The organism is Ruegeria atlantica (genome assembly GCF_013032005.1).
In the GTDB taxonomy this organism is placed as follows: Bacteria; Pseudomonadota; Alphaproteobacteria; order Rhodobacterales; family Rhodobacteraceae; genus Ruegeria; species Ruegeria atlantica_A.
This window is the reverse complement of record NZ_WQBE01000009.1, coordinates 1-53,287: the sequence shown is the minus strand read 5'-3', so window position 1 is coordinate 53,287 and position 53,287 is coordinate 1. Positions and strand designations below refer to the sequence as shown.

General features: G+C 56.8%; 67 protein-coding genes (1 of these 67 cut by a window edge). 12 read left to right on the top strand and 55 right to left on the bottom strand.

What is annotated here, in order from left to right:
• Positions 1 to 484, bottom strand: the 5' portion of a protein-coding gene (locus GOX21_RS15945; protein WP_170351647.1) for an alpha/beta hydrolase. Its footprint begins 461 nt before the window's first position; 484 of the gene's 945 nt are visible here — the first part of the coding sequence; its start codon is at positions 482 to 484; its stop codon lies off the left edge, out of view.
• Positions 485 to 596: 112 nt separating this feature from the next.
• Here GOX21_RS15945 and ttcA point away from each other — a divergent pair, with 112 nt between their 5' ends.
• From ttcA to GOX21_RS15910, 7 genes are all read left to right on the top strand, one after another.
• Complete coding sequence (ttcA, locus tag GOX21_RS15940) at positions 597 to 1,490, top strand: tRNA 2-thiocytidine(32) synthetase TtcA (RefSeq protein WP_170378440.1); 894 nt, start codon at positions 597 to 599, stop codon at positions 1,488 to 1,490.
• Between the two features lie 71 nt (positions 1,491 to 1,561).
• Positions 1,562 to 3,106 (top strand): putative bifunctional diguanylate cyclase/phosphodiesterase, encoded by a 1,545-nt coding sequence (locus tag GOX21_RS15935; RefSeq protein WP_170378439.1) that lies wholly within the window; start codon positions 1,562 to 1,564, stop codon positions 3,104 to 3,106.
• A gap of 123 nt (positions 3,107 to 3,229) precedes the next feature.
• Entirely contained in the window at positions 3,230 to 5,053 is a 1,824-nt protein-coding gene (gene yidC, locus GOX21_RS15930; RefSeq protein ID WP_170351650.1) for a membrane protein insertase YidC, read from the top strand.
• Complete coding sequence (locus tag GOX21_RS15925) at positions 5,050 to 5,787, top strand: MOSC domain-containing protein (protein WP_170378438.1); 738 nt, start codon at positions 5,050 to 5,052, stop codon at positions 5,785 to 5,787. The genes yidC and GOX21_RS15925 overlap by 4 nt, the downstream gene beginning before the upstream one ends.
• Positions 5,784 to 6,437, top strand: coding sequence for a ribosome biogenesis GTP-binding protein YihA/YsxC (yihA, locus tag GOX21_RS15920; RefSeq protein ID WP_170378437.1), 654 nt, complete (start codon positions 5,784 to 5,786; stop codon positions 6,435 to 6,437). Before GOX21_RS15925 ends, yihA begins: the two co-directional genes overlap by 4 nt.
• Entirely contained in the window at positions 6,434 to 6,802 is a 369-nt protein-coding gene (locus GOX21_RS15915) for a DUF2946 domain-containing protein (RefSeq protein WP_170378436.1), read from the top strand. Before yihA ends, GOX21_RS15915 begins: the two co-directional genes overlap by 4 nt.
• A gap of 66 nt (positions 6,803 to 6,868) precedes the next feature.
• A complete protein-coding gene (locus GOX21_RS15910) occupies positions 6,869 to 8,272 on the top strand; it encodes a PepSY-associated TM helix domain-containing protein (RefSeq protein WP_170378435.1) in 1,404 nt (467 codons plus the stop codon).
• Between the two features lie 83 nt (positions 8,273 to 8,355).
• On the opposite strand, the gene GOX21_RS15905 is transcribed toward GOX21_RS15910, so the two are convergent.
• Positions 8,356 to 9,081, bottom strand: coding sequence for an SDR family NAD(P)-dependent oxidoreductase (locus GOX21_RS15905; protein WP_170378434.1), 726 nt, complete (start codon positions 9,079 to 9,081; stop codon positions 8,356 to 8,358).
• A gap of 117 nt (positions 9,082 to 9,198) precedes the next feature.
• Here GOX21_RS15905 and argB point away from each other — a divergent pair, with 117 nt between their 5' ends.
• Genes argB through GOX21_RS15890 form a run of 3 tightly spaced genes read left to right on the top strand, consistent with a single transcriptional unit; the run spans position 9,199 to position 11,252 of the window.
• Positions 9,199 to 10,062 carry an acetylglutamate kinase gene (argB, locus tag GOX21_RS15900; RefSeq protein WP_170362244.1) on the top strand — a complete coding sequence of 288 codons (864 nt, stop codon included), beginning with the start codon at positions 9,199 to 9,201 and terminating at the stop codon, positions 10,060 to 10,062.
• A gap of 18 nt (positions 10,063 to 10,080) precedes the next feature.
• Positions 10,081 to 10,758 (top strand): ferredoxin, encoded by a 678-nt coding sequence (locus GOX21_RS15895; protein WP_170378433.1) that lies wholly within the window; start codon positions 10,081 to 10,083, stop codon positions 10,756 to 10,758.
• Positions 10,755 to 11,252, top strand: coding sequence for a SixA phosphatase family protein (locus GOX21_RS15890; protein WP_170378431.1), 498 nt, complete (start codon positions 10,755 to 10,757; stop codon positions 11,250 to 11,252). Before GOX21_RS15895 ends, GOX21_RS15890 begins: the two co-directional genes overlap by 4 nt.
• A 45-nt stretch (positions 11,253 to 11,297) precedes the next feature.
• On the opposite strand, the gene GOX21_RS15885 is transcribed toward GOX21_RS15890, so the two are convergent.
• The 23 genes from GOX21_RS15885 to GOX21_RS15775 form a co-directional block, all read right to left on the bottom strand.
• Complete coding sequence (locus tag GOX21_RS15885; RefSeq protein WP_058283489.1) at positions 11,298 to 12,089, bottom strand: amino acid ABC transporter ATP-binding protein; 792 nt, start codon at positions 12,087 to 12,089, stop codon at positions 11,298 to 11,300.
• 12 nt (positions 12,090 to 12,101) lie between these two features.
• Positions 12,102 to 13,457, bottom strand: coding sequence for an amino acid ABC transporter permease (locus GOX21_RS15880; protein WP_170378428.1), 1,356 nt, complete (start codon positions 13,455 to 13,457; stop codon positions 12,102 to 12,104).
• A gap of 1 nt (position 13,458) precedes the next feature.
• Positions 13,459 to 14,727 carry an amino acid ABC transporter permease gene (locus tag GOX21_RS15875; RefSeq protein WP_170378427.1) on the bottom strand — a complete coding sequence of 423 codons (1,269 nt, stop codon included), beginning with the start codon at positions 14,725 to 14,727 and terminating at the stop codon, positions 13,459 to 13,461.
• 124 nt (positions 14,728 to 14,851) lie between these two features.
• On the bottom strand, positions 14,852 to 15,871 hold the full coding sequence (locus GOX21_RS15870) for an amino acid ABC transporter substrate-binding protein (RefSeq protein WP_170351661.1): 1,020 nt from the start codon (positions 15,869 to 15,871) through the stop codon (positions 14,852 to 14,854).
• A 208-nt stretch (positions 15,872 to 16,079) separates the two neighbouring features.
• The gene (locus GOX21_RS15865) at positions 16,080 to 16,787 is read right to left on the bottom strand and encodes an ATP12 family chaperone protein (protein WP_170378425.1); all 708 of its coding nucleotides are present in this window, start codon (positions 16,785 to 16,787) and stop codon (positions 16,080 to 16,082) included.
• 4 nt (positions 16,788 to 16,791) lie between these two features.
• Positions 16,792 to 17,463 carry an HAD-IA family hydrolase gene (locus GOX21_RS15860; protein ID WP_170378423.1) on the bottom strand — a complete coding sequence of 224 codons (672 nt, stop codon included), beginning with the start codon at positions 17,461 to 17,463 and terminating at the stop codon, positions 16,792 to 16,794.
• The gene (locus tag GOX21_RS15855) at positions 17,460 to 18,503 is read right to left on the bottom strand and encodes an RluA family pseudouridine synthase (RefSeq protein WP_170362251.1); all 1,044 of its coding nucleotides are present in this window, start codon (positions 18,501 to 18,503) and stop codon (positions 17,460 to 17,462) included. The genes GOX21_RS15860 and GOX21_RS15855 overlap by 4 nt, the downstream gene beginning before the upstream one ends.
• Positions 18,504 to 18,612: 109 nt before the next feature.
• Positions 18,613 to 19,923 (bottom strand): replication-associated recombination protein A, encoded by a 1,311-nt coding sequence (locus GOX21_RS15850; RefSeq protein ID WP_170378421.1) that lies wholly within the window; start codon positions 19,921 to 19,923, stop codon positions 18,613 to 18,615.
• A 3-nt stretch (positions 19,924 to 19,926) separates the two neighbouring features.
• Positions 19,927 to 21,312 carry a trypsin-like peptidase domain-containing protein gene (locus tag GOX21_RS15845; RefSeq protein ID WP_170362253.1) on the bottom strand — a complete coding sequence of 462 codons (1,386 nt, stop codon included), beginning with the start codon at positions 21,310 to 21,312 and terminating at the stop codon, positions 19,927 to 19,929.
• A 71-nt stretch (positions 21,313 to 21,383) separates the two neighbouring features.
• Positions 21,384 to 22,376, bottom strand: a complete 993-nt coding sequence (locus GOX21_RS15840) for a TauD/TfdA family dioxygenase (RefSeq protein ID WP_254428573.1) — start codon at positions 22,374 to 22,376, stop codon at positions 21,384 to 21,386.
• A 193-nt stretch (positions 22,377 to 22,569) separates the two neighbouring features.
• Positions 22,570 to 23,460 carry a DUF2950 family protein gene (locus tag GOX21_RS15835; protein ID WP_170378419.1) on the bottom strand — a complete coding sequence of 297 codons (891 nt, stop codon included), beginning with the start codon at positions 23,458 to 23,460 and terminating at the stop codon, positions 22,570 to 22,572.
• 1 nt (position 23,461) lies between these two features.
• Complete coding sequence (locus GOX21_RS15830) at positions 23,462 to 24,805, bottom strand: DUF3300 domain-containing protein (RefSeq protein ID WP_170378417.1); 1,344 nt, start codon at positions 24,803 to 24,805, stop codon at positions 23,462 to 23,464.
• Positions 24,806 to 24,947: 142 nt separating this feature from the next.
• The gene (gene rplQ, locus GOX21_RS15825) at positions 24,948 to 25,370 is read right to left on the bottom strand and encodes a 50S ribosomal protein L17 (RefSeq protein WP_170351669.1); all 423 of its coding nucleotides are present in this window, start codon (positions 25,368 to 25,370) and stop codon (positions 24,948 to 24,950) included.
• A gap of 119 nt (positions 25,371 to 25,489) precedes the next feature.
• A complete protein-coding gene (locus GOX21_RS15820; protein ID WP_058276312.1) occupies positions 25,490 to 26,506 on the bottom strand; it encodes a DNA-directed RNA polymerase subunit alpha in 1,017 nt (338 codons plus the stop codon).
• 115 nt (positions 26,507 to 26,621) lie between these two features.
• On the bottom strand, positions 26,622 to 27,011 hold the full coding sequence (gene rpsK, locus GOX21_RS15815; protein ID WP_008757289.1) for a 30S ribosomal protein S11: 390 nt from the start codon (positions 27,009 to 27,011) through the stop codon (positions 26,622 to 26,624).
• A gap of 15 nt (positions 27,012 to 27,026) precedes the next feature.
• Entirely contained in the window at positions 27,027 to 27,395 is a 369-nt protein-coding gene (gene rpsM, locus GOX21_RS15810; protein ID WP_058272383.1) for a 30S ribosomal protein S13, read from the bottom strand.
• A 200-nt stretch (positions 27,396 to 27,595) separates the two neighbouring features.
• Positions 27,596 to 28,240 carry an adenylate kinase gene (locus GOX21_RS15805; protein ID WP_170378415.1) on the bottom strand — a complete coding sequence of 215 codons (645 nt, stop codon included), beginning with the start codon at positions 28,238 to 28,240 and terminating at the stop codon, positions 27,596 to 27,598.
• On the bottom strand, positions 28,237 to 29,601 hold the full coding sequence (gene secY / locus GOX21_RS15800; protein WP_058283501.1) for a preprotein translocase subunit SecY: 1,365 nt from the start codon (positions 29,599 to 29,601) through the stop codon (positions 28,237 to 28,239). Before secY ends, GOX21_RS15805 begins: the two co-directional genes overlap by 4 nt.
• A 109-nt stretch (positions 29,602 to 29,710) precedes the next feature.
• On the bottom strand, positions 29,711 to 30,184 hold the full coding sequence (gene rplO, locus GOX21_RS15795; RefSeq protein ID WP_170351671.1) for a 50S ribosomal protein L15: 474 nt from the start codon (positions 30,182 to 30,184) through the stop codon (positions 29,711 to 29,713).
• A gap of 144 nt (positions 30,185 to 30,328) precedes the next feature.
• Positions 30,329 to 31,189: a hypothetical protein gene (locus GOX21_RS15790; protein WP_254428572.1), complete on the bottom strand. Its 861-nt coding sequence runs from the start codon at positions 31,187 to 31,189 to the stop codon at positions 30,329 to 30,331.
• 178 nt (positions 31,190 to 31,367) lie between these two features.
• On the bottom strand, positions 31,368 to 31,580 hold the full coding sequence (locus tag GOX21_RS15785) for a DUF1127 domain-containing protein (protein ID WP_170351672.1): 213 nt from the start codon (positions 31,578 to 31,580) through the stop codon (positions 31,368 to 31,370).
• Positions 31,581 to 31,750: 170 nt separating this feature from the next.
• Complete coding sequence (locus GOX21_RS15780) at positions 31,751 to 32,209, bottom strand: hypothetical protein (protein ID WP_170351673.1); 459 nt, start codon at positions 32,207 to 32,209, stop codon at positions 31,751 to 31,753.
• Positions 32,210 to 32,230: 21 nt separating this feature from the next.
• The gene (locus tag GOX21_RS15775) at positions 32,231 to 32,599 is read right to left on the bottom strand and encodes an antibiotic biosynthesis monooxygenase family protein (protein ID WP_170351674.1); all 369 of its coding nucleotides are present in this window, start codon (positions 32,597 to 32,599) and stop codon (positions 32,231 to 32,233) included.
• A gap of 77 nt (positions 32,600 to 32,676) precedes the next feature.
• On the opposite strand from GOX21_RS15775, the gene GOX21_RS15770 reads away from it, so the two are divergent.
• Positions 32,677 to 33,108 carry a MarR family winged helix-turn-helix transcriptional regulator gene (locus GOX21_RS15770; protein WP_170378413.1) on the top strand — a complete coding sequence of 144 codons (432 nt, stop codon included), beginning with the start codon at positions 32,677 to 32,679 and terminating at the stop codon, positions 33,106 to 33,108.
• A gap of 102 nt (positions 33,109 to 33,210) precedes the next feature.
• On the opposite strand, the gene rpmD is transcribed toward GOX21_RS15770, so the two are convergent.
• From rpmD to GOX21_RS15655, 23 genes are all read right to left on the bottom strand, one after another.
• A complete protein-coding gene (gene rpmD / locus GOX21_RS15765; protein ID WP_008757946.1) occupies positions 33,211 to 33,399 on the bottom strand; it encodes a 50S ribosomal protein L30 in 189 nt (62 codons plus the stop codon).
• Between the two features lie 12 nt (positions 33,400 to 33,411).
• Complete coding sequence (gene rpsE, locus GOX21_RS15760) at positions 33,412 to 33,981, bottom strand: 30S ribosomal protein S5 (RefSeq protein ID WP_058283505.1); 570 nt, start codon at positions 33,979 to 33,981, stop codon at positions 33,412 to 33,414.
• Between the two features lie 116 nt (positions 33,982 to 34,097).
• The gene (rplR, locus tag GOX21_RS15755; RefSeq protein ID WP_058283506.1) at positions 34,098 to 34,457 is read right to left on the bottom strand and encodes a 50S ribosomal protein L18; all 360 of its coding nucleotides are present in this window, start codon (positions 34,455 to 34,457) and stop codon (positions 34,098 to 34,100) included.
• 11 nt (positions 34,458 to 34,468) lie between these two features.
• Positions 34,469 to 35,002 carry a 50S ribosomal protein L6 gene (gene rplF, locus GOX21_RS15750; RefSeq protein WP_170351676.1) on the bottom strand — a complete coding sequence of 178 codons (534 nt, stop codon included), beginning with the start codon at positions 35,000 to 35,002 and terminating at the stop codon, positions 34,469 to 34,471.
• A gap of 12 nt (positions 35,003 to 35,014) precedes the next feature.
• Positions 35,015 to 35,407: a 30S ribosomal protein S8 gene (gene rpsH / locus GOX21_RS15745; RefSeq protein WP_010437099.1), complete on the bottom strand. Its 393-nt coding sequence runs from the start codon at positions 35,405 to 35,407 to the stop codon at positions 35,015 to 35,017.
• A 13-nt stretch (positions 35,408 to 35,420) separates the two neighbouring features.
• Positions 35,421 to 35,726, bottom strand: coding sequence for a 30S ribosomal protein S14 (gene rpsN / locus GOX21_RS15740; RefSeq protein WP_010437098.1), 306 nt, complete (start codon positions 35,724 to 35,726; stop codon positions 35,421 to 35,423).
• 19 nt (positions 35,727 to 35,745) lie between these two features.
• Positions 35,746 to 36,306, bottom strand: a complete 561-nt coding sequence (gene rplE / locus GOX21_RS15735; protein WP_170351677.1) for a 50S ribosomal protein L5 — start codon at positions 36,304 to 36,306, stop codon at positions 35,746 to 35,748.
• Positions 36,299 to 36,610 carry a 50S ribosomal protein L24 gene (gene rplX / locus GOX21_RS15730; protein WP_008755589.1) on the bottom strand — a complete coding sequence of 104 codons (312 nt, stop codon included), beginning with the start codon at positions 36,608 to 36,610 and terminating at the stop codon, positions 36,299 to 36,301. Before rplX ends, rplE begins: the two co-directional genes overlap by 8 nt.
• Before the next feature lie 2 nt (positions 36,611 to 36,612).
• Positions 36,613 to 36,981: a 50S ribosomal protein L14 gene (rplN, locus tag GOX21_RS15725; protein ID WP_008757934.1), complete on the bottom strand. Its 369-nt coding sequence runs from the start codon at positions 36,979 to 36,981 to the stop codon at positions 36,613 to 36,615.
• 76 nt (positions 36,982 to 37,057) lie between these two features.
• On the bottom strand, positions 37,058 to 37,288 hold the full coding sequence (gene rpsQ / locus GOX21_RS15720; RefSeq protein WP_170351678.1) for a 30S ribosomal protein S17: 231 nt from the start codon (positions 37,286 to 37,288) through the stop codon (positions 37,058 to 37,060).
• 4 nt (positions 37,289 to 37,292) lie between these two features.
• The gene (gene rpmC, locus GOX21_RS15715) at positions 37,293 to 37,499 is read right to left on the bottom strand and encodes a 50S ribosomal protein L29 (protein WP_010437082.1); all 207 of its coding nucleotides are present in this window, start codon (positions 37,497 to 37,499) and stop codon (positions 37,293 to 37,295) included.
• Between the two features lie 205 nt (positions 37,500 to 37,704).
• Complete coding sequence (locus GOX21_RS15710) at positions 37,705 to 38,382, bottom strand: hypothetical protein (RefSeq protein WP_170378412.1); 678 nt, start codon at positions 38,380 to 38,382, stop codon at positions 37,705 to 37,707.
• A gap of 295 nt (positions 38,383 to 38,677) precedes the next feature.
• The gene (locus GOX21_RS15705; RefSeq protein ID WP_170351679.1) at positions 38,678 to 38,884 is read right to left on the bottom strand and encodes a cold-shock protein; all 207 of its coding nucleotides are present in this window, start codon (positions 38,882 to 38,884) and stop codon (positions 38,678 to 38,680) included.
• Between the two features lie 256 nt (positions 38,885 to 39,140).
• A complete protein-coding gene (locus GOX21_RS15700) occupies positions 39,141 to 39,761 on the bottom strand; it encodes a 2OG-Fe(II) oxygenase family protein (protein WP_170378604.1) in 621 nt (206 codons plus the stop codon).
• Positions 39,762 to 39,810: 49 nt separating this feature from the next.
• Positions 39,811 to 40,359: an amino acid synthesis family protein gene (locus GOX21_RS15695; protein ID WP_170378411.1), complete on the bottom strand. Its 549-nt coding sequence runs from the start codon at positions 40,357 to 40,359 to the stop codon at positions 39,811 to 39,813.
• Between the two features lie 321 nt (positions 40,360 to 40,680).
• Positions 40,681 to 41,151 (bottom strand): YHS domain-containing (seleno)protein, encoded by a 471-nt coding sequence (locus GOX21_RS15690; protein WP_170378410.1) that lies wholly within the window; start codon positions 41,149 to 41,151, stop codon positions 40,681 to 40,683.
• 203 nt (positions 41,152 to 41,354) lie between these two features.
• The gene (rplP, locus tag GOX21_RS15685; protein WP_058283513.1) at positions 41,355 to 41,768 is read right to left on the bottom strand and encodes a 50S ribosomal protein L16; all 414 of its coding nucleotides are present in this window, start codon (positions 41,766 to 41,768) and stop codon (positions 41,355 to 41,357) included.
• A 12-nt stretch (positions 41,769 to 41,780) separates the two neighbouring features.
• The gene (gene rpsC, locus GOX21_RS15680) at positions 41,781 to 42,491 is read right to left on the bottom strand and encodes a 30S ribosomal protein S3 (RefSeq protein WP_008758042.1); all 711 of its coding nucleotides are present in this window, start codon (positions 42,489 to 42,491) and stop codon (positions 41,781 to 41,783) included.
• Positions 42,491 to 42,871, bottom strand: a complete 381-nt coding sequence (rplV, locus tag GOX21_RS15675) for a 50S ribosomal protein L22 (RefSeq protein WP_039538267.1) — start codon at positions 42,869 to 42,871, stop codon at positions 42,491 to 42,493. The genes rpsC and rplV overlap by 1 nt, the downstream gene beginning before the upstream one ends.
• 3 nt (positions 42,872 to 42,874) lie before the next feature.
• Positions 42,875 to 43,153 carry a 30S ribosomal protein S19 gene (gene rpsS / locus GOX21_RS15670; protein WP_005980699.1) on the bottom strand — a complete coding sequence of 93 codons (279 nt, stop codon included), beginning with the start codon at positions 43,151 to 43,153 and terminating at the stop codon, positions 42,875 to 42,877.
• Between the two features lie 3 nt (positions 43,154 to 43,156).
• On the bottom strand, positions 43,157 to 43,999 hold the full coding sequence (gene rplB, locus GOX21_RS15665) for a 50S ribosomal protein L2 (protein WP_008757664.1): 843 nt from the start codon (positions 43,997 to 43,999) through the stop codon (positions 43,157 to 43,159).
• Between the two features lie 1,252 nt (positions 44,000 to 45,251).
• Complete coding sequence (locus GOX21_RS15660; RefSeq protein WP_170351683.1) at positions 45,252 to 46,286, bottom strand: fatty acid desaturase; 1,035 nt, start codon at positions 46,284 to 46,286, stop codon at positions 45,252 to 45,254.
• 259 nt (positions 46,287 to 46,545) lie between these two features.
• Positions 46,546 to 47,127 carry a YceI family protein gene (locus GOX21_RS15655; RefSeq protein ID WP_170351684.1) on the bottom strand — a complete coding sequence of 194 codons (582 nt, stop codon included), beginning with the start codon at positions 47,125 to 47,127 and terminating at the stop codon, positions 46,546 to 46,548.
• Positions 47,128 to 47,229: 102 nt separating this feature from the next.
• Between GOX21_RS15655 and GOX21_RS15650 the strand changes: the two genes are divergently transcribed.
• A complete protein-coding gene (locus GOX21_RS15650; protein ID WP_368040029.1) occupies positions 47,230 to 47,667 on the top strand; it encodes a MarR family winged helix-turn-helix transcriptional regulator in 438 nt (145 codons plus the stop codon).
• A 28-nt stretch (positions 47,668 to 47,695) separates the two neighbouring features.
• On the opposite strand, the gene GOX21_RS15645 is transcribed toward GOX21_RS15650, so the two are convergent.
• The 7 genes from GOX21_RS15645 to GOX21_RS15615 form a co-directional block, all read right to left on the bottom strand.
• Complete coding sequence (locus GOX21_RS15645) at positions 47,696 to 48,397, bottom strand: hypothetical protein (protein WP_170378408.1); 702 nt, start codon at positions 48,395 to 48,397, stop codon at positions 47,696 to 47,698.
• 312 nt (positions 48,398 to 48,709) lie between these two features.
• Positions 48,710 to 49,006 (bottom strand): 50S ribosomal protein L23, encoded by a 297-nt coding sequence (locus tag GOX21_RS15640; protein WP_170378407.1) that lies wholly within the window; start codon positions 49,004 to 49,006, stop codon positions 48,710 to 48,712.
• Positions 49,003 to 49,620 (bottom strand): 50S ribosomal protein L4, encoded by a 618-nt coding sequence (rplD, locus tag GOX21_RS15635; protein WP_170362268.1) that lies wholly within the window; start codon positions 49,618 to 49,620, stop codon positions 49,003 to 49,005. Before rplD ends, GOX21_RS15640 begins: the two co-directional genes overlap by 4 nt.
• Positions 49,617 to 50,342 carry a 50S ribosomal protein L3 gene (gene rplC / locus GOX21_RS15630; RefSeq protein WP_170351686.1) on the bottom strand — a complete coding sequence of 242 codons (726 nt, stop codon included), beginning with the start codon at positions 50,340 to 50,342 and terminating at the stop codon, positions 49,617 to 49,619. The genes rplD and rplC overlap by 4 nt, the downstream gene beginning before the upstream one ends.
• A gap of 18 nt (positions 50,343 to 50,360) precedes the next feature.
• A complete protein-coding gene (gene rpsJ / locus GOX21_RS15625; protein ID WP_008756422.1) occupies positions 50,361 to 50,675 on the bottom strand; it encodes a 30S ribosomal protein S10 in 315 nt (104 codons plus the stop codon).
• 227 nt (positions 50,676 to 50,902) lie between these two features.
• A complete protein-coding gene (locus GOX21_RS15620) occupies positions 50,903 to 51,589 on the bottom strand; it encodes a hypothetical protein (protein ID WP_170378406.1) in 687 nt (228 codons plus the stop codon).
• Between the two features lie 303 nt (positions 51,590 to 51,892).
• On the bottom strand, positions 51,893 to 53,137 hold the full coding sequence (locus GOX21_RS15615) for a cation:proton antiporter domain-containing protein (RefSeq protein ID WP_170378404.1): 1,245 nt from the start codon (positions 53,135 to 53,137) through the stop codon (positions 51,893 to 51,895).
• Between the last annotated feature and the right edge of the window lie 150 nt (positions 53,138 to 53,287).

Below are 53,287 nucleotides of genomic sequence, written 5' to 3'. Positions count from 1 at the left end.
CGCGCACCACATAGCTGCCCATCGAATGTGCCAGTACGTGCAAGTCGATCCGACACTCTGGTCGCTGCATCTCCGAAAACATCGCGACGCCGTCCCTCACCAGCCGGAAAGCCGATTGCTTGGCATCCATCCGGTCCTCCAGGTAATTCAAGGCCGAATCCGCACTGGGCCAGTCAAAGCTGACAACAACGCCTTTGAAGCCGTGTTCTTTTAGCCCTGCTTTGATTTTGCGGTGCCGCACAAGAACTTCCGCCTGAGAGTTATTGAACCCATGCACGTAGAACACGATGTCACCCTCGGTATAAGGGTTCGTCGTACCGCCCTGAGCGGCCAATATGACCTTGTCGCGCCATTCTCGCTTTGTGATCTTGTGCGACAGCATCATATCATCCGCGCTTTCCGGAATTTCCAGAAAATGGCTGGCTGCAGGCTCGTTAGAAAAGCCGTTTCCGCTTTTGCCGCGGGCAACAAAGGCATAGTCCATAATAATCTCCTCGATAAATGACGCCTTTTTATCACAGGTCAACAATGCCCCAAAATCTACAATCCGGCTTATCGCGCTTGCCCGCTTGCCATATCGACTGTAACCACGGCGCATGTTTGACGAAACTGACGATATCCACCCGCTCTTTGCTGGCGCACCCTCGACCACCGAGTTCAAGAAGCTGCGCAAACGCATCGTACGCCAGACCCGTGAAGCCATTGAGCACTACGGAATGGTGGACCCGTCCGCCCATGACAAGGACGGCAAACCGCCCCGTTGGCTGGTCTGCCTGTCGGGCGGCAAGGACAGCTATACCCTGCTTGCGGTTCTCTATGAACTAAAGTGGCGCGGGTTGTTGCCGGTCGATCTGTTGGCCTGTAATCTGGATCAGGGTCAGCCTGGTTTTCCCGCCACGGTCCTGCCCGAGTTTCTGGAACGCATGGGCGTGCCTCACCGCATTGAATACCAAGACACCTATTCCATCGTTGTGGACAAGGTTCCTCAGGGCCGTACGTTTTGCGCCCTGTGCTCACGCCTGCGCCGAGGCAACCTGTACCGGATCGCCCGCGAAGAAGGTTGCTCTGCCGTGGTCCTGGGCCATCACCGGGACGACATTCTGGAAACGTTCTTCATGAACCTCTTCCATGGCGGGCGCCTGGCCACGATGCCTCCGAAGTTGGTGAACGAAGAAGGCGATCTGTTCGTTTTCCGCCCGCTGGCCCACGTGGCCGAGACCGATTGCGAGAAATTCGCCACCTCGATGAACTATCCGATCATCCCCTGCGATTTATGCGGCAGCCAGGACGGCTTGCAGCGTCAGCAGGTGAAACAGATTCTGGATCAGTGGGAAAGAAACAGCCCCGGTCGTCGACAGGTGATGTTCCGGGCACTGACCAATGCGCGACCGTCGCATCTGTTGGACCCAAAACTGTTCGATTTCGCCAACCTTGTGCTAAACCCCGGCAAAAAAGACGAAAATTCGGACGAAATTCCTCAGCTGCGTTAACGTCTGACTCAGATTGGTTTTCTACGGTTGCCCAATACGTGCTTTGCCAAACGTAGAGGCCCAGAAAACCGATGTGGAAACATATCAAATTCGAACGCGTTCTTGATGCTCTCGCTTCTGTTCTGAGCGGTCCTGCCGCGCTGGCCTTTGTGCCCGCCATCAGTTTGGCGGCGTTCTGGATCGGCGGGGAACGGGCGTTGGTGGTTGCCGCCTTCGTTTTACCCTTGATATTCGCAGGCGCGGCCACCTTTGACGCCCGCGCCAACAGGCAGCTTCAGCGGCGCAACCCGCCTGGTGGCATGATGGCAATAGACAGCTTTTACAACGAGCTGGAAGGCATGTTCAAAAAGGCAGTAACCGATGGTGCGGATTCGGCTTGCCTTCTAATCGCCCTGGATGATTATTCCGACTTTCTCGATCTTCACGGCAATTCGGCGGCAAATCACCTGACCGACCAATTCGGCAGCCGTATTCTTTCTGTTATCCGAACACAGGATATCGCGACCCGCCTGGAACCTAACAAAATCGCAATCGGCCTGCATCCATCCCACCAATTGGATCTGGAGGCCTGCATTCAGATGGCGGGGCGCATTCAGGCCGTCGTTGAAGAACCCTTTACACTCAATGGTGCTGGTGTCTACGTTTCCTGTTCAATCGGATTCAGCCTGCTGAGCAGCGTCCCTAAGGATCAGTACGAGGATTGGGTCGACGCCGCAAAAGCCGCCTTGGACGAGGCGCAGCGGAACGGACCGTCGACCATTCGCGCGTTTTCCAGCGAAACACAGCGTCGCTCACGCATTCGCGCCAATCTTCGCAAAGAGTTTGAAGACGCGCTCGACAATGGTGAGATACGCCCTTGGTTCCAGCCACAAATCTCAACCGACACAGGTCGCGTTACGGGTTTCGAGGCTCTGGCCCGCTGGGAACACCCGCAAAAGGGTGTACTTAGTCCACAGGTATTCTTGCCGTTCGCTGAGCAGGCCGAGTTGATGGAGAAATTCGGTCAGGCGATGCGGCACCATGCTTTCGCCGCGATACGCGATTGGGATCGCGCCTCGGTCGTGGTTCCTCGGATCGGCGTGAATTTCTCTTCTGATGAACTGCGCGATCCAGCGTTGATCAACCGCCTGAAATGGGAGTTGGACCAGAATGATTTGACACCGGACAGGTTGGCGGTGGAAGTTCTGGAAACCGTGTTCTCGCGCCGCCCCGACGATGTGATTACCCGCAACGTGACCAGCATGGCCAAGTTGGGGTGCTGCATCGATCTGGACGACTTCGGCACCGGCCACGCATCCATTGCTTCGATCAAGCGCTTTGATGTTTCGCGGATCAAAATTGACCGCTCTTTCGTCGCCAAGGCAGATCGCGACGCCAGCCAGCAACAACTGGTCAGCGCAATACTGACGATGGCCGAGCGGCTGAATGTCGAAACGCTGGCCGAAGGGGTTGAGACCCAAGGCGAACATGCCTTGATGGCGCAATTGGGGTGCGATCATGTTCAAGGGTTCGGAATTGGCAAGCCAATGCCCTTTGAAAAGACGCTGGATTGGATCACGGCACATCAGAACAAGGTCAACGGAATGCCGAAGATCGGGCGCAAGACAGGACCGTAATCGCTGATTTACGCCACAGAAACGCGATCCAAAAGGAAATGACGGGCGAATCCGCTTGACCTTTGGGCTTGCACTCTGTTGAACCCACCGGGTGTGTTTCACTGCTTAAGGTGGCTGTCCCCGATGGACGATCAGAACAAGAATCTCATCCTTGCAACCGTGCTCAGCTTTATCGTGATCCTTGTTTGGTTCGTGCTGTTTCCCCCGCCGGAGCAGACACTCACACCAGACGAGGTTGAGATTGCCACCGCCGAGGGTAATGAGGTTCAGACGCCCAGCGCCGCAGGTACTGTGGGTGAGGCGACGGCGGCCGCAGAAGAAACCCTGCCTGAAGAGCAAGCCCCACGGGTTGAAATCGACACCCCCCGGCTGAAAGGCAGTCTGTCGCTGTCGGGCGGACGGATCGATGAACTGTTCCTGAAGGACTACAAGGTCTCGATCGAAGAAGGGGCGCCAATTGTCGAATTGCTGTCTCCGGTTGGCTCGGACTCGGCCTATTATGCCCTCTATGGCTGGGCGCCGGGAACCGGTGTGGCGGGCGCGGATGTGCCCGGCCCGAACACGTTGTGGACGGTCGAAAGCGGCGAAACGCTGGACGTCGACGCTCCGGTCACACTGAAATGGGAAAACGACAAAGGTCTGACCTTCCGCCGCATGATCTCGGTGGACGAAAACTATATGTTTACGGTCACCCAGTCGGTCGAAAACAATACCCAGGCCGAGGTTGGCATGGCCCCCTATGGCATCCTGGCCCGCCACGGCATTGGCGAGGATGGCGATCTGCCCGGTCTGAAGAACTTTTTCATCCTGCATGAAGGCGTGATCGGCATGGCCGACGGCACGTTGGCCGAGATTGACTATGGCGATGTCCGCGATTTTGATATCGACCCGAACGAACGCGCGCAAGCCGAGGTCTATCAGGTCAAAGAAGACGGTTGGATCGGATTTACCGATCACTATTGGATGACCACACTGATCCCGGAACCGGGAACACCGTTCAAGGCCGCAGCAAAATACGACGAACGCCGCAAGATATACCAAACCGAAACAGTGCTGCCGACCCTGACGGTCGCCCCCGGCGCTACCGAAGAGGTCACCACACAGCTGTTCGCAGGTGCTAAGGAATGGGAAACCATCCGCGAATATCAGTCGGAAGGCGTACAGAAATTCATCGACAGCATCGACTGGGGTTGGTTCTTTTTCCTGACCAAACCGATCTTCTGGCTGCTGCACAATATCAACGCGTTGATCGGCAATATGGGGTGGTCGATCATCGGCCTGACCCTGATCATCAAGGCGATCCTGTTCCCGTTGGCGTATAAGTCCTACGTCTCGATGGCAAAGATGAAAGAGCTTCAGCCGCAGATGGAAGCCCTGAAAGAGGCAGCAGGCGATGATCGTCAGAAGATGCAGCAAGGCATGATGGAGCTGTACAAGAAGGAAAAGGTGAACCCCGCCGCAGGCTGTCTGCCGATCCTGATGCAAATCCCGATCTTCTTCTCGCTGTACAAAGTGATCTTCGTCACCATTGAACTGCGTCAAGCGCCGTGGTTTGGCCCGTTCCGGGATCTCAGCGCGCCGGACCCGACCTCGATCATGAACCTGTTTGGACTGCTGCCGTTTGCCGGTCCGCAGCCCGACACGATCATGGCGCTGATCTTTATTGGTATCCTGCCGCTGTTGCTGGGTATCTCGATGTGGCTGCAGCAAAAGCTGAACCCGGCGCCAACCGATCCGACGCAGGCGATGATCTTTGCCTGGATGCCGTGGGTCTTCATGTTCATGCTGGGCAGTTTTGCGAGTGGTCTGGTTGTCTACTGGATCGCGAACAACACGATCACGTTCACCCAGCAGTACCTGATCATGCGCAGCCAAGGCTTTAAGCCGGACGTGTTCGGCAACATTAAGTCCAGCTTCAAGCGTACGCCGAAAACGGATGATAAATGACAGCTAAAGTGACCCAGCTTTGGCGGCATCCGATCAAAAGCCATGGTCGCGAAGCCGTCGAAACCGTAAATGTGACCCCCGGGCAGACCATGCCCGGGGATCGCGTTTGGGCGGTTGCGCATGAGGCATCCAAAGCGGATAGTTCAAAATGGGTCCCTTGCGCCAACTTCAGTCGCGGCGCAAAAGCACCACAGTTGATGGCGATTTCAACGCAATCAAACGGCGACACACTGACGTTGTCCCACCCGGATCGCCCGGACCTGACCTTTGCCCCAGACAGTGAACAACAGGCGTTTCTGGATTGGGTCCGGCCCCTAATGCCCGCAAACCGCGCGGCCTCGGCACGGATCATTCGGGTTCCAGGGCGCGGGATGACCGACAGTGATTTCCCTTCGATTAGCCTGTGCAACCTGGCATCGCATCGTGCGGTCGGACAAAAGCTGGGCCAAGATTTGTCGGTGCGCCGCTGGCGAGGCAACATCTGGTTCGACGGCCTGCCCTTGTGGGAAGAATTCGACTGGCTGGGTCGTGAGGTTCAGATCGGCGAGGCCGTGCTTCGTGTACGCGAGCGTATCACCCGATGTTTGGCAACCACAGCCAACCCTGACACAGGTGTACGCGATACCGATACATTGGGCGCACTTGAAACCTGGGGTCACCAGGATTTCGGCGTCTATGCCGAAGTTCTTGAAGGCGGCGCAATCTCGGTTGGCGATAAGGTAGAATTGTTATGAGCCCCCTCCCCTTTCCTTTAGCCGAAAACCCCGATGAATTCGCGTTGGAGCGCGGACGCAAATTGTTTGCGGGCGAGTCTGAATTCGTCAAGGGCGTGGTCGCCATGGATGGCCTACCTGCGCCGGATCGGCTTGAGGTTTGCTTTGCCGGCCGTTCCAATGTGGGCAAATCCAGCCTGATCAACGCGCTAACGGGTACCAAGGGACTGGCGCGCGCTTCGAACACTCCGGGCCGCACGCAAGAGATCAACTTCTTCACTCAAGGCCCCAAACTATATCTGGTCGACCTGCCCGGTTATGGCTACGCCAATGCGCCGGTGAAGGTGGTGGAAAAGTGGCAGCGGTTGCTGAAACAGTACCTGAGCGGACGTCAGACCTTGCGCCGGGCCTTTGTCCTGATCGACGCGCGCCATGGGGTAAAGCAGGTGGATGCCGAGATCATGAAGCTGCTGGACACCAGCGCTGTGACTTTTCAATGCGTTCTGACCAAGGCAGACAAAGTCAAAGCCAAAGAACGCGAAAAGGTGCTGGAACAAGTACGCGGCGCATTGTCGAAACATCCTGCGGCCTTTCCTGAAATCGTGCTGACCTCGTCCGAAAAAGGCGATGGCATTCCGACCTTGCGCTCGATCATCGCGCATCTGGAATGACTCTGCCGCTTCGTCTCTTTGCCCTGTTGGCCACACTGGCGCTGTTGCTGACCGGTGTGATTCCGCAGGGCTGGATGCCCACAATGGGCAATGACGGCAAGGTGTTGCTGGTTCTCTGCACCGGCGAAGGCACGGTCGAGCAATGGGTCGATCTGAACCCGGACGATCCCATACACGACGACACTGACGAGCGCGCAATGTGCCCCTTCGCGGGGCTGACCGCAGATGTCACCCTGACCACCGTCGGGGACACCATGCCTTTCGAGGCAACGATCCAGCCGCGCTGGGTCCACCACGACTTTACCCATCGCAGCGCCGGGTACTATGCCCGTTATGACGCGCGGGCGCCTCCCGTCTTCTCCTGATTCACCTCAACATCTGAGAGCCTGCGCATACGCTGCGCGGGGCAATTTTCGAATCCGGAGAACACTATGGCATTTGATAGCCAAACCCTGGGGGACACCCCGGCGCAAAACACTGCTGCGCAAAAGTTCTACTTCGCCGCCTGGCGGTGGCATTTCTATGCGGGGATTTTCGTTATCCCCTTCCTGATCATTCTGGCCGTCACCGGGTTGATGATGATGCTCATCACCCAATATGACGGTCGCGATGGCGAAAAAATTGCGGTCGAAGTTCAGGGAACCGCCCTGCCAATATCGCAACAGGCCGAGGTCGCGCTAACCGAACTCCCCGGCACAGTCGTCGAATGGATTGGCCCGAAAGCCGCCGATTTGGCCACCGTGTTTCGTATCAAAACCGAGGCAGGCCAACGCCTTGTAGCCGTCGACCCCTATGCCGGAGAGGTCCTGCAAATCTGGGATCGTCGCGCGGGCTGGTACGATCTGGCGGACAATATTCACTCGACCCTGCTGATCGGGACAACCGGGGATCGCATCATTGAAATCGCCGCCGGTCTGAGCCTGCTGATGGTCTTCACCGGTCTTTACATGTGGTGGCCACGCGGCAACGCCATGGCTGCATTTGTCCCCAACCTGCGCACGCGAGGCCGTGCTTTGTGGAAATCCCTACATGCCGTGATCAGTTTCTGGATGTCCGGGCTGCTGGTTGTCTTTCTGATCTCGGGCCTCTCCTGGGCCGGTGTCTGGGGTGGAATGATCGTACAACCCTGGAGCAGCTTCCCCGCCGAGAAATGGGACAACGTGCCCCTCTCGGACGATATCCACGCCAGCATGAACCACGGGCACCAAAACGACGTTCCCTGGGCACTAGAGCAAACGCCGATGCCCGCCTCGGGTTCTGAGGCCGGGATTGATGGCGTACCGCAAGGCGCGCCGGTGGATATCGATGCCTTGGTGGCGTTGGGAGTGGCGCTGGACATGTCAGGACGCTTCCGCGTCGCGTATCCCAACGGCGAGGAGGGCGTCTGGACCCTGAACCGCGACAGCATGAGCAGCGACTCGACCGATCCGGCAAACGACCGCACCGTTCATGTGGATCAGTATACCGGCAAGATCTTGGCCGATGTGCGGTATCAGGATTATTCGCTGATGGGGAAGTCCATGGCTGTTGGCATTCCGTTTCACATGGGGCTGATGGGGACGTGGAACTTTATCCTGAACGTCGTGTTCTGCCTGTCGGTCATCTTTGCTTGCGTCTCGGGCGTGGTGATGTGGCTGAAACGGCGGCCACAGAGTGCGGGGCGACTGGCCGCGCCGCCAATGCCTGCGGAAATGCCGCTGTGGAAAGGGGCTGTTGTGATCGGTCTGCTCACCGCGATGGCCTTCCCGCTGGTGGGTCTGACATTGCTGGCGGTGCTAGTCTTTGACTTGCTGCTGATCAGCAATATCCCGGTGATGAAAAAAGCCCTGAGCTGACAAATCCGGGCCGCATCGCATCGGTGCGGCCCGATCGATCCCGATGTTTCCGCTGTCTGGGTTTGGCAGCGTCCGCGAATGTCCTATACGTGCTGTGCCCCATTCACCTCGATTTCCGCCCCCGAGATGTATGAGCTTTCCTGAGAACACAGGAAATAGATAGCTGCTGCGACTTCTTCGGGCTGCCCTAACCGTCCAAGTGGCAACTTTTCCACTATTTTATTGGTGCCGGGGCTGAGGATTCCGGTTTCAACCTCACCAGGTGCGATTGCGTTCACCCGCACGCCCATTGGGCCGAAGTCATGTGCCATTTCCCGCGTCAGCGCTGCCAGCGCCGCCTTGGATGTAGCGTAGGCCGCGCCTGCAAACGGATGTACGCGCGACCCTGCAATGGATGTGACGTTAACGACTGATCCACGGGCTGCGGCCAATTCCTCTTTCAAGCCGCGCGCCAGAACAACGGAAGCAAAGAAATTGACGTGGAACACCTGCCCCCAAGTCATGAGGTCGGTGTCCAGCGTATTCAATCGCTCTCCTTCTGGGCCCTTCGGCGACACCCCCGCGTTGTTGACGAGGGCGTGTAGTTTGCCTCCGACCATTTCTTGCAGGACACCAACTGAATTGATCGTTTCGGCAGGATCGCTCAGATCCAGCTGCAAATGATTTTCTTTTCCTTCCCACGGACAATCATCCGGCACAGGAGAGCGCGAGCACGTGATAACCCGCCAACCTTCGGCATGGAACCGACGAACCGTTGCGAACCCAATGCCCCGGCTAGCACCCGTCAGAATAAGAGTTTTTTGCTCCATTGGATGTGTCTCCTGTTTCAGGGCATGCAGGCACACTAACAGTGGCGACTGCACTCACAACAGCGATCTTGGCTTATGCCGCCAAAACGCCTAACACGTGAGGAAGAGGACCAAGATATGAAGACACGAGACATGAACCGGGACTGGATCGCCACCGCCGCCACTTTGAACAGCGCATTGCCGTATCTGCAACGCTATGACGGTGCAATCGTCGTCATCAAGCTGGGCGGCCACGCCATGGGCAGCGACGAAGCCATGGAAAGCTTTGCCCGCGACGTCGTTCTGATGCGTCAGGTCGGGGTCAACCCGGTGGTCGTGCATGGCGGCGGGCCGATGATCAACGCGATGCTGGATCAGCTGAACATCCAGTCGGAGTTCGTGAACGGCAAACGTGTGACCGACAAAGCCACCGTCGAAGTGGTCGAGATGGTGCTGTCCGGCCTGGTAAACAAACGCATCGTGCAGGCAATCAATGGTCAGGGCGGCAAGGCGGTGGGCCTGTCGGGCAAGGATGCCAACCTGATGATCTGCGATCAGGCCGATCCGTCACTTGGGTTTGTCGGCTCTCCGTCGCAGATGGATCCGGCGATTTTGCATAACCTGTTCGCGCATGATGTGATCCCCGTGATCGCGCCTCTGGGCGCAGGTAAGAACGGCGAGACCTTCAACATCAATGGCGACACTGCTGCCGGGGCCATTGCTTCGGCGCTCAAGGCGGACCGGCTGCTGCTGCTGACGGATGTTTCGGGCGTTAAGAACGCGGGCGGCGAGGTTGTGACCGAGCTGAAAGCCGGTCAGATCCGCGAAATGACCATGGACGGCACCATTGCGGGCGGGATGATCCCCAAGACCGAAACGGCTCTGGATGCCTTGCACAGCGGCGTACGGGCCGTGGTCATTCTGGATGGGCGTGCGCCCAATGCGGTGCTGTTGGAGCTGTTCACCGAACACGGCGCAGGCTCGCTAATCCGGCCCGACTAATTACCCAACGGAGGAGACATGACCGGACGTCCCCCGACCTCCTCGACAACCTTCTATGACCGCGTGGAACATGCGGTGCTGCAAGCGGGTCTGATCGTGATGGGCGCCCTGCACCCACACCGGGTCGACGCCAAACAATTGGATGGCGGCACGCTGATCCTGTTGGGCGCGGGAAAATCATTCTGGCCCACGCTGAAATCCGCACCCGAATGGCCAGGCGACCACCCGGTTGATCGGTGGTCAACGCGCGTGGTTGGGCAGTTGGCCCGCGATCTGGGGGCCGAGGCACATTTTCCCTTCGGCGGCCCGCCCTACGCACCCTTCATCGACTGGGCCCTGAAATCCGGGCGTACCTTCAGCAGCCCGGTGGGCGCGCTGGTGCATGATACGGTCGGTATGATGATCTCATACCGTGGGGCGCTGCATTTTACCGAAGAGTTTATTATCCCCGAGGTTCCCGGCTCCTCTCCTTGCATCAACTGCCCGGCCCCCTGTACCCAAACCTGCCCCGTCGGCGCGCTGAACAGTCAGAATTTCTATGATGTCGGGGCCTGTCACGCTCATCTGTCCACCGCGGCAGGGCAGACCTGCATGACAGGTGGGTGTCTGGCGCGGCTGTCCTGCCCCCTTAGCGAGGGTGCTGGGCGCGATGCTGAGCAATCCGCCCATCACATGAAGGCTTTTCACCCGTCATGAGCCGCACCCTGATCCTGACTCGCCACGCGAAATCCAGTTGGAATGACTTGAATCTTTCGGATCATGATCGCCCTTTGAACAAACGCGGACGCAAATCCGCCCCGGCGATAGCCGGTTGGCTGCGCGCAAACGGCTGGCTGCCAGATGAGGTGCTAAGTTCAACATCGACCCGCACCCGTGAAACCTGGGACCGTATGGGGCTGCAGGCGGACAAGGTCACGTTTCACCGTTCGCTTTATCACGCGGAGTCCGAAGACATTCTGACCGAATTGTCAGGGGCGACAGAACCCACAGTGCTGATGCTGGGGCACAACCCCGGGATCGACATCTTTGCCAGCCGCATTGTCCGGGAGGCACCGGACCACGCCCGGTTCCACGACTACCCGACCTGCGCCACCACCGTGATCCGGTTTGATATCGACGACTGGGCGCATGTCCGATGGCACAGCGGCACCGTGCAGGGGTTTGTCATTCCACGGGAGCTGCTGGAATGAAAAAAGGCGGGGCAAAACCCCGCCTTTTCGTCCGTTTCGCTGAGATCAGTGGCCCAGAATCTGGCTGAGGAACAGCTTGGTCCGTTCGCTTTGTGGGTTGTTGAAGAACTCTTCCGGTTCGTTCTGTTCCACAATCTGACCGGCATCCATAAAGATCACACGGTTGGCGACCTGACGGGCAAAGCCCATCTCGTGCGTCACGCACAGCATGGTCATGCCTTCCTCGGCCAGCTCGATCATGGTGTCGAGCACCTCTTTGATCATCTCAGGGTCCAGCGCCGATGTCGGTTCATCGAACAACATGATCCGCGGCATCATGCAGAGCGAGCGGGCAATCGCCACACGCTGCTGCTGACCGCCCGAAAGCTGACCGGGGTATTTGTCGGCCTGTTCAGGGATCTTCACCTTTTCCAGGAAATGCATCGCACGCTCTTCGGCCTCTTTCTTCGGCGTTTTGCGCACCCAGATCGGGGCCAGCGTGCAGTTTTCCAGAATGGTCAGATGCGGGAACAGGTTAAAGTGCTGGAACACCATACCAACCTCGGACCGGATCTTGTCGATGTTTTTAAGGTCATTCGACAGCTCGGTTCCGTCCACGACGATCCTGCCCTGCTGGTGTTCTTCCAGCGCGTTCAGGCAGCGGATCAGGGTGGACTTGCCCGACCCCGATGGCCCCGCGATCACGATCCGCTCGCCTTGATTGACGGTCAGATTGATGTCGCGCAGCACGTGGAAGGCCCCGTACCACTTGTTCATGTTGGTGATTTCGATGGCGACCTCGTCGCTCACCTGCATCTTCGAGCGGTCGATTTCGCGTTCAATTGCAAGTTCAGACATGTGTTGAACTCCTTAGCGGTGGCCAGTCTGAAGCTTGCGCTCCAGATACATGGAATAACGGGACATGGAGAAGCAGACGACGAAGAACAGCACGCCGATAAAGGCGAACAGCTCCCAGTAGACGCCGTTCCAGGCGGTATCGGCGCGGATGCCGTTGGTCAGGCCAATCACGTCGAAAAGACCGATGATCGAGACCAGCGTGGTATCCTTAAAAATGCCGATAAAGGTGCTCACGATGCCCGGGATCGAGATTTTCAGCGCTTGCGGCATGATGATCAGCCGTTGGGCCTGCCAGTAGTTAAGGCCCAGACTGTCGGCCCCTTCGTACTGACCACGCGGCAAGGCTGCCAGACCACCCCGGATCACCTCGGCCATATAGGCGGCCGAGAATAGGGTCATCATGATCATCACTCGCAGGATGATGTCAAAATTGGTTCCCGGCGGCAGGAACAGGTTCAACAGCAGCGAGGCCACGAACAGCAAGGTGATCAGCGGCACGCCGCGAATGAACTCGATAAAGCCTACGCACAGGTATTTGACGATCATCAGATCGGACTGCCGACCCAGCGCCAGAACGATGCCGATTGGCAGCGAGACACCAATGGCCACAACACCCAACAAGATTGCCAGCATAAAGCCACCAAAGTCGCGGCTTTCGACCGGTTCGATACCAATGGGGATCACTGAATCAATCGCAACAGCAACCGGACCAGAGGCAAACAACCACCAGAGTATCGGCAATACAATCGCCAGAATCAGCGCCGTCAAGGAACCTGCGGCGGGTAGCGCCAGCTTGTATACAAAGTACCCAATGGCGAACCCAGCAGCGACCATCAGCGGCCCCCAAATGCTTCCACCCCACATCAGCCAAGGCAGCAGAAACGGATAGGCCGCCGTAACGAACAGCAGCTTCCGCGGTGCTTTGGTGAACAGGACCGGTGCAATTGACACAAGCAACAGAATGAAGGTCAGATTCGGCCGGAAATAGGCCGGCCAGCCGCCCGATTCAGGTGGGTTAGACCACGTCGCGTCCGGATGCGCCGGATAAGGCGGATAGAACCCGTACAGCAATTGCAGCCACCGGTCCTTGATAACACCCCAGCAGGCATGGCCATGAGTATCACCCCATGTCGCCATCATGATCTCGCGACATTCCGACAGAGAATTGGCATTCCATACGGATTCGAACGTCCATGACAGGATGTTGGACAGCACATAGTAGATGAAGAACAGTGAGATGATGGTCAGGATGGCGTTGAGCCAGCTTGAGAACAGGTTATGCCTGATCCATCCCAGCACACCGACCTCGGATGCGGGTGGTGCCTGCTCCGGCAACATTTCCGTGCGGACAAATGAAACATCACTCATATTACCGCTCCACCAGTTTGACACGGTTGTTGTACCAGTTCATCACCGCCGAAATGCTCAGCGAGATGGACAGATAGACCAGCATCAGCAGCAGAACGCATTCCAGCTCGCGGCCGGTCTGGTTCATGGTGATGCCACCCAAAGTACCCGTGATGTCCATATATCCGACCGCGATCGCCAGCGACGAGTTCTTGGTCAGGTTCAGATAGTTCGAGATCATCGGCGGGATAATCACCCGCAACGCCTGCGGCAGGATCACCAGACGCATGGTCCGGCCAGGGCGCAGACCCAGTGCGGATGCGGCCTCGGTCTGACCCTTCGAAATTGCCAGAATACCGGCGCGAACGATCTCGGCGATGAAAGCCGCAGTGTAAAGCGACAGGGCCAGCCACAACGCGATCAACGAGTTCCGCAAATGGGTGCCACCGGTGAAGTTAAAGCCTTTCAACTCAGGGTAGCCTAAATGAAAGCCCAGCACCGTCAGCAGAATAATCGACGGAACGAACAGCAAGCCCAGCTGGATGTGCCAGATGGTCGGACGGTCACCCGTCTTTTCCTGCGTCGCATTGGCCCAGGCCGACACTTTGCGCATTGCGAAGATGCTGCCGCCAAGAACGATCAGGAAGGCGATGAGGTCCAGCGAAACATCGAACCGCAGGCTCGACGTGCCGAACAGGTGAATATCTCCCAACCCGCGCGAAAACAGGAATTCGGGGATATAGACCCCGCGATTGGTCACAGCGACTGTGCCGAACAGATCCATAGTGGCTTCTGGGTTTTCACCCCGGAAGGCGCGCGGTGCCGGCAGGCTTTCGATCAGAATGGCCATGGCGAACACGATCCAAAGCAGCACTGGCACGTTGCGGAACATTTCGACATAAACCGTCATGATCCGCGCGATCAGCCAGTTATTCGACAGGCGCAAAACACCGACCATAACGCCAATGATCGTTGCCGTGATACAGCCCAGAACTGCAACAACCAGCGTGTTTAGCAGGCCTATGAACGCCGCACGCAGATGGGTATCGCGCGAGTCGTATTCCAGCAGACGCTGGTTGATGTCATAGCTGGCCGGTTCGGCAAAAAAATCGAACCCGACTGTTCTGCCCAGTGTTTCGAGGTTCTGAATGGTGTTGTTGATAATCCAGGCTGCCAGAAGCATGAAACCGATCATCGCTATGACCTGAATGGTCGCAGATCGGTACCGCGTATCGTAAAGGAGCATGGACAGCCGGAAGTGCTCCTTCGGCGGGTCAGTGAGTGTCGTCATGACCTATGTTTTTCCCCGTGCATCCCGGTTTATGGCAGAGTTTGCTTCTGCTCAGATCGTTCCGGGCGTGTTTCTTATGGAAGGAAAAAGGGCGCAGGTTGCCCCGCGCCCTTTTCCGTGGTTTTTAGCGGAAGGGCGGTGCGTAAAGCAGACCGCCATCAGTCCACTGAGCGTTCAGGCCGCGTGCCAGACCGATCGGAGTTTCTTCACCGATGTTCTTGGCAAACACTTCGCCATAGTTGCCGCCGACTTTGATCGCGCGCTGTGCCCAGTTCGCGTCCAGACCCAGCATCTCACCCAGCGTACCTTCGGTACCCAACAGGCGGTTTACCTCTGGGTTGTCGGTGGCACCGCTGGACATCTCGTCGATGTTCGCCGAGGTTACACCCAGCTCTTCCGCCGCGATCAGTGCGTTGAGGGTCCAGCGGACCACATCGCCCCATTCGTGATCGCCATGACGGACCAGCGGGCCCAGCGGCTCTTTCGAGATGATTTCGGGCAGGATCACGTGATCACCAGCGTTTTCAAAGGTGGCACGAGTTGCCGCCAGGCCGGATGCGTCGGTGGTATAGACGTCACAGGCACCAGCCAGATACTGCTGCTGCGCTTCGGCGTTGGTTTCGATCGGAACCGGCTCGTAGCTCATGTTGTTGATGCGGAAGAAATCCGCCAGGTTGAGCTCGGTAGTGGTGCCGGTCTGGATGCAGACCGTCGCGCCGTCCAGTTCCTTGGCCGAGCTGACGCCCAGAGCCTTGGGAACCATGAAACCCTGACCATCATAATAGTTGATGCCGACGAATTCGAACTTCAGGTCGACGTCGCGGCTGAAGGTCCAAGTGGTGTTGCGGGCCAGCATGTCGATCTCGCCCGAAGCCAGCGCGGTAAAGCGTGTCTTACCGGTGGTCGGAATGAATTCTACAGCGGTCGGATCGTCCAGAACGGCGGCTGCAACGGCGCGGCACACGGCCACGTCAAAGCCCTGCCATTCGCCATTGGCGTCCGGGCTGGCAAAGCCGGGAACACCGGTCGCCACGCCACAGTTCAGTTTGCCGCGCGCCTTGACATCATCAGCAGTCCCCGCCGCAGCCGCACCAGCAGCCAGGCCGGCGATGGTTGCCACGCCCAAGATTACGGATTTTTTCATTTTTACCTCTTCCTGATTTCCCGTCCCTATCCAGAGACGGCTCTGTCCGGCACCTTTGGCACCAGAAAGGTTTCCCCAAAGGTGTCTCCCCTTTAGTGGGCACGAGTTTGGGCGTATTCATAAACAAACGTCAAGGCCCGGATCAGGGAAAACGATGAGTCAATTCAAAGATGACTTGTTCCACGTTGGAAAATCAGGCTGTAAGGGATCAAATCGAGAGGTCAAAAAATCTTTTTGCGTGCAAAAAGGCCGCCTTTTTGGTTTCCGCTACGTCAAATGCCTCATCGTCGTGGCCCCATTGCTCAATCTGCCAAATTTCATCCAGCCTGGACATTTGCCAGATTTCTTCAACATTGCGCCAGTTCAGAGCAGTCGCAAAACCAAGGACAAGCGAGCCTGACAAGCTGACAAGATCATGGAATGCGGCCAGTTGAAAATCGTTAAGCTGATGAACACGCAGCTTTAGGATGTTCAAAGCCGTTTCCGATTGCGGCTGATGCAGCACACCAGCCACGGGCAACAGCCGCGCAGATAGCACCTCGGCCGCCCAGTCCAGGGCCGGATCCCATTGCTCGGCCTGACGTTTTTGCAACTCTTGCGGGTGTGCCGCGCGGTAGCACAGCAAATCCGAATCCCCATAGTCGGCCAACATGTCCGCAACCTCGGCGTGTTGGTGGTGGACCTTGTCGATGGCAGCGTTGGCCGACCGTGTGAATGGCATGACTCGCGGGTCGATCTCTTTTTCCTGCGCATCCCATTCCGCAGCCACCTGTTCGGCCATGGCCTGTGTGGGCAGGACCAAGGCCGCCTTGGCTGGAGTTTTCACGCGGCGGCCGTCCAATTCGACGGTGAATCCCCCCTCGGCATCGACCACGGCACTTTCGGTCCAAAATCGCTTGGGTTTCCAATCGCTCATGTTGTCAGGTCCAGATATCGTCCAGCGCTTGCGGCAGCTGGTCAAAGGTTTCAATTACACAGGTCGCACCGTCCAGAGCGGACCGGTCGTGATAGCCCCAACTGACACCGATGCCCGCCACCCCGGCGGCGCGGGCCATGTCCATGTCGAATCTTGTGTCGCCGATCATGACCGTGTTGGCCGCGTCCACCCCGGTTTCACTGCGCGCGGTGTCGATCATCGAAGGGTGCGGTTTCGACGGGTGGTGATCCGCAACCTGCCGGGTCACGAAATACCGCTCCAGCCCATGCGCCTCGATCAGTGCGTCCAGCCCGCGCTGGGACTTACCGGTGGCCACGCCCAACAATACTTCCGGCATTGCGTGCAGCGCCCCAATGGCATCCCGCGCGCCAGGATAGAGAGGAGAGCTTGCAGCGCCCTTTTCAAGACGGTGCGCGTGATAGGCTTGTTTATACCCCTCGACCAGGCACTGCTGATCGCTGTCCGAATGTTCTGGCGCCAGTTGTGCCATCGCGTTGGGCAGGGACAGACCAACAATGGACAGAATTGCGTTGCGGTCAGGCACCGGCAGGGACAGCGCCCGAAAACTGGCGGTCATCGCCGCGACGATGCTGCCCTGGCTATCGACAAGGGTGCCATCCACATCGAACAGCACCAAACGCAGCGGTGCGCTCATTGCAGTTCCTCGAAGGGATCATCGGCGGCCAGATCCTCGGTCCAGCCAAAGGTGTCCCAGCTGTGTTTCATGTGATCCGGCAATGGCGCCGTAATGGTGATGGTCTTGCGCGTGGTGGGATGCTGGAACGAGGCCTGCCGTGCGTGCAGATGCAATTTCTTGCTGATGATACCGCCCAGTTGCGCGCCCCACCCGTCACCAAGGTTTTCCTGACCCGAGCCGCCGTATTTGCCATCGCCGATGATGGGATGCCCAATTGCGGCCATATGCGCGCGCAGCTGATGCGTGCGGCCCGTGATCGGCTCCATCGCCACCCATGCTGCGCGTCCCGCCACCCGGTAAAGCGTGGCATAGAGCGTGTGCGCCCGTTTCGCGCCCGGCGTGTCGTTGATTTCGTTCAGATGCACGGGGATCATCTTTTCACCCTCACCGTGCTTGCCGTGGCCCGCGGCTTTGACCAGCCCGGTCTTGATCTCACCCAGATAGGGCGTCGGCACCCCGGCGACCAGCGCCCAATAAATCTTGCGCGTGTCGCGGTGACGAAAGGCGGCGGTCAGCCCTTTAGCCGCCTCGCGCGTGCGCGCCATCAGCAACACGCCCGAGGTGTCCTTATCCAACCGATGCACAAGGCGGGGGTTTTCATCATATCCAAACCGCAGCGCCTCGGACAGGCTATCCACGTGGCGCGTCTGACCACTGCCGCCCTGAACCGGCAAGCCTTGGGGTTTGTTCAGCGCCAGAACATGATCATCGCGATAAATGACGCAGGACTGGATCATCTTGGCGTCGGCATCCGAAATACGATGTTTGACCTCGGCAGGTTTGTGATCGGCATCGGGCAAAGGCGGTACACGGACGACCTGACCGGCCTCAAGCCGGGTCGAGGCTTTCACCCGCCCGCCTTCAACCCGCAGCTCGCCCTTGCGGCACATCTTTTCGATGCGCCCCTGGCTGACATGGGGAAACAGGCGGCGCAGCCACCGGTCCAACCGCTGGTCGCCATCACCTTCTGCCACGGTGATCATCTGTACGCCGCTCATGCTGATATCCCCTGCGTCGCGCGACGTGTTCGCGCGCTAAGCCTGTCTGTACGTGTCCTAGAAAACATGCGCGTCTGTGGCCTGCTGCACCGCAAGAGTCAAGCCGACCTTACCCGTTGCGCTGGGCCCGCAGCTTGGCAAAATAATCCAGCCGCTTTTTCAACTCGCGTTCGAACCCACGTTCGACCGGCTGATACAGTTCAGGCCGGTCCATACCGTCAGGGAAATAGTTCTGACCTGAAAACCCATCCTCGGCATCGTGGTCATAGGCATAGCCCGCGCCATAGCCCTGATCCTTCATCAACGAGGTCGGCGCATTCAGGATATGCTTGGGAGGTGGTTCGCTGCCCGATTGCTTGGCCAGCCGCATCGCCGCCTTGTAACCGACGTAAGCGCCGTTCGATTTGGGGGCCAGGGCCAGGTAGACCAGCGCCTGTGCCAAGGCCAGTTCCCCCTCGGGGCTGCCCAGCCGTTCATAGGTCTGCCATGACTGCACGCAGATCGCCTGTGCCTGCGGGTCGGCCAGACCGATATCCTCAACCGCCATCCGGGTGATCCGCCGCGCCAAGTATCGCGGGTCTTCGCCCCCCGTCAGCATCCGCGCGAACCAATAAAGGGCAGCGTCCGGATCTGACCCGCGGACCGATTTGTGCAAGGCTGAGATCAGGTTGTAATGCTCATCCCCCGATTTGTCGTATTTTGCTGCACGCCGCATCAACCGGGTCGACAGCGCATCCGGGTCCAGCGGCGCATCGACCTTCCACACCGCGATCTGCTCGATCAGGTTCAACAGCGCACGCCCGTCACCATCGGCCATTTCCTGCAACGCCTCACGTGCAGGCCCGGTCAGCGGCAATGCGCGGTCCAGCTCTTTCTCGGCCCTTTGGGTCAACCGTTCCAGATCGGTCAGGCTGAGCCGTTCCAGCACCAGCACTTGCGCCCGGCTGAGCACAGCAGCATTTAGCTCAAAGGACGGGTTTTCGGTCGTGGCCCCAACCAGCAGGATCGTCCCATCCTCCATATGGGGCAGGAACCCGTCCTGCTGGGCTTTGTTGAAACGGTGGATCTCATCCACGAACAGCAGCGTGCCCTGCCCGTTCTGGCGGCGGATCTTGGCGGCTTCGAACACTTTCTTGAGGTCCGGCACGCCAGTGAAAATTGCGCTGATCTGAACGAAATGCAGATCGGTTTCCTGCGCCAGCAGCCGCGCGATGGTTGTTTTTCCCACCCCCGGCGGCCCCCAGAACACCAGACTGGATAAGCTGCCCGAGGCTAGCATGACCCCCAGCGGCGCATCTGGGCCCAGAACCTGTTCCTGCCCAATCACCTCAGCAAGTGTTTGCGGGCGCAACCGATCCGCCAGCGGCCGATGCGCAGGCGGTGCGGGCGCGGCGGCCCCGGTGTCGAACAGATCGCTCACGCGTTACAACCGGAACCGCAGGGAAACCGAACGGCCACCGCGCAGGATGTCAAAATTCAACCTGCGCCCCGGATCGGTCAGCGCATCGACTATGTCTTGCGGGTGGTCGATCTGCGCGCCGTTGATGCCATTAACCACATCACCCACACGCAGCCCAGACCGCCCTCCGTATCGGTCTGCGTCCACCACAACAACGCCGGTTTGCGACAGCACCAGCCCCAGCCGCGTGATGACCGCCGGATTAACGCGTGAGACCGTCAACCCAGGCATGACCGTCTGGTCATCCAGTGTGGTCTCGTCGGCTGGCGGGGTCTCGGGTGCCCGGACAAGGGCTACTTCCAGATCCGAGCTTTCCTCGCCGCGCAACCGGGTCAAAACCGATGTGCCGCCGACACCCGCCACCGACATGCGGAACTTCATCTCGGCCGGAGAGTTCACTTCATCCCCGTCTACGTGGGTTACCACGTCACCTACACGCAGACCTGCATCGGCAAGCGGGCTAAGGGGGTGCAGGTCAGAGATTACCACACCCAACGGGATCACCAGACCCAGCGACTCGGCGATATCGGCGCTCATATGCTGACCTGCCATTCCCGCCCAAGGGCTGACGAAATGGTCATTACCCTCCTGCGCTTGCCGCAGGAACTCGGCCACCAAATTGGCCGGGATCGCAAATCCAATGCCGTTCGATCCGCCCGAGCGGGTCAGAATGGCCGTATTTATCCCGATCAGATCCCCGTTCACGTCAATCAGCGCCCCACCCGAGTTTCCCGGATTGATTGCCGCATCCGTCTGGATGAAATAACCGCGCGCGTTGCCGGTCGCAGCCCCGGTCCGGGCCAGCCCTGAGATGATGCCCGACGACACGGTCTGTCCCACCCCGAACGGGTTGCCGATGGCCAGCGCCAGTTCCCCCACCGCGACTTGATCGGAATCGCGCAGTTCCAGGAACGGCAGATCGTCAGCCTCTTGCAGGCGCAAAATGGCGATATCGCTTTCCTTGTCACCCAGTACCACCTGGGCCGAATACTCCCGCCGATCCGTCGTCACCACGCGAATTTCCGTAGCAGTACCAACCACATGGTAGTTCGAAACGACGTAACCATCCTGCGAAAGGATTACGCCGGACCCCAGCGAGTTCTGAACGCGCGGGCGCGGCTCGGCCGAACCGCCGCCAAAGAAATCCCGAAAGAACGGGTCCGAGAAAAACGGGTTGGCCCGCCCCTGCCGCACGATCTTAGCATAGATGTTGACGACCGCCGGTGAGGCCTCTTTGACCACCGGGGCGAAACCCAACGATATCTCGGCTTGTGATTGCGGCACGCGGGTGTCCGCAGTGGCTACCGAGGCGCATGCGAAGGAAAGAGCGATAAGTGTCGCGCGGAACATATAGACCTCAACTTGCAGAGTTGCGTTGGATATGCGCCCGCGCGAAACGTAATGCAAGCTTCCGGTGACAGTCAGTTAAGAGGAGCGTTCAACCGCGTACCCTTGGTAATGATCCCGCCGCGATTGCCAACATCAATGGTTCCGTAGCGCTGCTTGAACACCTCAGGCAATTCGCGGTCTCCCTCGGGGGATAACCAAAGTCGGAACAGATGACGCCGCTCGTCCGGGTTCGGCCAGTCGGTGAACCCTGTCCGGTCATGCAGCTGAGAATGATTATAAACGAACTGCATGTCTCCGGGTTGCAGCCGCATGGTCAGGTACATTTCTGGATCATTTGCTAACGCATCAAACCTGTCCAAAGCCGCGACATGGTCGGGTGTCAGGCGCATGGCATCAGGAAACCTTTGCGCGCTATCGATATACTGGCGCTGGTAGAACACGGTGAGCTTGCCGTCGTGCCAGCAAAATGGAGGGATCGTCATGAATGGTTGCATGCCTTCCGGCACTTCGCCCCGGCGATCGGTCGCGATGGGGTCGAACAAACGCTGCAGCAGGTCGGGGCACTCGGCACGCATTCGATTATAGATGGTTTCGGCACTGACCAACAGTGAATCCCCACCCTCTTTGGCGTCACGCAAACATAGCAGCCCGACGATATCGGCGCTGTCCGTGTGAAAGGTCTGCCGCTCGTGGGTCTGGTAAATCCGCGTGTTCGGGTCATTGGCATCCGCGCCAATGTCACGGACATGCCCTAGAATGTGGCCCTGAGCGTTCTGTGAGCGTGCAGACCCCAGATGTGCCCCCGCCCCGCAGAAAATAGCCGCTGCCATCTCTTGCGTGTACGATTGCACCGGAAGGCCCCGGATTACCTCAAATCCGATCCCATTGATCAATTTGTCGCGCAGATGTTGCAGATGGCCGTCAAACCGTTGTAACGGAAAATCCGCTTTTGAAATTTCCCCGATGTCGCGCCCCAAGCTCAGATAGTGACGGGCAGCTTGTTCAAGATCGGCGATGTCCTCGGGCGAAAGGTCGACAATCCATTCATGCTCGCGAGCGCTCATCTGTTGTCCGGTCCAAGCGGAAGGTCCTGTGAATTCACTGGGGATCTCGGATATTTCCGTCATCATCTGTACTCCACACATATCTTTCAGGATAACGCGGGAAAGATGGTTTTACATTGCCGTAAATCGCCGGAAATGACGTTAGTTAGACGATAGACCTGTATTGTCCGCCTGCAAACAGGTGGCGCACGCATCATTCAACCGGCGACCAATCCTGACCGGGATCGTAGGACGTAAAATCCGCAGTTATTTCCAGTGTTTCGGGGCCAAAATCCGCCTCGAAAACAATTCCGTTTTCGCCCACAAGGAATGAATGGATACCGGTTTCACCATATTCGGCAGGAACTGCCAACAGGGCGTGCCCGGCGACAAACCTATCACCGACATAATAGGAATAAGCGCCACCCGGTGCATTTGGACCCTGCTCTTGCAGGATAGTATAGTAATACCCCAGGAAGGGCTCGGCATCGTAATCAACCTCGCCATCACTCCAACCCGAAGCGGCAGCGCGGGCCAGTGCTGCACCGACAAAGCTGTCTTCTTCGGGCCAGAACAACCCGTTTCTGACGCCTGGATCCGCAATAATCGTCTGAGCAAATTCCATAACGCCATCACCATTGTGATCGACCAGCCTGAACGCAGCCTGAAGATCGACGTAAGCCTCAAGCAGTTCGATCACGTCCAGTTCGTTCAAGCCAATCTCGCGGGCAGAGAGTTCCTCGACGCCGGCTTCGAGATCGAATTGCCAGCCGTCTGCGCCTCGGGAAATGGGGATCGGGAATGGCCAGCTGTCTTCACCCAACAAAAGAACGACGCCGTCCTCGTCGGGTTGAAATCGGTAACCCTCGGCGTACATGGCAAGTACTTCCTGCCGCCTTTCCTGATCCTCGACAGGATCGCCTGTCCCGATCAGGTCTTCCGCCTCGGGCCCAAAAATCTCCAGCAACTTGCCTTGGTCATCCGCCCTCAGGGCATCAACAAAGGCATCAAGGGCAGTTTGCGGCGTGTCGAACTGAGCCCCATCTGAAAGTGCCGCACTCGCAGTTGCGGTAAGAAAAATAATGGAAAACACCGAATTACGCATCTTACCGTCTCCGCTTGCCTTTGGCGGCATGGCCGCGATTGGACGCGCTGTGGGTTCTTTTCCCTGACGCCTTTTTCTTCATCGCCTGCCCCTTGGAGGCCTGTGGCTTGCGCTGAGCCGCTTTCTTGGCCTGAGGCTTCTTGGCAGCTTGGGGTCTTTTTTGGACAGGCTTTTTCGCAGTCTCCGGTCTTTGCTTGGTACGCTCAACGGCTTGCTGCTTGGCTGCGGCCTTATCTTGGTCGACATTGCCTCGGTTCACCTGTGGCAGGTCTTTTTTTCCACCGTCCCGGTTGGCAAGCGCACCGCCAGCGACGGCTCCTGCGCCCGCTCCGGCGGCAACCGCTGCTGCCCGCTCACGCGAAGCGCCATCCCGACTGATATCGGCAGCACCAGATTCGCGGCTTAGTTTCGCGCGCAACTCATCTGTGCGTCCTTCGGGACGGTTCACTGGCAGATCGCCACGGCCACTTTCGGGCCTTTTGTGGTTCGAGATTTTATCCTGTGCCTGTTTTTTGCGGTCAGGATCGGGTTGCCATCCGATATCCGTCCGGTCCCCAAGATCAATGTCCCTGTCGATATTGACGTTGCGGTCGACATCAATGTCGATATCGGGGTTCCTGATGATGGGTTGACCATTCCATCCGCCACAATTCCGACAGCCCCAATAGTCGTACCAATCATCATCGTCGTCAAAAATTTCGTCAATTAGTGCGACCGTTCCAAAGGTCAGTAACGCCGCACCAACCACATCCCCTGTCGATGGACCGGTATAAACTGTTTCGGGGTTGTATTGCGGCACATATACCGTCTCGGTGTTTGTGGGCGTGATGACTACCGTTTCGTCTTCGGCCACTTCAACTGTTTGTTCAGGGCCTGAAACTAGTGCGCCACTGTCGATCGCCTGGTCCCGCATCACCTGAACAGCGTCCATCACATCGTCGGACTGGGCCAGCATCGCGGTGCCCATGGTTTCGGTCCAGTCAATATGAGTGGCCATCTGCCCGACAACTTCGGGAAACGCCGTTGCAAGAACACTGACCGAAGGATCCCAGCCCATGGCATCGATTTCCGGCTCCAACTCAGCGGGGTCACGGTCGGCGTTGTCCAGCAAAAAACGCTCGGCCTTCACAATTTCCAACGGCTGGGTAGCGGCGACAAATATCTGGATAAGCAACGTGTCCGGATAAAGAGCGACCGGTGCAACCAATGTTTGCAGCTCGGCATCTGTCAACAGATCGGATTGATCAGTTGACGTTTCTTCGGCCGCGGGATCATTGGATGTTTCCTGAGCATAAAGCGCGGTTGATGCGCCAATACCGAGCACAAAAATCAGATACCTAAACATATTGCGATCCTTTAATTTCTTAAAGGATCACCCAAGATTGCGATTCTGGCAACAGGAGGACCAGTTGGCCGCCTGGTCCGCGGAACCAAAAAACCCCCGCGTCCGGAGACACGGGGGTTAGAATTCAGAAAGCAGGGCCTTCTTATTCTTCGTCTGCTGCCTCTTCGGCGGCAACGCGGGCTTTGTCGGCCGCGCCTTTGGCGTCGACGTCGCGATCTACGAATTCGATGATCGCCATCGGGGCCATGTCGCCATAGCGGAAGCCAGCTTTCAGAATGCGGACGTAACCGCCCTGACGCTCGGCATAGCGGGGGCCCAGAACTTCGAACAGCTTTGCGACGTATTGGTCTTCTTTCAGCTGCGATGCGGCCTGGCGGCGGGCGTGCAGGTCTCCGCGCTTGCCCAGGGTGATCAGTTTTTCAACGATCGGGCGCAGTTCTTTTGCCTTCGGCAGAGTCGTTTTGATCTGCTCATGCTCGATGAGCGAGCCAGCCATGTTCGCAAACAGCGCCTTACGGTGCTCATGTGTACGGTTTAGGCGGCGGTAACCACGTGCGTGACGCATTTTCTAGTTCCTTCTTTCGCGTTTTGCTTTGTCTGGCCGGCGATGCGTGTCACCGGCTCTCCTTGGGGCGGAAGTGCCCGTTTCGTCCCCGGCAGTCCCGGGCATTTGGGAAGACGCGCTTAGAACGCGTCTTCGAATTTCTTCGCCAGATCTTCGATGTTGTCGGGCGGCCAGTCCTCGACATCCATGCCGAGGTGCAGACCCATGCCGGACAGCACTTCTTTGATCTCGTTCAGCGACTTGCGGCCGAAGTTCGGGGTGCGCAGCATCTCGGCTTCGGTTTTCTGGATCAGGTCGCCGATGTAAACGATGTTGTCGTTCTTCAGGCAGTTTGCCGAACGGACCGACAGTTCCAGCTCGTCTACTTTCTTCAGCAGCAGCGGGTTGAACTCAAGACCATCGTCTTCGTCCTGACGGCCAGCCGATTCCGGCTCGTCGAAGTTGACGAAGATCGACAGCTGGTCCTGCAGGATACGAGCGGCAAAGGCCAGCGCGTCTTCCGGTGTGATCGAGCCATCTGTTTCGATCTTCAGGGTCAGCTTGTCATAGTCCAGAACCTGACCTTCACGGGTCGGCTGAACGTCATAGGCAACCTTTTTGACCGGCGAATAAATCGCATCGATCGGGATCAGGCCGATAGGCGCGTCTTCCGGCTTGTTCTTCTCAGCCGAGACATAGCCCTTGCCGGTGTTGACGGTCAGTTCCATGAACAGGTCGGCACCATCGTCCAGGTGGCAGATGACGTGATCGCGGTTCAGAACCTCAATGCCGGCGCTCTCGCTGATGTCGCCGGCGGTGACAACTGCGGGGCCTTTCGCATTGATCGACAGACGCTTGGGGCCTTCGACTTCCATGCGCAGGGCAACCTGCTTGAGGTTCAGGATGATGTCGGTGACGTCTTCACGAACGCCTGCGACCGAGGAGAACTCGTGCAGGACGTTGTCGATCTGGACGCTGGTGATGGCCGCGCCTTGCAGCGAGCTCATCAGAACGCGGCGTAGCGCGTTGCCCAAAGTCAGACCAAAGCCACGCTCCAGAGGCTCGGCAACCAAGGTCGCCTGACGTGCAGGATCGTTGCCCGGCTTGCCTTCCAGCTGGGTCGGCTTGATCAATTCAGCCCAATTCTTATGGATCATGTAATCCCTCCATTCCTGTCCGCGCCCCATGACCAACAAGGTGCAGACGCCCGAGGTTCAAAATGACGTGCTGGGGCCGTGCAAAAAACACAGCCCCAGCTCAATTCAAAATCGCTTAGACGCGACGACGCTTCGGCGGACGGCAGCCGTTGTGAGCGATCGGAGTCACGTCACGGATCGACGTGATGTTGAAGCCCACAGCAGCCAGCGCGCGCAGAGCCGATTCACGACCCGAACCGGGGCCCTGAACTTCGACTTCCAGCGTCTTGACGCCATGTTCCTGCGCCTTCTTGCCTGCGTCTTCTGCAGCCATCTGAGCGGCGTAGGGTGTCGATTTCCGCGATCCCTTGAAGCCCATGGTACCGGCAGACGACCACGAGATGGCGTTGCCCTGTACGTCCGAGATCAGGATCTTGGTGTTGTTGAAGGTCGAATTCACATGGGCGACGCCCGATGCGATGTTCTTACGCTCTTTGCGCTTAACGCGAGTCTTATCACGTGCCATCAGTCAGACCCTCCCTTATTTCTTCTTACCGGCGATGGCCTTTGCGGGGCCTTTGCGGGTACGAGCATTGGTGTGGGTACGCTGACCGCGAACCGGCAGGTTGCGGCGGTGACGCAGACCGCGATAGCAGCCCAGGTCCATCAAGCGTTTGACGTTCATCTGAACTTCACGACGCAGGTCACCTTCGACGGTGAAGTTGGCGTCGATGTGCTCGCGGATGGCCAGAACTTCGGCGTCGGACAGTTCGTTAACGCGACGGGTTGCGTCGATACCTACGGCTTCGCAGATCGCTTTGGCCGAGGTGTTTCCGATACCGGTGATATATGTGAGGGCGATAGGTACCCGCTTTGCAGTCGGGATGTTTACGCCGGCAATACGTGCCACGTGTCACTTTCCTTTTCGTTGCGGTTCCGTAACTCCAGAACCTTTTTTCACAACGCTTTACCGTGGCAGTGAGGCCAGAGGGTTCAGCATTATTCGAGGTGGTCGGGGCAATTGGGACGAATCCCGCATGCGGTCTTGATTCCCTTTAGGGATGGGGGTCGATATGGGCTTTTGGCAACGCCGTCAAGCCCATATTGATATCAGCCAAGGATCGCCTCAATCGACGCGGTGACTTCCTTGATATCCGCCAGTCCGTTCACGGGGCGCAGATCGCCCTTGGCGTAGTAATAGCCGATAAGCGGCGAGGTCTTCTTGTAATATTCCATCAGGCGCGTACGCAGGCTGTCTTCGTTGTCATCTGCACGACGTTGGAAGTCATTTTCCTTACCGCAATTGGTGCATTTACCATCCGCAGGGATTGGTTTGGTGATGTCGTTATAAACCTCACCACACCCGCCACAGGTCGAACGCGCCGTAATACGGCCCACCAACGCATCATCATCGACGCGCATCTCGATCACTGTGTGCAACGACTGACCCAGCTTGGTCAGCAACGCCGCCAGTGCATCGGCCTGCGCCAGTGTACGGGGGAAGCCGTCAAAGATGAAACCGGCGCCTGTTTCGGTGGTCAGCTTCTCTTCGATCAGGCCGATCACGATCTCATCAGTGACCAGCCTGCCCGCATCCATGATCGCCGCAACCTTCTGCCCCATCTCGGTGCCCGAGGTCTTGGCCTCGCGCAGCATGTCGCCAGTGCTTAACTGAACCATGCCGCGTGTTTCAACCAGGTGGCGCGCCTGCGTCCCTTTACCGGCCCCCGGGGGCCCAAGAAGAATGATGTTCATCGACGAGAGGGTCCCTTCCTGCCGCGTTTCTTACCTTTGCCGCGCAGTTGGGACTTTTCAATCAGCCCTTCGTATTGGTGCGCAAGCAGGTGGCTCTGAACCTGTTGGATCGTGTCCATGGTCACAGAGACGATAATCAGAACCGAGGTGCCTCCGAAATAGAATGGGATGGCAAACTGGCCCCGAAGGATTTCAGGTAGCAGACAGACCGCCGCCAGATAGGCCGAACCCAGAACCAGCACGCGGTTGACCACGTATTCCAGATACTCGGCGGTTTTCTTGCCCGGACGGATACCCGGCACAAAACCGTTCTGCTTTTTCAGGTTGTCCGCCACATCGTCCGGTTTGAATGACACGTTGAACGTATAGAAATAGGCAAAGAACACGATCATCGAGGCGAAAAACAGCAGGTACAACGGCTGTCCGGGGCCAAAGTTGGCCAGCAGCCACGACATCACCGGCCCGTTGGTCGCACCCGACGAGAAGGTCGAGATCGTCACCGGCAACAGAAGCAGCGAGCTTGCAAAGATCGCCGGGATAACGCCCGCCGGGTTGACTTTGACCGGCAGGTGGCTGGAACCACCTTCATAGATCTTCATACCGGCCTGACGGCGCGGATATTGGATGTGGATCTTGCGCAAGGCCCGCTCCATGAACACCACAAAGGTGATCACGGCGATAACCATCACAATCACACCCACGATCACTGCAGGGCTGATCGCACCGCTGCGTCCGCTGGCAAAGAACTGCGCCAATGCGGCCGGAACCTCGGCAATGATGCCGACGAAGATGATCAGAGAGATACCGTTACCGATGCCACGTGCGGTAATCTGCTCACCCAGCCACATCAGGAACATGGTGCCGCCAACCAGCGTAATCATGGTCGACATACGGAAGAACATGCCCGGATCGGTTGCCAGATCACCCGATTCCAGCGATACGGCCAGACCATAGGCCTGAACGGTGGCCAGAGCCACGGTGCCGAAACGGGTATACTGGTTGATTTTCTTGCGTCCCTGCTCGCCCTCTTTCTTGAGCTGTTCGAGCGCGGGAACCATAGATGTCAGCAGCTGCACAATGATCGAGGCTGAAATGTAGGGCATGATGCCGAGGGCAAAGATACCCATCCGCCCCAGCGCCCCGCCAGTAAACATCGAAACCATGCCGCCGATGCCCTGCCCCGCCTGCTCCATGAACTCGCGCAGGGCCTGCCCGTCGATCCCCGGCACCGGAATAAAGGTGCCCAGGCGATAAACGATCAACAAACCCAGCGTAAACAGGATGCGGTTGCGCAGATCGGTGGCTTTGCCCAGGGCAGACCAACTTGTGTTGGCTGCCATTTGTTCTGCTGCTGATACCATAAATCGGTCTCTCTTATGAAAACACCGCCCGGAACCGTTTTCCGGCTCGGGCGGCGTCTGGGAAAACTCTGAAGACTATGTAAGCGGGTCTTTGCCCGCTCACAAGCGCTTACTCTGCCGCAGCAGCTTTTGTGACCGTCAGTGAACCGCCCGCTTTTTCGACTGCCTCAACGGCAGCTTTCGAAGCACCGGTGACTTCCAGGTTCAGCTTGGCGCTGATTTCGCCTTTGGCCAGAACGCGGATCCCGTCCAGCTTGCGACGCACCAGACCCGACGCAACCAGAGCGTCTTCGGTAATCGCAGCTTTGGCGTCCAGCTTGCCGGCGTCGACGAATTTCTGGATCAAACCCAGGTTGATAACGGCGAATTCCTTGCGGTTCGGCTTGTTGAAGCCACGCTTGGGCAGGCGCTGGTACAACGGCATCTGGCCGCCTTCATAGCCATTGATGGCCACACCCGAACGGGATTTCTGGCCTTTGATACCACGGCCACCCATTTTACCTTTGCCGGAACCGGGACCACGGCCAACGCGGGTGCGTTTCGGCGTGGCGCCAGGATTGTCGCGCAATTCGTGCAGTTTCATATCGCTTCTCCTTAGCCGGATGTGACCCCCGAAGCGTGATGGGCCAACCACGGCATTTCTTGGTTTTGATTCGAATGGCGCAAGGCCACCGCAGGCGTATAGGCCCGTTGACCTCTCTTGGCAAGCCCGCGGAAGCGTACCGCGCTAGTCCTCGGCTCCACCCGCCTTTTCAGCGGACCCTTTATGCGGCCGGATGGGGGCTGCAAGTGGGTCGATACCGTGCCTCTCGACCAGTTTGCCCACCAGACTGTTCGGATCGGGTCTGCCGCCATATTTGGTCCGCATGATCGCTCGCATCCGTCGACCGTATAGATGGATCGAAACCGTATCCTCTTTCATGTAGTGGTCGATTCTAGCATTCGGCCGGGCAAGGGCACGGCGGCGCGTGAAGTTCAGCGGATAGAAAACGTGCTCGGGCAGCGCATATTTGATCTCACCCGTCTGCTTCAGTGCCCAGGTAAACGCCCGTGGCCCCCACACCCCCCAGAACACCTCAGGGACGTTTACCGGCGCTCCGTTCTGCAGCGATTCTTCCAGCGGCTTTCGGTGCCTCGGAGGCAACCACGGCGGAATGAAATAAGGATCATTGGTTAGCTCAATCAATTTGCCCAGTGTATCACTATCCTGAGGCAGAGCGAGCACGCCTGTGGCCACCTCACCTTCGAGCCGCCCATAGTAATGGCCGTTGGGTGTCGAGAAAGGCTTCAGACAGTAAGCATCGGTATCTGCCCAGATCAAATCAGCTTCTTGCGCCAGCAGTCGATACCGGAACTTGTCCGAGTGAGGTGCCGGGCTTCCGGTTCGGCCATGAGTCACAAACTCGGAATCGGGCAGTACCTCACGCGCATCGCGGTGCTCGACCCCATCGGGGATGTTTGTGACGTTGTCATAAGTATAGAGGCGCACACTTTGTCCTGCGTCCAGGTAAGACTTGATGCAGAGCTGTTCCAGGAAACTCAGGGGGCCTTCGACCCACAGCATTCCAATCTGATATTCACGCGCCATACTAAGTCTTTCCGCCAAATTGAACCGAGCATAAAAGTCGCTTTTCTGGCGTGTGCCTTATATGCGGCGTCCTCGCAATGCGCCCGGTCAAAAAACTTCAGCGCTGTGACGCGATAGACTCTCAAACAAAAAAGAGGCGCCAAACGGCGCCCCTGAATTCGTGGATCAGTTTGCTGTGTTACGAGCAGTAAACGTGATCATGCGCGATGTCTTTGATATCGCAGCGGCGCACACCGATATCGTTCAGTTCGCGGTCGGTCAGGCTTTGTAGTTCCGAATAGGTGCGATTGAATTCTGCGCGCAGAGCGTAAGCCTCTTTTACCTTTGCTGCAAAGTCAGCGATGCGAGCAAAAACGGTGATGCCGTGAGTGGTTGTTGCTGTATAAGCCATATCTGAATTCCTTTCCTGATCGGGGCGTATTCCCCGATGTTTCCTTGTGTGTTCCTTGTTTGGACAGGGTTCAGATAGGAGTGTTCGGTATCGCTAACAACGAAGATTTCGGTCTAGCCGCTATGCGTGCATTGAATAGCTATGCGGGGCGCTGTGCTTAACTGGGACCTTTACTGGCTTCTCTGCTTTCGCGCACTTCTTCTGCGGGCGGTCATCGCCCGGCCATCCCGAATACTAAGCCCCATCAACGTCAGATTGGTGGCGCCAGCGATCAGTTCAACGACTTGCACAATATAGAAGCTGGTGTCGAATGATCCTGCGTTTGCTTTTGCGCTAAGGTAGATGGCGGCGGGAACAAGGATGAGAAGTCCGTTCATCGCTATGATCGGCATCCGTTTCTTCTTGGCGAGCGCCTGGACATCTTTGCGGCGACGCCCAAGAGACATGCCGGATGCACCGACAATCACCATTGCTGGCACCAGAATAAACAGTCCGCTGACGATCATGGATTTTACCGCGGCGACGGTCGCATGGGTTGCAAATAACTCGCTGTACAAGGTGGATGTCCAGAAAACGAGGATTGTAAGAAAACCTAATACTCCGGCGATGGGGTGGATGGTTCTTAACATGTTGCTACTCCGGTTATCGCATCAGGCGACGCAGTGGTTTTCAACTGCGAGCTTTCGTACAAGATGTGGCCGCGCCACAGCACTATCTGGATAGTCCGCGATCCGTCGCTGAAATTCGGGATTGGTAAATGCGTCGCGGAAACTTTGGACGTCCTGCCAGATCGCGTAGTTCACAAAGGTCGAACTGCCAGCGATGCCCTGATGGAGCTGGGTAGAAATATATCCTGGCTGAGATTTCATGAAATCTGCATCATGCGCCCAGGCCTTCAGCAGCGCCTCTTTGTCTTTGGCGTCCACTGTGAACAGGTTGATCAGCACTACCGGACCTTCTTCGGTCTGCATCTGATCTGCCAGCGTGACGATATTGTCCAACTCTTCGATACGAGCCATTTCGATTCCTCTCAATTCTTTTCCATAGCAAGCTATGTATTATTGCATAGCTTGCTATGCAAGTATAAATCTTGAACATGAACTTTGAAAAAGAAAACTCGGCCGGATACCTGGTCAACCACATGGCGCGGTTGTTTGCGAAGGAATTGCAGCAGCACATTGCGCCCTTGGGCATCGTTGTTGGGCAATTTCCGGTTTTATTGCAGCTTTGGCTCAAAGACGGCGTGACGCAAAAAGAATTGCTGGGCAAAATAGATGTCGAACAAGCCACGCTGGCGAACACGCTCAACCGAATGGAACGCGACGGCTTGATCAAAAGAACAAAGAACCCCGCTGACGCCAGAGCCCAACTGATTTGGTTAACTGAGAGGGCCACAGCAATTCGAAACAGCGCCTATGAGTCTGCTCAAAGCGTAAATGCCGAAGCCCTACAGGTGTTGAGTGAAGCAGAACAGGCACGCTTCATGGACTATATGCGCCGTATAATAGAAAAAATGCGTTCAGATTGAACTGACACCATATCGATTAAACTAAGAGACCGTCATAACCCTTAAATGAAAAAACGCCCCCGAAATATCGGAGGCGTTTCTAACTTTTCGAAGATGTCGCGCTTAGCCGCGTTCTTCGATGATCTCAACCAGATGCGGGATCTTGTTGACCATGCCGCGGACCGAAGGAGTATCCTCCAGCTCACGGGTTTTGTGCATCTTGTTCAGGCCCAGACCGATCAAGGTCGCGCGCTGTTCAGCGGGGCGGCGGATCGGGGAACCGATCTGCTTTACGACGATGGTTTTTGCCATGGGTCGCTCTCCTTATGCTTCTGCTTCAGCAGCTGCCGGTGCTTCGTCCCGCTTGGGCAGGATGTCAGCAACTTTTTTGCCACGACGCTGTGCAACCGAACGCGGGCTCTGCTCTTTCTGCAGGCCGTTGATGGTGGCGCGGATCATGTTGTACGGGTTCTGCGAGCCCAGCGACTTGGACACAACGTCCTTGACGCCCAGCATTTCGAACACGGCACGCATCGGACCACCGGCGATGATACCAGTACCTTCAGGTGCGGTGCGCATTACAACTTTACCGGCGCCGTGACGGCCTTCGATGTCGTGGTGCAGGGTCCGACCTTCGCGCAGTTGCACGCGGATCATCTGACGCTTGGCTTGCTCGGTCGCCTTACGGATGGCTTCAGGTACTTCTTTCGCTTTACCTTTGCCAAAGCCGACGCGGCCTTTCTGATCGCCGACAACCACCAGAGCGGCGAAGCCAAAGCGCTTACCACCTTTTACGGTTTTCGACACACGGTTGATCGCAACCAGACGATCGGCGAATTCCGGTGCTTCGTCGCGGTCACGACCACGGCCCCGGCGGTTTTCACGTTCTGCCATTTTGGCATCCCTTCTCTCACATGGCGCAATCGGCGCCGTTTGTTCAATCCAAGTGAGCCCCGACTGTTGCCGAGGCCCCCGGATCATCGGGGCAGCCGCAAAGCTGCCCGCAAGTCTTAGATCTTCAGGCCGCCTTCACGCGCAGCGTCGGCCAGAGCCTTCACTTTGCCGTGGAACAGGAAGCCGCCACGATCGAAATAGGCCTCTTCGACGCCTGCCTTCTTGGCACGCTCGGCGATGGCCGCGCCCACTTTGGTGGCCGCTTCGACGTTGTTCTTGCCAACGACACCCAGATCTTTTTCCAGGGTCGAGGCCGAGGCCAGGGTCACGCCACGCACGTCGTCGATCAGCTGAACAGAGATGTTCTTGTTCGAACGGTGTACGGACAGACGCGGACGACCCGCGTTGACCTTGCGAAGTTTGTTCCGAACGCGCAGGCGGCGCTTCAGAAACAGGGTTCTTTTGCTGTTTGCCATGGTTTGCGTCCTTACTTCTTCTTGCCTTCTTTGCGGAAGATGAACTCGCCCTTATAGCGGATGCCCTTGCCTTTGTACGGCTCGGGACGGCGCCATTCGCGGATTTTGGCCGCGACTTCGCCCACCTGCTGCTGGTCGATACCTTCCACAACGATCTCGGTCTGCTTCGGCGCGGTGATGGTGACACCTTCCGGAGCGGTGAAATCAACGTCGTGGCTGTAGCCCAGGTTCAGCTTCAGGGTGTTGCCCTGCATCTGAGCCCGGTAACCAACACCCTGGATCTCCAGCTCTTTTTTGAAGCCCTGGGTCACACCGGTTACCAGGTTGGCAACCATGGTGCGGCTCATGCCCCACTGCTGGCGGGCGCGCTTGGACATGCCACGGGGGTTGATTTGCACAACATTGTCTTCGACCGACAGCGTTACGTCATCGGTTGCGGTGAAGCTGCGGGTGCCTTTCGGACCTTTCACTTCGATGGTCTGGCCGGACACAGTGGCGGTAACGCCGCTGGGCAGCTCGACCGGTTTTTTACCAATACGAGACATTGACAGACCTCCTTAGAAGACGGTGCAGAGCACTTCGCCGCCAACATTGTTGGAGCGAGCGTTTGCGTCCGACATCACACCTTTCGGAGTGCTGACAATCGACACGCCCAGACCCTGACGGACCTGTGGGATGTCATTAACGCCCATGTATACACGGCGACCGGGCTTCGAGACCCGCTTCAGCTCGCGAATAACAGGGGTGCCTTCGTAGTATTTCAGGCTGATTTCGATGGCCGGATGACCGTTTTCACCGGTCGTCGCTTCGTAGCCACGGATATAACCTTCGTCCGCCAGCACGTCCAGAACCCAACCGCGCAGCTTGGAAGCCGGGGTGGAAACGGTGGACTTGCCGCGCATTTGCGCGTTGCGGATGCGGGTGAGCATATCGCCGATAGGATCATTCATATCTATGTCTCCCTTACCAGCTCGATTTCACCATGCCGGGGATCTGACCAGCAGAACCCAGCTCGCGCAGCGCAATACGGCTGACCTTCAGCTTACGGTAGTAAGCATGAGGACGACCGGTCAGCTGACAGCGGTTGTGCAAACGAGTAGCCGAGCTGTTGCGCGGCAGTTTCGCCAGTTTCAGACGCGCTTTGAAACGCTCTTCCATCGGCTTGCTCTCGTCATTCGCGATTTCTTTCAGCTCGGCACGCTTTGCGGCATATTTGGCCACCAGGCGTTCGCGCTTCTTCTCGCGTTCGATCATTGCTTTTTTAGCCATGTCTTAATCCTCCCGGCGCTTATGCGTTGAAGGGCATGTTGAATGCTTTCAACAGTGCCTTTGCTTCAGCGTCGGTTTTCGCTGTGGTGGCAATTACGATGTCCATGCCCCAGACTTCGTCGACTTTGTCGAAGTCGATTTCGGGGAACACGATGTGCTCTTTCATGCCCATGGCAAAGTTGCCCTGACCATCGAAAGACGGCTTAACACCGCGGAAGTCACGAACGCGCGGCATCGCGATGGTGATCAGACGATCCAGGAATTCGTACATCCGGTCACCGCGCAGGGTCACTTTCGCACCCAGCGGCATGTCTTCACGGACGCGGAAACCCGCGATCGACTTTTTCGCCTTGGTTGCAACGGCCTGCTGACCGGCAATCGCAGTCAGATCCTCGACAGCCGCTTTGGCCTTCTTGGAATCTTTGACAGCTTCTGCACCACAGCCGATGTTCAGAACGATTTTTTCCAGCTTGGGCAGCTGCATGTCGTTCTTGTAACCGAACTCTTCTTTCAGAGCGGGGCGGATGGTTTCAGCGTACTGAGCCTTCAGGCGCGGAGTATAGGTTGCGTTATCAAGCATCGATCACGTCCCCTGTGGTCTTGGCGAAGCGAACCTTCTTGTCACCTTCCATACGGAAGCCAACGCGGGTGGCTTTGCCGTTTGCGTCCAGCAGTGCCAGGTTAGACAGCTCGATCGGGTTTGCCTGGGGCAAACGGCCGCCTTGGCTGTTCTGGGTCTGGCGGGTGTGGCGGATGGCGATGTTGATGCCGTCGACAACAGCTTTACCGGCTTTCGGGTCAACCGAGGTAATCGTTCCCTCTTTGCCCTTGTCCTTGCCGGCCAGCACGACGACCTTGTCGCCTTTGCGGAGTTTAGCAGCCATGATTACAGCACCTCCGGAGCCAGCGAGATGATTTTCATGAAGTTTTTGCCACGCAGTTCGCGAACAACGGGGCCAAAGATACGGGTACCTACGGGCTCGTTGTTGTTGTTCAGGATGACAGCGGCGTTGCGATCGAAACGGATCGCGGTGCCGTCTTCGCGACGGACTTCTTTAGCGGTGCGTACGACGACGGCCTTACGGACGTCACCTTTCTTTACGCGGCCGCGTGGGATGGCTTCCTTCACCGAGACGACAATGATGTCGCCGACGGAGGCGTATTTACGCTTGGAACCACCCAGGACCTTGATGCACTGAACTCGGCGTGCGCCGGAGTTGTCAGCGACATCCAGATTGGTCTGCATCTGGATCATGTGGTTTCTCCCGACCTGTGGGGGCTGGTCTCGTTAGATCCCCCAGGGTTTCGACAAATGGAAAAATCCCGGAAGCTTACGCCTCCAGAACTTCCCAACGTTTCGTCTTCGATTTCGGCGCGCATTCGATGATGCGTACAGAGTCGCCGACCTTGAAGGCGTTCTTTTCATCGTGAGCCCGGTATTTCTTGGACTTACGGATGGTTTTCTTCAGAACCGGATGCGTAAAGCGGCGCTCGACGGAAACGGTTACGGTCTGTTCGTTGGCGTCGCTGGTTACGGTGCCGGACAGGATACGCTTGGGCATAGGATTACTCCTCCGATGCCGCGGCAGCGGCCTTTTCGTTCAGAATGGTTTTGACGCGGGCAGCATTGCGGCGGGCCGCTTTGATGCCGGCAGTGTTTTCCAGCTGACCGGTTGCCTGTTGAAAGCGCAGGTTAAAGCTCTCTTTCTTCAGGTTGGCCAGTTCCTCGCGGAGCTGGTCCGGGGTCTTGTCACGCAGTTCTTGGGCGTTCATCGCCTTTTTCCTTTGCTCAAAACACCAGAAGGCCCCTTATCAGGGTCACCTTTGACCTGGTGGATGAATGATAGACATACGAATCCCCCGACTCAGCCGGGGGAACGCAAGATGCCGCTCTATAGGGGGTTCAGGGGTGGGTGGCAAGGGAAAGTTTGGTAAAACGGAAGCCACTGGCAGTTAGGACCAGTGGCTCCTGCGCAAATCAGACTACGACCTCTAGCTTATCGAGAAAAAGTTCCCCTTCAAACTCTATTGCCAACGAGTCAAAATCATCCGCCGACTCGAGTTCTAGTTCATACCGTAGCGGACCTACGAACACTGCACGCAGGCATACATCCCGAAGCGATGCCTTAAGTTCCACAAGACGTGTTCGGCCTGTAATGCCAAAAGGCCCCTTGTCGAAGAAATCGTACCTGTAGTTAGCGCAAGGTGCCCAAACACCAACATTCGCAACGAGTGTCGGCTTTCCAGGCGGTTGCGCGTTTATCCAAGCAGAAACTGACGTGACATCGACGCCCGAACTGGGCGTTGGTACTGTTGTTGCTTCGACAGAAATGTTAGGTATCGTCGCTGATCCAACCCCCCTGACTTTGCCGTCCACGGTGACAAATGCCACGACTGAGGTCTTGCCAATGGTAATTGGCAGCCAGCGCAATTTGAATTTCAGCACCTGTGGCCCTTGAACGCATGGCCCGTCCGTTGACTTGATATTCAGTGTGATCGGTTCAGCTTCTGGAGACGTAACATAGCCATCCGGCACTCCGAGTTCTCCCCCCAAACTTGCATAACAACCGGTTGGGACAACAACGATAGCTTCGACGTCGTATGTCTTCAGGTCCGCGTTTATTTTAATTGAAACTAGAGGCTTAAAATAGCTCATTGCACTTCTCCTAATCAGGACTAAAAAAGTGCAATTCAAAATATCACAATGAGAGCTGAAAACAAATTCCAAATAGAAAAGGACACTCTAGAACTCGGTTCGAATTCCGCTCAAAACCGTCCGGCTACTCCCACTTAAAATTATAGCTGATCCCGATCCGATTTTCCTCCGCCATGCTCATCAGCACCTCGTGGCGCAGCCAGCGACTACATTAGTCTTTCAAATTGTTCCACAAACGCAAAACGCGGCCTCGTTTGCACGAGACCGCGTCTTCAACTGTCTAAGTCTGAGTGACTTACGCCAGAGCGATGTTCACAGCTGCCTCACGACCGTCACGGCCGGGCTCGATGTCGAATGTTACTTTCTGGTCGTCGGCCAGGCCAGTCAGACCCGAGCGCTCAACAGCCGAGATGTGCACAAACACGTCTTTGCCACCGGTCTCCGGTGCGATGAAGCCAAAACCTTTAGTTGCGTTGAACCATTTTACGGTGCCATTGGCCATATCCGTATTCTCCTATTAAATTGCTGTCCGCGGGATTGCGACAGCGCGGCGTGGTCGGTCTGGATCGAGAGACTGAACGCCAAAATTCAGGAGACAGTGGTCGAAAAAGAAAAACGTAAGCGTGCCCCACATGGTTCATGGCCGCTCACATTGCAAGGTTTTTCGACAACGCGAGGTGAAATGTGATTGGCAGGAACACCGCCTGTTCGCCGCGCAATTGCTCTGCTGGTCCAATTACCGTACGGGGAACCGGGGCTCATTCCCACTTGTAGTTAAAGCTAACACTAATCCGCTCTTCCTCGGCCATGTTCATCGGCACCTCGTGGCGCAGCCAGCTTTCCCACAGCAGGACATCGCCCACCTGCGGTTTCATATAGATGAACGGCTGCAAGTCCCGCCGTCCATCTTTTAAACGCGTAGGTGCCGCCATCATGCGGCCCGAGCGGGGATCTTCCAGCTTCAACGCGCTGGCCCCTTCTGGCATCGCCACATAAGTGGTGCCCGAAATCACACTGTGCGGGTGCAGGTGGCTGGAGTGCATCCCGCCCTCGGGCAGGATGTTAATCCACAGGTCCTCCAGCTTCAGCTCGCCCTCGCCCAGATCAAACTCCAAATCCTTGGCAAAGGCCGCCACGTGTTTATCCAGAGCCTTGACCAATTCGGCAAAGATCGGGAACCGCCACGGCAGATCGGTCAGCGAGGCATAGCTGGTGTAACCAGGATAGCCGTTCTCCTCACACCATTCCTGCCCGGCCTCATCATCCTCGGCAATGACAAGGCAAGAGTTTTCCAGCTCTTCTGGGTCGATCTTGGGACCAAACTCGGACAAAGCTGCGCGATAAAGACGGGTAACGAAGAGTGATTCAATCTGGGCCATAGGCTGGGCATAGCCCAAGCTCTGATCCAAGGCCAGCCCCAGCCAACCCTTAGTTTTTGATTGGCCCCGAGCCGCAGCGCGGGATCGGGCGCCCGCCATCCGCGTAGGCCAGACACATGACAATCTCATCCGGTTTCGGCGCGTCGGGAATGCTCAGCGTCATGGTATCGAAATGGTCAAAGGACCACGGATTGTCCTTGTGTCCGAGGGGCAGATCAATCGCACATCCCGGTGCCCCAAGTTTGGCATTCGACGGGATGACGGCTTCACCTCCACCTGCTGATGCGCGCATTGGAGCGCCGAGTTTCGGATGGATCAATGCGCCACCTTGTTCGAGATCGCCATTCGCACCCACAATCGCTGCTTTACCGTAGGAAATCGGCGCTCGGTCGAGTTGAGAAACAGCCTCGGACGCTAGGTCTGCCCCAAGCATTCCTCCAATTTCAAAAAGCTCGGACAAGTCTTCCGAGAATTTACCGGCCAGCGGGTTTTGTATGACAGCCAAAGCTGCAACTCGGCAGACCGGAGCGCATGGTTGCCCAAACTGGTCGGTGGTTATGACCTCTTTGACAAAAACCTTTTTGCGTAGCTGAAACATACAACCCTCCCATTCACTCTGGGCAGATTATGGGGGCTATGGGCAAAGGTCGACTTTTTTCACTCATCAGTGGGATGGATCGCAAAAGACTAACACAATACCCCCTGCCGGCGTCCTGACAGGGGTCAATCTTGTCACGAACGAGTGGTCCCCAGTCGCTTACCAGTCTTAGGGAACCTAAACACAGGTCTTGATCGGCAGCTTTATAGTGATCCGACTTGAGCTTGCATGCCCAGAGATCAACTGAAACTCTACCCAGACGTACTTTAACCGGCTTTGCAGTGACCGGAGTATCTTGGAAGATGCGAATCCAGACACGCCCTATTTCTTCAGCAAATCGGGCCAGAACTCGTTTGCTTTTTCAATATTGGCATCAATATCGCTGGCCCAGATGCGCCGCACCTGCGGGCTGTAATTCAGATACAGTTTTTCGTCCCAGATGCGCCATGCGAACGGGTCGACATCGGCCACCGCATTCTGGCTGGCCGCATAAGCGCAATATCCGCCATATTGAGGAGCATACTTTGCCGGGTCAGACAGAAAAGCCTGACGGTTTTCTTCACTCTGAAACACCCAGATGGCGCCATTGTGCTGAGCCGTGATTTCAGGATCGCCCTTTTGCGGATCACCGCCTTGCCAATAAGTCATGACGTCATATCCGTTCATCGCAAGCTTGTTGAAATACCCTAGGTTCACCTCGGGCGACGCGGCCCAGGTTTTTGCGGGGGCGACCACGGTACCAACGGCCATCAGAAACAACAGAACGAAATGGCGGAGGGTAAAACTTGGCATCAGTATCCTACTCGATGGCAGAGAGGGTTCGTCCGACTTTAGCCACGCCTGTCTGCCGATTGCCAGTCACGAGTCTGTAAACCGGCATGTGGCCATTGATGGTTTAAGTCCCATAAACTGCGTCTGAAACCGAGAACGCAAAACCCCCGCCGGTATCCCGACGGGGGTCAATCTTTTAGCGAGCGGGGTAGCCCCCCAATCGCTTACCAGTCTTCGCGAACCACAACGCGAGTCTTGATCGGCAGCTTCATCGCGGCCAGGCGCAGGGCCTCGCGGGCGATGTCGTCATTGACGCCGTCGATCTCGAACATCACGCGGCCAGGCTTGACTTTGCATGCCCAGCGGTCGACCGAACCTTTACCTTTACCCATACGAACTTCGATCGGCTTTGCAGTGACCGGAGTGTCGGGGAAGATGCGGATCCAGACACGACCCTGACGCTTCATGTGACGCGTCATGGCACGACGTGCAGCTTCGATCTGGCGTGCAGTTACACGCTCAGGCTCAAGAGCTTTCAGGCCGTAGGTGCCAAAGTTCAGATCAGAGCCGCCCTTGGCGAGACCCTTGATCCGGCCTTTGTGCATCTTGCGGAATTTAGTACGCTTTGGTTGAAGCATATCTTTCCCTCCTTAGCGACGACCGCCACCAGCACCACGAGGTGCAGGGCCGTCCTGGAGTTCCTGTGCTTTACGGTCACGTGCCTGCGGATCGTGCTCCATGATCTCACCTTTGAAGATCCAGACCTTGATCCCGATGATCCCGTAGGGGGTCATCGCTTCGGCATGTGCGTAATCGATGTCGGCACGCAGGGTGTGCAGAGGCACGCGGCCTTCGCGGTACCACTCGGTCCGTGCGATTTCGGCGCCGCCCAGACGGCCAGCGACGTTCACCCGGATACCCAGGGCGCCCATGCGCATGGCGTTCTGAACCGAACGCTTCATCGCGCGGCGGAACGAGACGCGGCGCTCCAGCTGCTGAGCGATGGACTCGGCAACCAGCTGCGCGTCAAGCTCGGGCTTGCGCACTTCGACGATGTTCAGGTGCAGTTCGCTGTCGGTCATACGAGCAAGCTTTTTGCGCAGAACTTCGATGTCTGCACCTTTCTTGCCGATGATGACACCGGGACGTGCAGTGTGGATCGTAACGCGGCACTTCTTGTGCGGACGTTCGATGATCACACGGGCAACACCGGCCTGCTTGCACTCTTTGTTGATGAACTCACGGATCTTGAGGTCTTCCAGCAGAAGATCACCGTAGTCCTTGGTGTCGGCGTACCAGCGGCTGTCCCAGGTGCGGTTGACCTGCAGGCGCATGCCGATCGGATTTACTTTATGACCCATTAGGCTTGCTCCTCAACTTGACGCACCTTGATGGTGATCTCCGAGAACGGCTTCATGATCTTGCCGAAACGGCCACGGGCACGCGGACGACCACGCTTCATGACCAGGTTCTTGCCAACCCATGCTTCGGCGACGATCAGCTCGTCAACGTCCAGGTTGTGGTTGTTTTCGGCATTCGCGATTGCGGACTGCAGGCACTTCTTGACGTCCTGCGCGACACGCTTGTTCGAGAAAGTCAGGTCGGTCAGAGCCTTCTCAACTTTCTTGCCGCGGATCATTTGCGCAACCAGGTTCAGTTTCTGCGGGCTGGTGCGAAGCATGCGCGTTTTCGCCATTGCTTCGTTTTCAGCCACGCGGCGGGGGTTCTTTTCCTTGCCCATGACTTACTTCCGCTTCGCTTTTTTGTCTGCGGCGTGACCGTAATAGGTGCGAGTCGGCGAGTATTCACCGAACTTCTGACCGATCATGTCTTCCGAGACGTTTACCGGGATATGCTTCTGGCCGTTGTACACACCAAAGGTCAGACCCACGAACTGGGGCAGAATGGTGGAACGACGCGACCAGATTTTGATGACTTCGTTGCGGCCCGACTCGCGCGCTGCTTCGGCTTTTTTCAGCACGTAAGCATCGACGAAAGGACCCTTCCAAACAGAGCGAGACATAGATTAACGTCCCTTCTTCTTGGCGTGCCGCGAGCGGATGATCAGCTTCTGGGACGCTTTGTTCTTGTTGCGGGTACGCTTACCCTTGGTGTCCTTACCCCACGGAGTAACCGGCGTACGGCCACCCGAGGTACGACCTTCACCACCACCGTGCGGGTGATCGATCGGGTTCATTGCAACACCACGAACCGACGGACGAACGCCCTTGTGGCGCATACGACCGGCTTTACCGAGGTTTTGGTTGCTGTTGTCGGGGTTGGAAACGGCACCGACGGTGGCCATGCATTCCTGACGGACCATGCGCAGCTCGCCCGAGCTCAGACGGATCTGAGCGTAGCCGCCATCGCGGCCAACGAACTGAGCGTAAGTACCGGCCGCACGTGCGATCTGACCGCCTTTGCCAGGCTTCATCTCGATGTTGTGGACGATGGTACCGATGGGCATGCCCGAGAACGGCATTGCGTTGCCCGGCTTGATGTCGGCCTTGGCGGATGCCACGACTTTATCACCAACAGCCAGACGCTGCGGAGCCAGGATATATGCCTGCTCGCCGTCTTCGTATTTTACCAGTGCGATGAATGCGGTCCGGTTCGGGTCATATTCGATCCGTTCGACGGTTGCCGCGACATCAAATTTATTCCGTTTGAAGTCAACGATCCGGTAGAGACGCTTTGCGCCACCGCCGCGGCGGCGTGAAGTGATCCGTCCGGTGTTGTTCCGGCCGCCCGATTTGGTCAAACCCTCAGTGAGAGACTTGACCGGACGTCCTTTCCAAAGCTCCGAACGGTCGATCAGCACCAGCCCGCGCTGGCCCGGCGTCGTCGGCTTGTACGACTTAAGTGCCATGCTTTCTGTCTTCCGTTTAGCAAGTGCAGGGGGTTTCCCCGCTATGTGATAGGCCCCCGTAGGTGCCAAGGGTATAGGGCCCCGAAGGTCCCCGGTTACAAATATCAGAGGCCCCGGAACGAATCCGAGGCCGCAAGATTGGGTGCATTTAGCAGTGTTGGGGGTGGGTGTCTATAGGGTAAACCAAATCGTTTTATCCAAAATGGCTGACCAATAATTAGCTTTTTGGCGTCAAGAAGGTTAGCACTTCTAGTCATACTATTCTATGAACTTGCCTCGGTTTTCTGAGTAACTGCAGGGTGAGCTTGTGGAAGAGCACGCAATACATGGCGTCCATTCCCAAACTGCCCCAAGGCTCTTAACAACGCTCGTGGGTTATGTAAGCGAAACTCCACCAAAGATATCATCACTCTCCACACCTCCATCGGTATGTTGAAGCTTCCAGTTCCATCAAGATTAGGAACGATGAACGAAGTTCGACTGATTAGACCTTTGTCTAGCAAGCTGATCGCTATTTCTGAGTCAGGTTTAATGTTTACTGCCCTGTCTTCGTTTGCGAGAGCCACACTGAGAGTCACAACCTCGCCCAGCTCTAGGTCCAACAACTTTTTCTTGACCTTTCGCCTTCGAAATGGGGCTGCGACACCTGTTAAGGTGTTTCGGAGAAACTTGAGGGTCCAACCGCACAACAGAAAGAGAGCCTTAACCACAGAGTTGAAAGCCAGACACCCGCAGACAATGAATATCACCCTCGCCAGCGGCAGCGCCGACTTAGGGAGCCCTACAAATCGCTCAGGCCAATTGTAATCAACTAGGAGAATCGTGCCGCTAATAGCCAGTACAGTCCACACGGCTTTCCCCGGTGCCTCAACTGCTGCTTTCACCTGCTCAATGTAGTTCACGTTTGCCCCACTGAATTCTGAGCTACTTATTGATTGCTTCACGTCGGTCTAAACGAAATAAGCTATAGTCGTACAAACACAATTGCACTGTCCATCCCGCCTCAACATCTAGGACGCTTTTGAATTCGCAGCATGAATCCAGCGCGGAATCAAGGCCGAAGGCCGCCGCGCCAGCGACTGCCCGTCCCGGCGGGCTGGCGCTTTGGGGACGCTTACGCCTCGCTAGGAATTCGGATGTATCTGGCACCATAAAGCACATTGATCAGACGTAGCAGCGCCATCCCACGGGCAGTCGCTGGCGCTGCTCATCGCTCCGCACGGGTGGGTCCGATCAGTGATGGGCAGTGCCTTCATCCGTATAGCGCGCGGGCCTCGGCGAAGGACAGCAAACGACGGCTCTTCTCATCCCACAGATGCAGGCGCGCGTTGGCGAGGCTCTCTCGGATGGTCATCTGGTTGCTGTTTGCCAGCTCATCATGATCGCGCAGCACTTCGGTCAGGCGATAGAACGGAATGCGGCTGTAGAGGTGGTGCACATGGTGGATGCCGATATTGGCGCTGAACCACTGCAATACCGACGGCAGGATGTAGTGCGAGCTTCCGTGCAGAGCGGCCTCGTGCAGTTGCCAATCCTTATCGGGATCCCATTGGGTCTCTTCGAATTGGTGCTGGACGTAGAACAGCCAGACGCCGGCCGCCGCGGCAATCAGGGTCGAGGGCAGGAAAATCAGCAACATCGGCATCATGCCGCCAAAATAGTAGATGGCCCCTAACACGATCAGAATGGCCAGATTTGTGACCATCGCGCTGACCCAGAATTTCGGAATACCCGTCAGGCCAAGCGGCAGCCGGTTCTGAAACAGGAACAGATACCCGGGACCAAAGCCAAACAGGGTAATCGGGTGCCGATACACCCGATACCAAAATCGGTTCATCGACGTCATCGCACGGTATTCGGCCACCGTCAGCGTGTGGATGTCACCCATCCCCCGCTTGTCCAGATTGCCCGAAGAGTTGTGGTGCGTGGAATGCGTACGACGCCAGACATCATAGGGCGTCAGAGTCAGCACTCCGATCACCCGCCCGACCCAGTCACTGACCGTTCGGTTCGTGAAGAAAGCCCCGTGCCCGCAATCGTGCTGAATGGCAAACAGGCGCAACAGGAATGCCGCGTTGAGGACTGAGACTGCAAAAGCAAGCCAATAGCTGACGGACAGGAACATCCACGACACTGCCCACAATGCGATGAATGGGATGATGCTGACGCCAAGCTCGAACCAACTGCGCAACTGGTTCGGTTCGCGATATTTGGCAAGCGTCGTCACCCAGTCACGCGCGGCGGTCACATCCGGCTTTGCCGAGGTCGATAGATTGGTTTCCGTCATGTGCCTGCCATATCTTTTTCTTTCAGCACACCGGATAGACGACCACACCGACATAGCAACCTGATTCTGGACCAATCGCGACGTTTGGCGTTCAATTTATGGTGCTGCCGCTCAAAAAAGGCCTCCGAAGTCACGGAGGCCTTGTTCGATTGTCCGATGCCGGGTCAGATCTTGGCAAGTGAAATCGCCGATGGCGTCATCCGTTCCACGTACATATGTGTTTTTTGACGCCAGCCCAACGGCTCGGTCGACCGTAATATTAGCCGTCCGCCTTCATCTCGGTTGCAATTATGATGCTGATCGGCCCGGTCGAGAAGGGCCCCACACCGAACTCCATGTGGTCAATCTCGCCCTCTGCCGTGAATGCCACCCAATCGCCCGCGTAATATTCGATGGCGCTGCCCAGCGGGTGCTCGCCCTGATGGGTCAGAGTCGCCTTCAAGGTCACGGGTTTGGTCACGCCGTGGATGGTCAGGTCACCGGTCACATCCGCCGTGGTGTCTCCGGTCCGCGCGATCCCGGTGCTGACAAAGGTGATCTCGGGGTAGGTTTCGACCTCAAAGAAATCCGCCGACTTCAGGTGGTCGTCCAGCGGGCCAAAGCCCGACGACAGGCTGTTTGTGTCAATTGTCACGTTCAGGGTCGATGCCTCGACATCATCCGCGTTCAGGTCCAGCACGCCTTCGGCCTTGGTGAACTCGGCATGCTGGTTGGACACGCCTGCATGGCTCCAGCCAAAGCGCACCTCAGTATGCCCCTGGTCGGTTTTGTAAGTCTGCGCAAAGGCCGGGGTGACGGCGACAGCTACGGCAACGGCTGCGATCATAGATTTGAAAGTCATCGTGATGTTCCTTTCATCTGCAATGGGGCTGGTTTTTAGATGAATTTTCATCTAGTTGAATTTGTAGCCAACAGCAATAAGATTTGGAGCAAACACAAAGTTGTGAAGAACGATCTGCCAACCCCATTGGAAACAGACATCTGGGTGGCCATGAACCGGACAACCCGGCTTATCCAATCAGAAATCAGTGCAGCCTTGAAAGATGCGGGCCTGCCGCCCCTGAAATGGTATGACCTGCTTTGGTCGCTTGAGCGGCACGGAGGAAGGCTGCGCCCTTTTGAACTTGCTCAAGACACCATTTTTGAGCAGTCGAACCTGTCTCATCTCAGCAGACGGATGGTTTCTGAGGGGCTAATCGAATTCGTATCTTATGCCGGAGACAGGCGCGGTAAAATGCTGCAGATTACAGACAAGGGCAAAGAGCTGCGTAAACGTATGTGGAAAATCTACGGACCGCTGCTGCATGAAAAGATGCGCGCACTTAGCGGTGCCGAGGGTTGGCAAGCGTTCCTTGCGTCCGCAGGACGTCAGGCGGATTGAACGAAACATCAAAGACCCAGATCGACGATCACCCCAATGACCGCCTGCGACAAAGTGGTTCAGATTCAACCGCAATGCGCTGCTTTAGTTTGATATGGCCCAACACCTCGCGAAAAGCACGGTGCCTGGGTTTCCCCTCAAGATAATCCGCCAGCTTGAGCAGGTTGATCGGATGCTTCACAATCAGCGCTTCGACCCTCTGCACTGCGTCATCCAACTCGTAATGGTCGATAAACTGACAGGCCACCTGGGTCGGCGTTAGCAGGCAAAAATCCTGCGGCCGTTTGTCGGTATAGCGGATGATATCGAAGGGCGACGCCCCAAGGGCGTGGAACTTGGGGATGTACACGCGCATATCAGCCTGCGGATGTTCTAGTACCGTGCCCGAGATCTGACGAAACCCCAGCGGCCCAAGCTTGCCGAAAACATGTCTCCGCATCGCCGGAGAAACCATGTCGACATCCGCCCTGTCATATTTCAGATCATCGAATACGGACAAAAGCCCGAGATTTTCATCAGCGATCTGAAAGTATTGCTCGGCGCTGAAAGCCCGCATCTGCCCCAGTAACTGATTGCGATTGGCTTCGGTTTGGGACCCTGAAACTGCGTCATCGGCAGAGCCCACTGAACCCATAAAAAGCCCCAGCAAGCGCTGGTTAACGGACCCCTGCTTGCGCGCATAACGGTCCGAGTTCACAGAGATTGATTTGCTTCCTCCACGTTTGTTCATTTGACCGTACCTATAATTTCCGAAGCATTCGGCGCATCAGTCAAAACGCTTGGGCGTACCACCCCATAGTCACCGCCCGATCAACAGAATGATCTTCAACCTTTTGCCCCGTTCACTACTGAAGATAACGCAGTCCGCTCCCCTGTCACGGGTTAGCGGCGAAAGAACGCCGGTAACAAAACGCTAACGGCCTGCCGTCAGATACCCGTTCCTGCCTTGGACATGGCAGCTTCCTGACCCAAACGTAAAAAGGCTCCGCCCACCATTCGGGGGCGAAGCCTGATCATGTTCTCACCGCTTGGTGTAACCGGGTCAGAGACCGGTCGACACGTCGATGGTGTTACCCTCTTCCAGGGTTACATATGCTTTTTTGACGTCTTTCCGACGGCCCAACTGGCCGCGGAACCGCTTGACCTTGCCTTTGGTCACGGTGGTGTTCACCGCTTTGACCTTCACACCAAACAGCGCCTCAACGGCCTCTTTGATCTGCGGTTTGTTGCTGTCGATCGCCACTTCAAAGACAATCGCGCCGTTCTCGGACGCCATGGTCGACTTTTCGGTGATGATCGGCTTGCGGATCACGTCGTAGTGTTCTGCCTTCGCGCTCATTTCAGACGAGCCTCCAGTGCTTCGACAGCCGCTTTGGTGAGCACCAGGGTGTCACGCTTGAGGATGTCATAAACGTTTGCACCCATCGACGGCAGGATATCCAGACCTTCGATGTTGCGCGACGCCTTCAGGAAACCTTCGTTCACGGTCGCGCCGTCGATGACCAGAGCGCGTTTCCAGCCCAGGTTTGCAACCTGTTTGGCCAGAGCGGCGGTCTTGCCTTCGGCTTCGGCGTTCTCGATCACAACCAGTTCACCTGCCTTGGCTTTGGCCGACAGAGCGTGGCGCAGGCCAAGCTTGCGGAACTTCTTCGGCAGGTCGTGGCCGTGCGAACGAGGGGTCGGGCCTTTGTAGATACCACCCTTGCGGAAGATCGGCGCGTTGCGGTCACCGTGACGAGCGCCACCGGTGCCCTTCTGGCGATAGATCTTCTTGGTCGAGTAGCTGGTTTCCGAGCGGGTCTTCACCTTGTGGGTGCCGGCCTGCGCGTTGTTGCGCTGCCAACGGACCACACGGTGCAGGATGTCCGCGCGCGGCTCCAGGCCGAACAGGTCTGCATCCAGCTCGATGTTGCCGGCTTTGCCGCCGTCCAGATTGATTACATCAAGTTTCATGCTTCACCACCTTCCGCGGGTGCTTCTTCCGCAGGTGCTTCGGTTGCAGCCGATTTCACAGCAGCCGGGAAAGGCAGGCCTTCCGGTGCTTTCTTCTTGACGGCGTCCTTGACGGTGACCCAGCCCGATTTCGGTCCGGGAACGGCGCCTTTGATGAAGACCAGACCACGGTCGGCGTCGGTTTTGACGACTTCCAGGTTCTGGGTGGTAACACGGGCAGCACCCATGTGACCGGCCATCTTCTTGCCTTTGAACACCTTGCCCGGGTCCTGACACTGACCGGTCGAACCGTGCGAACGGTGGCTGATCGAAACACCGTGCGAGGCGCGCAGACCACCGAAGTTGTGGCGCTTCATCGCACCGGCAAAGCCTTTACCGATCGAGGTACCCGAAACGTCAACTTTCTGACCTTCCAGGAAGTGTTCTGCCGAAATCTCAGCACCCACTTCAATCAGGCCATCTTCGGAGACGCGGAACTCGGCCAGCTTACGCTTGGGCTCAACCTTTGCAGCGGCATAGTGGCCGCGCATGGCTTTCGAGGTGCGTTTTGCTTTGGCAGCACCGGCGCCCAGCTGAACGGCGGTGTAGCCGTCTTTGTCAGCCGTACGCTGTGCAACGACCTGCAGGTTGTCCAGGTGAAGAACGGTCACAGGAATCTGCTTACCGTCTTCCATGAACAGGCGGGTCATGCCAACTTTTTTTGCGATAATACCAGAGCGCATAATCTATACCCTCCGATCTTACGACTGCAGCTTGATCTCGACGTCCACACCAGCAGCGAGGTCGAGCTTCATCAGCGCGTCAACGGTCTGGGGGGTCGGATCAACGATGTCGAGCAGACGCTTGTGCGTGCGGATCTCGAACTGGTCGCGGGATTTCTTGTCAACGTGAGGGCCACGGAGAACCGTGAACTTCTCGATCTTGTTCGGCAGCGGGATCGGGCCGCGCACGTTCGCGCCGGTCCGCTTGGCAGTGTTGACGATCTCTTGCGTGCTGGCATCCAGAACGCGATAGTCAAATGCCTTCAGCCGAATACGGATGTTTTGGCTTTGCATATTAACAGCCTTTTATCAGGCGTTGAGGTTGAGAGGAGGACAAGCGCGCATCGCCAACCCTCTTCGAACCCAAAAGGCGGGAATCACCCCGCCTTAACGTTCTTGTTGAGAACTCGCGCGGGATACAGGGGTGTAGGGGGTTTGGCAAGGGGGATTTAAAAGCTCATTGAAAAAGTAATTGAGCTAAGGCTCAGAGCTTCGCGTTTCTAAGTCCAAGATTAGGTCACTTACTTTACGGTCTCTGAATTGCTCAGGGTGCTTTCGTGATGTCGATACACATCACCAAGAATTGCTGCTGGACATTGTAGAGAAAAATCTTCCAAAACATCTCTACAATAGGCAGACGCACGCAGAAGGAAAACCAACTCGCTTTCGTCTACGAACGGCTCATCTTGCGGAATCCGTTTTCCCTCATACTCGGACCAACTAAGGTTCGAGAACACTGGCAGAACACCAAGCGATGAAGGAACAAAACGATCAATGCATGCTCTCTGATCAAGCTGCGAAACTTCGGTATCAACAACCAATACGAACCCTCGCACCTCATTCTTCTCGTTCGCGCCCCAAGCTGCAAAGCATCCAGCACCTTGAACAGACAATCCTGAAGACAGTAACCGTCGAATCTCCGGTTTTGCGTTTGAGATATCAATATCAATGTCACGGCCAATATAGACTTTGGTCGCATTTCTTGCCTTATCGTCTTTCAATCGACCAAACAACAGCGCATAGTTTGTTTCCGGTCCGATACTGCCTTTAGGCAGAAACCAGTTGCCCGGAGATCCAGGTAACGAGATTTGTGTTTTTGCATGCTCCCCCAGAAATTTGAGCATTGATGCCGAATGGAATCCTAGCTCAGCAGGAACGTCCCCAACTGCTTCAAATGCAATTCCATCGGGCCAATGAGTCAACGTCATGAGGTCCGCGTTTTCACGGATGTATCGATTTGTCGGAACAACTAAATCCGAGGATTCTTGGCCATTCACTGATGTTGCGAGGAATACCAAGCAAACAAGGTTCCTGAGTACTGTCATTCTATGAAACCCTCGGCAGAACGCGTGCAATATTTCCGCACAATACCGTGATGCCAAACCATTCAGACCGGGCTTTAGAATCAGTGGTTCCCCGAAAATACGCAAGCGCAAACTTGGACACAGAACACCGCGCGGACGCCGCAACGACAGCTTCACCTCTCTGACGCTGCGCCCTAGGAGGAGCCGCTAACCCTCAGGCGGTCGGATCGTCACATATCGAGGCGCAATGACCTTGTCATAAAAAAGAAAGAACAGCGGCGTCAGCACCATCGACAAGGCAACGACAATGATCAAGGTGTTCGCCAGATCGGCACTCAGCACATGGGTTGCGACCGAGAAGGACAGCAACACAAACCCGAACTCCCCGGCCTGTGCCATCCCCAGCGCAAACAGCCAATTATTTGCACCGGACACGCCGAACAATCGGCCCAGAGCAAAGAGGATCACCGCCTTTATAGCCATCACCCCGAAGGTCAGCGAGACGACCAGGCCTACATTATCGACCATCAACCTGAAGTTCACCGAGGCTCCTACGCTGACAAAAAACAACCCAAGAAACAGCCCCTTGAACGGAGTGATCTCTTTTTCCAGCGCATTGCGATATTCGCTATTGGCCAACACCACCCCGGCGATGAACGCCCCCAGAGCCGGTGTCAGACCAACGGCCATCATCAACACGGCCACACCGACCACAAGGGTCAGAGCCATGGCCGTGAACAGTTCAGGCAGATTAGCAGACTCAACATATCGGAACACTGGCCCGGTCAGATAAGCACCGCCAACAATCACCAGAATGATCGAACCAAGTGTGACAAGCGCCCTCAGCCATCCCGGCATGCCTTGCACAAGATTCAGTGAAAGCCCGGTGCTTGTCGTGGGCCCGTGACTGACGGCCCCGCCCCCCATCGCGGCAAGTTCCGGCAGAGCCAGTAGCGGCAGAAGCGCCAGAATTGGGATCACCACTATGTCCTGCATCAACAGAACCGAAAAGCTGGATTGCCCTCCGGCTCCCATCAGCAGCCCTTTTTCATGCAGTGTTTGCAACACGATAGCCGTGGACGACAGTGAAAATATCAACCCGATGGTCAAGGCCGACTGCCACGGCTGCCCAAGCGCCATCGCCAACCCCATTACGGCAAGAGAGGTACAAACCAGTTGCAAACCGCCCAACCCCAAAAGCCTTTTACGCAAATCCCAAAGTTTCTTTGGCGCCAGTTCCAGACCGATCAGAAACAGCATCATGACAACGCCAAATTCGGCAAACCGCTCAAGACTGCCGACATCAACACTCAGCGCCGACAAGACAGGGCCGAGCAGCATTCCGGCAATCAGGAAACCCAGAACCGACCCAAGGCCAAGCCATACGGCGACCGGAACAATAGCAATGCCCGTCCCGAGAAGAATGAAAGATAGAAAAAGATAGTTTTCCATATAGGTTCAAATATTGCTTGTGGAGCTATCTTACACAAGCAGCACAATTCTGCGTGCCTTGGAACCGATGTTCAAACATAAAAAGGGCGCCCCAAGGGACGCCCTTTCTTTGAGTATTGGCATAAGCGCCTTACTCGATGATTTTCGACA

Excerpts from the sequence above, each read along its gene's own strand:
- ttcA (WP_170378440.1), top strand. The coding sequence starts at position 597 with ATGTTTGACGAAACTGACGATATCCACCCGCTCTTTGCTGGCGCACCC.
- GOX21_RS15935 (WP_170378439.1), top strand. The coding sequence starts at position 1,562 with ATGTGGAAACATATCAAATTCGAACGCGTTCTTGATGCTCTCGCTTCT.
- yidC (WP_170351650.1), top strand. The coding sequence starts at position 3,230 with ATGGACGATCAGAACAAGAATCTCATCCTTGCAACCGTGCTCAGCTTT.
- GOX21_RS15925 (WP_170378438.1), top strand. The coding sequence starts at position 5,050 with ATGACAGCTAAAGTGACCCAGCTTTGGCGGCATCCGATCAAAAGCCAT.
- yihA (WP_170378437.1), top strand. The coding sequence starts at position 5,784 with ATGAGCCCCCTCCCCTTTCCTTTAGCCGAAAACCCCGATGAATTCGCG.
- GOX21_RS15915 (WP_170378436.1), top strand. The coding sequence starts at position 6,434 with ATGACTCTGCCGCTTCGTCTCTTTGCCCTGTTGGCCACACTGGCGCTG.
- GOX21_RS15910 (WP_170378435.1), top strand. The coding sequence starts at position 6,869 with ATGGCATTTGATAGCCAAACCCTGGGGGACACCCCGGCGCAAAACACT.
- GOX21_RS15905 (WP_170378434.1), bottom strand. The coding sequence starts at position 9,081 with ATGGAGCAAAAAACTCTTATTCTGACGGGTGCTAGCCGGGGCATTGGG.
- argB (WP_170362244.1), top strand. The coding sequence starts at position 9,199 with ATGAAGACACGAGACATGAACCGGGACTGGATCGCCACCGCCGCCACT.
- GOX21_RS15895 (WP_170378433.1), top strand. The coding sequence starts at position 10,081 with ATGACCGGACGTCCCCCGACCTCCTCGACAACCTTCTATGACCGCGTG.
- GOX21_RS15890 (WP_170378431.1), top strand. The coding sequence starts at position 10,755 with ATGAGCCGCACCCTGATCCTGACTCGCCACGCGAAATCCAGTTGGAAT.
- GOX21_RS15885 (WP_058283489.1), bottom strand. The coding sequence starts at position 12,089 with ATGTCTGAACTTGCAATTGAACGCGAAATCGACCGCTCGAAGATGCAG.
- GOX21_RS15880 (WP_170378428.1), bottom strand. The coding sequence starts at position 13,457 with ATGAGTGATGTTTCATTTGTCCGCACGGAAATGTTGCCGGAGCAGGCA.
- GOX21_RS15875 (WP_170378427.1), bottom strand. The coding sequence starts at position 14,727 with ATGACGACACTCACTGACCCGCCGAAGGAGCACTTCCGGCTGTCCATG.
- GOX21_RS15870 (WP_170351661.1), bottom strand. The coding sequence starts at position 15,871 with ATGAAAAAATCCGTAATCTTGGGCGTGGCAACCATCGCCGGCCTGGCT.
- GOX21_RS15865 (WP_170378425.1), bottom strand. The coding sequence starts at position 16,787 with ATGAGCGATTGGAAACCCAAGCGATTTTGGACCGAAAGTGCCGTGGTC.
- GOX21_RS15860 (WP_170378423.1), bottom strand. The coding sequence starts at position 17,463 with ATGAGCGCACCGCTGCGTTTGGTGCTGTTCGATGTGGATGGCACCCTT.
- GOX21_RS15855 (WP_170362251.1), bottom strand. The coding sequence starts at position 18,503 with ATGAGCGGCGTACAGATGATCACCGTGGCAGAAGGTGATGGCGACCAG.
- GOX21_RS15845 (WP_170362253.1), bottom strand. The coding sequence starts at position 21,312 with ATGTTCCGCGCGACACTTATCGCTCTTTCCTTCGCATGCGCCTCGGTA.
- GOX21_RS15840 (WP_254428573.1), bottom strand. The coding sequence starts at position 22,376 with ATGAGCGCTCGCGAGCATGAATGGATTGTCGACCTTTCGCCCGAGGAC.
- GOX21_RS15835 (WP_170378419.1), bottom strand. The coding sequence starts at position 23,460 with ATGCGTAATTCGGTGTTTTCCATTATTTTTCTTACCGCAACTGCGAGT.
- GOX21_RS15830 (WP_170378417.1), bottom strand. The coding sequence starts at position 24,805 with ATGTTTAGGTATCTGATTTTTGTGCTCGGTATTGGCGCATCAACCGCG.
- rplQ (WP_170351669.1), bottom strand. The coding sequence starts at position 25,370 with ATGCGTCACGCACGTGGTTACCGCCGCCTAAACCGTACACATGAGCAC.
- GOX21_RS15820 (WP_058276312.1), bottom strand. The coding sequence starts at position 26,506 with ATGATCCATAAGAATTGGGCTGAATTGATCAAGCCGACCCAGCTGGAA.
- rpsK (WP_008757289.1), bottom strand. The coding sequence starts at position 27,011 with ATGGCACGTGATAAGACTCGCGTTAAGCGCAAAGAGCGTAAGAACATC.
- GOX21_RS15805 (WP_170378415.1), bottom strand. The coding sequence starts at position 28,240 with ATGAACATCATTCTTCTTGGGCCCCCGGGGGCCGGTAAAGGGACGCAG.
- secY (WP_058283501.1), bottom strand. The coding sequence starts at position 29,601 with ATGGTATCAGCAGCAGAACAAATGGCAGCCAACACAAGTTGGTCTGCC.
- rplO (WP_170351671.1), bottom strand. The coding sequence starts at position 30,184 with ATGAAACTGCACGAATTGCGCGACAATCCTGGCGCCACGCCGAAACGC.
- GOX21_RS15790 (WP_254428572.1), bottom strand. The coding sequence starts at position 31,189 with ATGGCGCGTGAATATCAGATTGGAATGCTGTGGGTCGAAGGCCCCCTG.
- GOX21_RS15785 (WP_170351672.1), bottom strand. The coding sequence starts at position 31,580 with ATGGCTTATACAGCAACAACCACTCACGGCATCACCGTTTTTGCTCGC.
- GOX21_RS15780 (WP_170351673.1), bottom strand. The coding sequence starts at position 32,209 with ATGTTAAGAACCATCCACCCCATCGCCGGAGTATTAGGTTTTCTTACA.
- GOX21_RS15775 (WP_170351674.1), bottom strand. The coding sequence starts at position 32,599 with ATGGCTCGTATCGAAGAGTTGGACAATATCGTCACGCTGGCAGATCAG.
- GOX21_RS15770 (WP_170378413.1), top strand. The coding sequence starts at position 32,677 with ATGAACTTTGAAAAAGAAAACTCGGCCGGATACCTGGTCAACCACATG.
- rpmD (WP_008757946.1), bottom strand. The coding sequence starts at position 33,399 with ATGGCAAAAACCATCGTCGTAAAGCAGATCGGTTCCCCGATCCGCCGC.
- rpsE (WP_058283505.1), bottom strand. The coding sequence starts at position 33,981 with ATGGCAGAACGTGAAAACCGCCGGGGCCGTGGTCGTGACCGCGACGAA.
- rplR (WP_058283506.1), bottom strand. The coding sequence starts at position 34,457 with ATGGCAAACAGCAAAAGAACCCTGTTTCTGAAGCGCCGCCTGCGCGTT.
- rplF (WP_170351676.1), bottom strand. The coding sequence starts at position 35,002 with ATGTCTCGTATTGGTAAAAAACCGGTCGAGCTGCCCAGCGGCGTTACC.
- rpsH (WP_010437099.1), bottom strand. The coding sequence starts at position 35,407 with ATGAATGATCCTATCGGCGATATGCTCACCCGCATCCGCAACGCGCAA.
- rpsN (WP_010437098.1), bottom strand. The coding sequence starts at position 35,726 with ATGGCTAAAAAAGCAATGATCGAACGCGAGAAGAAGCGCGAACGCCTG.
- rplE (WP_170351677.1), bottom strand. The coding sequence starts at position 36,306 with ATGCTTGATAACGCAACCTATACTCCGCGCCTGAAGGCTCAGTACGCT.
- rplX (WP_008755589.1), bottom strand. The coding sequence starts at position 36,610 with ATGGCTGCTAAACTCCGCAAAGGCGACAAGGTCGTCGTGCTGGCCGGC.
- rplN (WP_008757934.1), bottom strand. The coding sequence starts at position 36,981 with ATGATCCAGATGCAGACCAATCTGGATGTCGCTGACAACTCCGGCGCA.
- rpsQ (WP_170351678.1), bottom strand. The coding sequence starts at position 37,288 with ATGCCCAAGCGTATCCTGTCCGGCACCGTAACCAGCGACGCCAACGAA.
- rpmC (WP_010437082.1), bottom strand. The coding sequence starts at position 37,499 with ATGAACGCCCAAGAACTGCGTGACAAGACCCCGGACCAGCTCCGCGAG.
- GOX21_RS15710 (WP_170378412.1), bottom strand. The coding sequence starts at position 38,382 with ATGAGCTATTTTAAGCCTCTAGTTTCAATTAAAATAAACGCGGACCTG.
- GOX21_RS15705 (WP_170351679.1), bottom strand. The coding sequence starts at position 38,884 with ATGGCCAATGGCACCGTAAAATGGTTCAACGCAACTAAAGGTTTTGGC.
- GOX21_RS15700 (WP_170378604.1), bottom strand. The coding sequence starts at position 39,761 with ATGGCCCAGATTGAATCACTCTTCGTTACCCGTCTTTATCGCGCAGCT.
- GOX21_RS15695 (WP_170378411.1), bottom strand. The coding sequence starts at position 40,359 with ATGTTTCAGCTACGCAAAAAGGTTTTTGTCAAAGAGGTCATAACCACC.
- GOX21_RS15690 (WP_170378410.1), bottom strand. The coding sequence starts at position 41,151 with ATGCCAAGTTTTACCCTCCGCCATTTCGTTCTGTTGTTTCTGATGGCC.
- rplP (WP_058283513.1), bottom strand. The coding sequence starts at position 41,768 with ATGCTTCAACCAAAGCGTACTAAATTCCGCAAGATGCACAAAGGCCGG.
- rpsC (WP_008758042.1), bottom strand. The coding sequence starts at position 42,491 with ATGGGTCATAAAGTAAATCCGATCGGCATGCGCCTGCAGGTCAACCGC.
- rplV (WP_039538267.1), bottom strand. The coding sequence starts at position 42,871 with ATGGGCAAGGAAAAGAACCCCCGCCGCGTGGCTGAAAACGAAGCAATG.
- rpsS (WP_005980699.1), bottom strand. The coding sequence starts at position 43,153 with ATGTCTCGCTCTGTTTGGAAGGGTCCTTTCGTCGATGCTTACGTGCTG.
- rplB (WP_008757664.1), bottom strand. The coding sequence starts at position 43,999 with ATGGCACTTAAGTCGTACAAGCCGACGACGCCGGGCCAGCGCGGGCTG.
- GOX21_RS15660 (WP_170351683.1), bottom strand. The coding sequence starts at position 46,286 with ATGACGGAAACCAATCTATCGACCTCGGCAAAGCCGGATGTGACCGCC.
- GOX21_RS15655 (WP_170351684.1), bottom strand. The coding sequence starts at position 47,127 with ATGACTTTCAAATCTATGATCGCAGCCGTTGCCGTAGCTGTCGCCGTC.
- GOX21_RS15645 (WP_170378408.1), bottom strand. The coding sequence starts at position 48,397 with ATGAACAAACGTGGAGGAAGCAAATCAATCTCTGTGAACTCGGACCGT.
- GOX21_RS15640 (WP_170378407.1), bottom strand. The coding sequence starts at position 49,006 with ATGAGCGCGAAGGCAGAACACTACGACGTGATCCGCAAGCCGATCATC.
- rplD (WP_170362268.1), bottom strand. The coding sequence starts at position 49,620 with ATGAAACTTGATGTAATCAATCTGGACGGCGGCAAAGCCGGCAACATC.
- rplC (WP_170351686.1), bottom strand. The coding sequence starts at position 50,342 with ATGCGCTCTGGTATTATCGCAAAAAAAGTTGGCATGACCCGCCTGTTC.
- rpsJ (WP_008756422.1), bottom strand. The coding sequence starts at position 50,675 with ATGCAAAGCCAAAACATCCGTATTCGGCTGAAGGCATTTGACTATCGC.
- GOX21_RS15620 (WP_170378406.1), bottom strand. The coding sequence starts at position 51,589 with ATGACGTTGACTCATTGGCCCGATGGAATTGCATTTGAAGCAGTTGGG.
- GOX21_RS15615 (WP_170378404.1), bottom strand. The coding sequence starts at position 53,137 with ATGGAAAACTATCTTTTTCTATCTTTCATTCTTCTCGGGACGGGCATT.